This window comes from Candidatus Bathyarchaeota archaeon, assembly GCA_026014585.1.
In the GTDB taxonomy this organism is placed as follows: Archaea; Thermoproteota; Bathyarchaeia; order Bathyarchaeales; family Bathycorpusculaceae; genus Bathycorpusculum.
Genome location: JAOZIA010000013.1, coordinates 1 through 57,671 on the forward strand (window position 1 = coordinate 1; position 57,671 = coordinate 57,671).

Here is a 57,671-nt window from a genome sequence, read left to right on the forward strand (position 1 = left end):
GGCAAATTAAATCAAACAGTCATCAGCCAATACGAAGTCACCGACTGGCCATATGACCCATACACAGTATACACTTGGAACTGCAACACAACACTACCACAGCTACCAAACGGAACACACAACATAACCATCTACGAAGGACCCAACCGTGACAGCCCTAAAGTGTACTATACCCCCCTGCTAACGTTCTACTTCACCATCAACGCGACAGCCCCAACCAGCACGCACCCCAACCTAACAGAAACCACCACACTAATCACAGGCACAGTTATTGCATCCGTGGTTGCTGCTACAGGCGTGGCAGTGTACCGTTTTAGGCACTCTAAACCAGCCAAAACACAGCCAATTTAGGGTTCACTTGGTTGTTGCTTTAAAGGGAGGAAGGTCTAAGGCGGAACAACAGCGCTTTTTATTTTAGTATTAAGGCTTATCAAAACAAGATAATTCCAATTTAACAATCTTTGATTTCAATAATGCAAGTTGCTGGCGGTCCATAATTTGCTTGCCCCTTAAGTTCAACTGTAACTGTGTAGTTTCCTGGCATCACTTGAGTTCCATTCTCGAAGATGTTGTTTTGGTGCCAGTCGATAGTTCTGTATAAAGTTGTATTATGAGGCGGAAATGATGGTCCTCCGTAAAGGTGAGGCGACTGGCCAAAGATGTCTGCCCAGACATTGTGGATACCGCAAGTATAGCTGTAGGGATAGAAGACACGCCAATTTTGCGGGTTATAAACATAGATTGAAAAGTGCACTGTTTCGCCCGGACTGTATGATTGTTTATCAGACGTAACCGTAATTTCAACAGGTCCCGGACTAGCATAGGTTAGCTGGAACACAACAAAACCAGTCAGGACTAAGACAAAAACAAGTACTACTGTGCAGAGTTTTTTGTATTTCTTTGGTTTTGTTTGCATAACAGAATTTTTCATCAATTTTTGCATCATATTAAGTATAAAAAATACAGCATATAAAATTTTAGAAATTCTTTGGTTTTTAACAGTCTTCTTTGCAGGCAGAACCTTAAAACAGGCAACAAAATCAACCGAGAATGACTATACGAACCTATTTGGAGCCTAATAGCCAATGTATGCAGAAACGATAGAGAGAGGTCTTGAAAAAGCTTTTAAGTCAAAACCGAACAACAAGAATCAAGGGGGCGCTTTAAGTGATTAAAACAAGCTTTGTACTGATTCTTCTTTGTTGCCTGTTAATTGTTTCGGCTTTTGTCAGTTTAGCATCAGCCAATCCAGTAAGAACTGGCAGAGGAGACGTTGACCCCGCTATAATTATTTCAGTTGTTATGGTACCATCCCTTGTGGGACTTTTTGTTTTATACCTGATTCGCCGCAGACAAACATAAACAGAAAAACTGACCCAGCAGTTACGGGTTAATTTTTTAGAGATTTAAGAAAAAACAAAAAATGAAAGAAAGTGTTATGCTGATGCTGGAGCTACTTCTTTAGATTCTTTGGCTTCTTCTTTTTTTGGAGCAGCTTCTTTTGCTGGTGCGGCTTCCGCTTTGGGGGCTTCTTGTTTTGCTGATTCCTGTTTAGCGGCGGGGGCGGTTTCTTTGGGTGCTTCTGCGGCTTGTGCACGGAATACGGCGACGTTTTGTGGTCTGAGGCAGCGTGAATCGTAGTCTTCATCTTGGAGGTCAAGGGTGCCTTTGACTGTGCCATCCTTTAAGTATTCAATCTTGAAGCCCATCTTCTTAGTTAAGCTGAGCGCGCGGTAATTGTCGGGCAGCATGATAGCGTAAACTTTGGTGATGCCTTTTTCGCGGGCGATGTCAAGCACGTAATCAACGATTTTTGTGCCCAAGCCCAAGCCTTGCCATTTGTCGCTGACAAGGAAGGACATTTCGCCTGTTTCACCTTCAATTTCAAAGTTTAAGCGACCCACACCAAGCAGTTTACGTTTGCCTTGCTCAACGATTTCCGCGACGATAGCGACTTCTCTGTCGTAGTCGATGTTGCAGTAGCGGACGCGGACTTCGTGGGGTGTGTCTTTGAGCATTTGGAAGAATCGGTATCTGATGGATTCCTCAGAGAGGCTTTGGAACATTTCCAGCCACATAGGTTCATCCTCAGGCTTAATTGGACGCAACAGTACTTCTTGCCCATTCTTTAGAGACCATAGTGCCTCGTACTTTTTGGGATAGGGGCTGATGACTAAGTGCTCGTGGGGTTCAACTTTTTTGCAGATTTTGTCTTTGTCAATGACGATTCGGGCGTCAAGGATGCTTATGTCGTTTTGGTGGATAAGCAAGGGGTTAATGTCTATTTCTTTGATTTGTGGGAAGTCAACCAGTAAGTCACTAAACAGCAGCATGGTTTCTTCCAGACGCTTAATGTCTGCTGGTGCAGAACCTCTGTAGCCTTTGAGAAGACGATAAATCTTGGTTTCACCCATCATCAGCTTAATCAATGTAGAGTTCAATGGCGGCAAGCCGATTGTGTAGTCTTTGAAGAGTTCAACACCTACACCGCCCATACCGAACAAAATGATTGGACCAAACAATGGGTCAGTTTTTGCACCCAGAATCACTTCAGTGCCTTTCTTGTCAACCATTGGCTGCACAGTGACACCGATGATTTGTGCGTTGGGGTTGTAAGCGTTTGCACGTTGAATTAGCAACTCGAAAGCTTCACGAACCTGTTCTGGACTGCGAACGTTAAGGATAACGCCTCCAGCATCGCTTTTGTGAACAATTTGTGGAGAAAGAATCTTTAGCACAACTGGGAAACCCATTTCATGCGCGTACGCGATTGCTTCATCAACTGTGTTTGCCGCTGCGGTTCGGACAACTGGGAAGTTGTAGTATTTGAGGATTTTTTTAGCTTCGTCCTCGGTGAGGATTTCTCTTCCTTCAAATGCTGCGTTTCGCAAAATCACCATGATTGGGCGTTTTGGCGGTGCAACATCAACAGGTAATTCTTCAGGGGTTTCATAGAGGAGACCAACGTTGCTTTGGTAGTGGTACATGGACATGTATGTTTTAATGGCTTGCTCAGGTGTGCTGTAGGTTGGAATATTGTTTTGGTTTAGGATTTTGTTTGCTTCTTCGACAGCACCAAATCCGATAAACGAGGTTAGCACCGTCTTGTTTTGGTATGGCTGAGATCTAACCAGTTCTGCTATTGCTTTTGCGATTTCAACTGCCTCGGAAACCGCTTGCTGAGTGAAAATAACCAAAACACCATCAACGTTTTCATCTTTTAAGCATGCTTCAAGCGCGGCTTTGTAACGGTCATGCTTGGCATCACCCAAAACATCAACTGGGTTACCGTGACTCCAAAACGGTGGCAAAACAGCATTAAGAGAATCAATGGATTTCTGGCTGATTTTTGCGATTTTTCCTCCGTGGGCAATCAATGAGTCAGTTGCCATAACTCCTGGCCCGCCAGCGTTAGTGATAACTGCTAAGCGTGGACCTTTAGGAAGCGGCTGAGTGCCCAAAACCTCGGCTGAATTGAATAAATCTGCGATTTCATCAACACGGACAACACCTGCACGTTTGAAAGCAGCATCGTAAATGTCATCTTCACCTGACATTGAGCCAGTGTGTGACGCGGCTGCCTTTGCGCTTTCTGCAAATTTGCCTGATTTAATAACAATGATTGGTTTGGTTCTTGCGAAGTGTCGGGCTGCACTCATGAATTTACGGGCTTCGGTTAAACCTTCAACGTACATGAGAATGCTTTTTGTTTTTGGGTCACTGCCAAAATAATCAATTAAATCGCCAAAGTCAACGTCAAGCATGCTGCCGACAGAAACGAAATTGCTAAAACCAATGTTTTCATGAATTGCCCAGTCCAAAATTGCTGAACCCAACGCGCCGCTTTGAGATAGAAACGCGATGTTTCCGGGTTTGGGCATTTTGTCCACAAAAGTAGCGTTTAAGCCTATTCTTGGTCGGATGATACCGATACAGTTGGGACCGATTACGCGGATTTTGTTTTTCTTTGCGATTGCCGCAATTTGGTCTTCCAAAGCTTTTCCTTCTGGACCAGTCTCTTTGAATCCAGCTGAAACAATAATTACGCCTTTTACCTGTGCTTTTGCACATTCCTCCATTACTGCTGGAACAGTTTTTGCGGGGGTAGCAATTATTACCAAGTCAATTGGTTCGGGAACCTTGTCAACTGATGGATAAGTTTTTACGCCGAGAATTTCAGGTTTTCTGATGTTAACGTAAAAAACTTTGCCTTCAAAGCCATGTTGAAAATTCTTCACTATTGCATATCCAACTGAGCCTTCAGCATCACTTGCGCCGATAATAGCTACGCTTTGAGGATTAAAGATTTTATCAAGATTTAAAGTAACCATGCTGATATCTTCCTTGTTTTAAGATACTTCGTCCTTTTCGTTCGTGCTTTTCAGCAAATTAAATGTTGCGTATCGTGGCTATAATTCTTAACTTCTCAACCTTAATTTTTTGGGGTTATGAAATGTTCATAACTGATTGAATAAGGGTGAACACAAATAGACTATTTAAGATATTGTTAATATAGCGCACAAACCCAAAACCAAAAACCAGTCAATTAAGCTGGAACACTTTTTACAATCGACACACAATCGCCCAACTGTGCCGTGGATGTTTCATCTAATTCATAAATAATTTTCAAGCCTTCACTGGTCTGCAGCACAAACCCGCAATCACGCAACCGTTTCATTTGCCAAGTCAACGCCTGAGAAGAAACCGCAACCTCATCAGCTAACCTGCCATGAGATAACCGCTTTCTGCGCAATAAAACCTCAACAATCCGCCGTGCTGTCCCGTGTCTGAGCAGAGAAATCCAAGTCATCTCTTTCTTGGAAAAACGCTTAGAAATAAAAAATCGCTTGTAGCGACCGTCTCTGACAAATGAAACCAATCCAGCTCGCACTAAAACACCTAAATGATACTGTGCAAGTCCAACAGGAACACAAAGACCAGCACAGAGAACCCTAAAGGAAACTCCGGGGTTTTGGTTGACAAAATTGTAGATTTGCATGCGGGTTGTGTTAAAGGCAACTGCTGCATCAGCAAACCCGTTGTGGGTTGGAATAGAAAAAGTTGACGTAACCGCAAAAAACAGGGGTTTTTCAAAGCCAAACAGGTGTAGGCTATCGGCTACTGAGTACGTATGCAGTTTTTTGACGGGTTGGTTTTGGCTGTTGCTGGTTAGAACAAAGTTTTTTTGTTGATGCAATGTGGCGGCAAAGCAGATGACAAGGATAATTATGAGCAGGGATGCAACTGTTGCTTTTTTGAAACCCAAACTGTAACTCTCCACCCAAAAGGTGTATTCTTGCTGGTTTTTATTGGTATTTGTAAACAAATGTACTAGAAAATGGTATCTAAAAACGCTTATAACGTCTGCTGAGGTAGCTTCTTGCGATGTAGCATGACGCTTGAAGGGTATGTAGAGTATAAACGTAGAGAATTCTGCAAAGACATCAAATGCCCCGTACAACTGGAGTTAAACCGGCAATCTGAAGGCTCCTCTGAATATGAGCAAACACGCAAAAAATGCAGCAACGCCTGCCTCTACACCACATGGCAGTTCCATCACTGGCTCATAGAAAAAGGATATTTAATCTTAAAACCAAACCAATAAGGGCACTAATTTTTCAGAGCCTTCACCTGGAATTGGGTTTTGGCGGTTTTGATTTCGCGGTAAGCCTTGAGAGCGAACGTGATTGTTAGTACTGAGAAGACATACATTAGTATGGTGCCCCACCAGTTGCTCACTGGGTCATGTGGTCCAAAGTCTGCCATTTGACTTAAAGCCGCTACAATGAATACGGACTGTAACACTATAAAGACGGCATCCAAACCAACCATGCCCATGAGTGCTATTCTTTTGCCTAACAAAAATAGGGCGGTAAAGATGCCAACTAGACCATATATCAGAAGAACCGTCAACGTGCTTTCAAAGTCATTGAAGCGGTACTGATCCATTCCAATCAAGTATCCACCAAAAAACAAACGGAAAAGCAAGATCACAACTAACGCTTTACCACTTCCAGTGAGCTCCACCAGACCCCTCCTTAAACAGTTAACTGGATACCTATATCCATTTGATTGCAGGTTCTTTTTTGATAGGTTTGATTGAATCCAGAGCGGCTGCAACTTCTGGGCTAGGATTGACTTTAGGGTAGCCAAGCAGGATAGGTCCAAATATTGCTTCATCCTCCTTTAGCTCAAGAGCTTGCACGATTTCAGCGTTACCTTTGACCATTCCGCCAAATCCAACGTAGCAGCTTCCCAGACCCAAGGATTGTGCAGCAATCATCATGTTTTCGCATGCAAGCAAGCTACTAAACGGGTTGTTAGCTGGACTGACAACGAAGATAATTACGGGTGCGTTGTAGTAGATTACGTCTTTGGGTTCGTCAATGGCATCGTAGAGGAGTGTTGCCATTTTGTAGAGTTCAGGTTGAGCCTGCTTTAGAGGTTCAATGGTTTGTTTCCAGAATGGCAATGTTGTTTGGAGAAGTTTTTGTTTAAATTAAGAGTTTTCGACTACAACAAACCTCCATGGCTGCGAGCGAGTCATAGACGTGAATGGCGCCTGATTACCTGCCTCAATTACTTTTTCAATTAATTCTTTGGGGACTGGTTTTTGTTCGTAGACCCTTGTGGATCTTCTGTTGTTTATTGCGTCAAATACTTCATTCATGATTTCATCACTGTCAAATTAATCCTTTAACCATGCGACGGAAATTGTGTTTCCATTAAGCTTTCTAAAGGTTTACAATGTTTTGTAATGCAAGCGTAAAGAAGTAAACAGAGAGACCTGAGAAGAAAAAGAATAAGCCAACTCCAATTGGTGAATCCAACCTAACATTTTCTTTACCATTTCTAAATCCACTTCTTCACCTCCATCAACGGTCTCTTAAGATTCTCCACTAAATCTTGTGATTATACTTCTGTGGAAATGATTAAGATTCAAACGTAATAATTCTAAAACACATTTATGGTTAACATGTGCTCAATCGGTTTATACAATTAAGTTTTATAAATGTTATTTGTTTCCAAAATTTATAGCCATTCAGAATCTAAATAGCCAAAAAGAGATGAAAGATGGATAGAATTAAGCTTGTGTTGCAGTAACCACTACATCATAGCTGTAGCTGAAAGCTTGGTCAGGCGTGTAATCTGAAGTTGTAGGTGTTAAAAAAGCAATCATGGACATATAGTAGGCTTTTCCAGGTTGTATGGGTTGCTGGTCGGTGGCTTGCTCTGAGAAGTGGCTGCCCGCGATGGTTCCGTACCAGCCACAGTTCAACGTTAAATCCATATCAGAAGGAATTTTCTTGTTGGCTACAGATGCATTAACCGTTATGGGCACATTGCCATCGTTACGAACTACGATGCAGGTGGCTGTCCAGCCAGCGTTGTGACCTGTTAGGGGGTCTACGACTACGGTGTTGACTCCGCCATTAAGTGACCCAGTGGTTGATGTGGGAAAAGATTCCCCGTTTGGAGTGAAAAGGGTGAATTGGATTGTTTGGCTACTGCTTGAGGTCGGTGTGGGTATCGGTGTAGGTGTTGGCGAACCAGAGGGGGGAACATTGTGTGGATATTTTGAGTTACCTTCAATGTGAATTGTCAAAGTTTTTGTTAACACCGCAACAACTATAGGCAGAGTTATCACTAAAGCCACTATAATGGCTAAAATTAGCAACTTTCGTTTCAACTATTTCACCTCTAAAAAAGCCGATGATTAAATGTTGTTTTGGGTTGATTTATACCTGTGTTTCAACCTGAAAAAACAACATTACGTTTTTCAGAAAATAAACCCTCTAAATGTTGAAAAACAAAAAAATCAAAAAACAACCCGCACAAACCCTTAGCCTTCGCGGTCAAGCAAACAGGGCAGCAAACAACGGATAATACATCGTTTGAGCATAAAGTTATTTAATTCTTAAACCAACTGCTCTCTCGAGGAAAAAGTTATGGAATGGGGTATGAAAAACCGATTAAGCAGGCTTATCCAGAAAGATGGAAAAGCATTATTTTTACCAATTGACCACGGATACTTCCAAGGACCAACACACTGCCTTGAACATCCCGCAGAAACAATCAAAAATATTTACCAATACGCAGACGGCATCATGCTCACACGTGGCGTCCTGCGAAACTGCATCGACCCAGCAATCGAAAAACCCATCATCATGAGAGTTAGCGGAGCAGTCTCCGTCGTAGGCGAAGACCTAGCCAACGAAAGCATCGTTACATCCATCCAAGAAATAATCAGGCTAAACGCCTCCGCGGTTTCCATGTCCGTTTTCGTGGGCAGCAAATACGAAAACAAAAGCCTAAGCAACCTATCAAAACTCGTTGATGAATGCGAGGACTATGGCATTCCAGTTATGGCAGTAAACGCGGTAGGCAAAGAACTGGAGAAGCGTGAGGCAAGGTATTTGGCGTTGGCTGCAAGGATTTCTGCTGAAATTGGCGCCCGCGTGGTTAAGACTTATTATTGTGAGAACTTCCGCAAGGTTGTTGATGGTTGTCCCGTGCCCGTTGTGATTGCTGGTGGACCACGAACGGAAACCCAAAAGGAAGTTTTCGATTTTGTCTATGATGGGATGCAGGCTGGCGCTATCGGCGTGAATTTGGGCAGAAACATTTGGCAAACAGAGAATCCAGTGGCGGCAATTCGGGCTATTCGCAGTATAATTCATGACAACTACACCGCACAGGAAGCAGACGACCTCTACAATCAAGTTATAGCAGGCAAAGCCTAACCCTTTTTTGGTGAACCCTCATGCAGGTCGCCGTCTACTACAACAATCATGACGTCCGAATCGAAGAATTATCCAAACCCACAATCACTGATGAAGAAGTTCTGCTGAAAGTGATGGCAAGCGGAATCTGCGGAAGCGACGTTATCGAGTGGTACCGCGTTCCCAAAGCCCCGCGTGTGCTGGGGCATGAAGCAACCGGCGTCATCGAAGATGTAGGTGCAAACGTTAGGGGCGTAAAAGTGGGTGACCGCGTGTTTGTTTCGCATCATGTTCCCTGCAATGCTTGTCGACACTGCGACCGTGGACACCACACCGCATGTCAAACCCTGCACACAACCAACTATTACCCCGGCGGCTTTAGCCAATACATCAAAGTCCCCAAAATCAACGTGGACTTTGGCATCTACAAGCTACCTGACCAGATGAGTTTTGAAGAAGGCACCTTCATAGAGCCATTGGCGTGCGTTGCGCGTGGGCAACGTTTGGCAAAACTGCAAAAGTCCGATTCTGTGCTAATAATCGGTAGCGGGATTTCAGGGATTTTGCATGTTCAGCTTGCCAAATTTAAGGGCGTCAAAAAGGTGGTTGTCGCAGACATTAACCCGTACCGCATGGAACTTGCCAAGAAATTCGGCGCTGACGATGCAATCAACGCCAAAGAGAACCTGCCTGAGAAACTCAAAGACACCAATGAGGGACGCTTGGCGGATGTAGTGATTGTCTGCACTGGAGCAACCTCTGCTGCTTTGGCGGCGCTTGATTGCGTGGAGCCTGGTGGAACAATTTTGTTCTTTGCCGTACCTGACCCAACCGTGAAGCTGCCTGTCCCGATTAATCAGTTCTGGCGAAACGAAATCACCATGCAAACCAGCTACGGCGCGGCACCTGTGGATTTAGAGGAATCCTTGGCGGTGCTTGCAACGGGACGCCTAAACATCAAAGACATGATAACACACAGGCTCAGCTTGCAGGATGCACAGGAAGGCTTCCGATTGATGGCGGAAGCAGGCACCAGCCTCAAAGTCATCTTGCTGCCAAACAGCAATCCCTAAAAACCAAAACCCCAATTTTATTTTATGCCAAACACAACAGATGCCATACGTAAACGCCGCAGCATCAGAAAATTCTCACCTCGACCCGTCCCCAGAAAGCTGGTTTTGGAAGTTTTGGAAGTAGCAGGTTGGGCTCCTTCAGCACATAATGTTCAGCCATGGCGATTTATAATTTTGGAAGATTTGAAGGCGCGGCGGGAATTAGCAGAGGCAATGGCTAATGCACGAGCAACTGACTTGGCTAAGGATGGCATAAAAATCTCCGAAGTCGACTACAAAGCGTCCACGCAACGATTCGCCGACGCCCCCGTCCTGATTCTGGCGTGTCTCTCCATGGAAGACATGAAAAAATTTGCGGACCCAACGCGGCAGGGTTTTGAGAGGGATTTAGCTGTGCAAAGCTTGGGCGCGGCAGTGCAGAGCCTGTTTTTGGCTGCTTATCAGAAGGGTTTGGGCGGTTGTTGGTATTGTGCCCCGATTTTCTGCAAAGACACCGTTAGGCAAGCCCTAAAAATTCCTGAAAATGTAGAGCCAGCAGCGTTAATAACTCTGGGTTATCGCGCCGATGAGCCGCCAGTACCAAGCAGAAAACCAGTTGAAAAATACTGTTTTCTGGATTGCTGGGGAGAAAAACTGAGGTAAGTGAATTAATAATTGTTAGTCAAATTTGCTACACATCTTTGCCTTTATAGTCAAAGCGTGTAATCCATTTAATCGATGAAGTATGCTCAAATCAATTAAATTATCAATGTGTTTTGTAGCCCTCATGTTGTTTATTATAGTTGTGAACACTGAGAGTGCATATGCAAATAATCTACCAACAGCGGTTTTGCCTTCTCAAGAGCACACCTGCAACGAAGGCGACTATCTTAGCATCCAATTAAACGGAAGCGGTTCATATGATCCAGAAGGAAACTCGTTGCATTACCGATGGGACATTGGAAACACAGGCGTATGGACGCCATGGTCTACCTCAGCCGTCACAAGCATAACAAGGCAATTTCTCGTTAACACAACAATAGAGGTAAAACTTAAAGTTACAGATGGCTTACTTGAAAGCACAACCACTGCAACGGTAAGTGTCACCGTTAATAATCTGCCACCCACCGTAAATGCTGGTCCAGATATTCAAGCCTACCCTAACATACCCGTTGAGTTTAAAGGAAATTACTCAGACCCAGGCAATGACGTTACCGAAGTAACATGGGATTTTGGTGATGGAACAACAGCGACAGGAACACTACTACCTACACACATCTATACCGCAACTGGAGATTACACTGTTTCCTTAATAGTAACAGACGCTCAAGGTGCCACGGCAACAGACCAGTTACTTGTACAAGTTCAAACGCGACCATCATCTGAAGTATGCGATGCATCAGGAAACCCAAAAAGCGTATTCTGGGAAAACGAACAAGTTTATGTTAAAGGAATAGACTTACCACCAAACACGGACATACCTGTTTACGTAGTGAGTCATACCACTTGGAGCGATGGATTGCCTTTATCATCGTTAACTTGGCAGTCAGGCGCTTTGGTGTATACAGATTCTTCGGGTGCGATAGTACCAACTATGATTTGGGAGCCGCGTTTGTTAAGTGGGTACTATGATGTTTTCATTGATGTAAATTCCAACTCGGTTTACGATGAAGGAACAGATAAACTGATTAATTTTCAACTTGATGAATCCTACGGGTTTTTTGTTACCCCTGAAACACCTTTTGGAGCACTGGCGCCTTTCCTTGCAGGCATCGCCGCATTTGGCATATTTAAACTAAAAAAACAAGAATAAATCCTCCAATACACCTTTTTCTTTTTTTAAGAAAAAACAGTGTTAAGCTTTTTTGTCTGGGATGAAATCCATTGAGATAGAATTTACGCAGTGCCGAGTATCTTTTGAGGTGAAGCCTTCACCAGTAAAGACATGCCCAAGATGTGCTCCGCAGTTAGCACATTGAATTTCAGTTCGCACCCCGTCGGCGTCAGGCAGACGTTTTACTGCTCCAGGGATTTCGTCCTCAAAGCTTGGCCATCCACAACCTGATTCGAACTTGCTCTCGGAACGGTAGAGTTTTGCGCCGCAACGTTTGCAAACGTAGGTGCCTTTGTCCCAAAACGCGTAGTATTTGCCTGTGAATGGGGTTTCGGTTGCCTTGCTTTCTATGACGCTTTTCTCTTGGGAAGTTAATTGTTTGTGAACTGGGTGTTTTTGAGAAGTCGACATAAAAACCACATTGTTAATTATGTCTGGCTGCACAAAAAGACTTTGGTTACCGCAACTGTTTTTACTGTTTTTTGTAGACTATTAGTAACTCTTCAAGTTTTGTTGTTTCCAGCTTGTTTTTGTGAGCAATTTTTTGGACGCAGTCTTCGAGTATTTGGTTGTTTTGGCTGTCGATTTGGATTTGTATGCCTTCAGAGAGACCGTTGGTGGGTTTTAGCATAAGCGTTATAGATTTTCCATGCAGACAAGGACATTTTTCAACAATCTGCTTGATTATTTCTACTGCTTTTTCTCGTTCCAATTTTTACCAGCAATCAAAAAATTTAAAATTTAATATTTATAGCTCATTCCCAAATTCGACATATCAACCAAACCAGTTTTCACACCCAAATTCGAACAAAAGAGACTTTTATCTGAAACACCTTTAAAGAACCAGAAAGGTAGTGCGGTTGAAGAGGCAAAAAACACTGGCTTTGTTACGGGAAATCTTAGAAGTAACAAACCAAGTTGACGTTGAAGCCATCACCTTACTAAAAGACAACAATGGGGATTATGCCCTAAAAATTAATTGTTTTGTGGATGACACAGTATTGAAGCTTATTCAGCCCATACTCAAAAGAAACAACTTAACCCTCAAACACAACTGCCATTTTATCATTATATCTTCAACCAAAAACGAATAAAACCCTTAAAGGAGTGGAGTTCTGAAAACAGATATAAGACTGCCGCGGCTTTTTCTATTTGGGGTTTTTTATGGTTGAAATTACACGTTTGTTTTGGAAAAGAGTCTACTCTTCTGATGGAGTTTTACTTGGAGAAGTCAACAGCGCAGACCTTGATGAGGCAACATGGCAAGTCAAAAGCTTTTTTGTGGTTTTAACAGACGAATCCATTGAAAAATTTGGTTTCCGTCGCCCTTTTCTGGGTAAAGTAATTGTGTGCCTACCGGTAGCCACCATTGATGCATTCAAAGAGCACTTGATGCTAAAAGTTCCCTTCAAAGAACTAATGACCCTAAAAGAATGCAAAGAATAAACAGTTACTATCCACCGCAGGGACGAAAAGAAAAAAGGTTTAGAAAATCCAAATTACACTTCACAAACCAACCTATTTGGAGCCTATTAGAAAGTCTATGCAGAAACCATAGAGGGCTCTACAAAGCTCTGAAAGGAGAGGGCTGTATTGGCGCGTTTTCTACCCAAAAATTAGTGCAACAAAAAAGGACAGTGTGTGAGGTACCGCTAGATGTCGTAGCCTCTTGCAGTAACCATTTTGCCCTCAACAACCCGCGTCATCGAGTTGCCCACGACAATCGTGGTTACCATGTCAATTTCGCAGTTGAGCAGGTCCTTGAGTGTGGTTATGGTAGCTTTTTCGCCTTCACGTCCCGCCTGCCTGACGATGCCGACGGGTGTGTCAGGGTTGATGTGTTTGAGCATTATCTCATACGCCTTCATCAACGGCTCGATGCGTCCTTGACTTTGCGGGTTATAGAGCACAATTGAGAAGTCCGCAGATGATGCAGCTTCGAGACGTTTTTCAATTTTTTCCCAAGGAGTCAACAAATCGCTTAAGCTGATAACGGCAAAATCGCTGATTAGGGGTGCCCCCAAAATGGCTGATGCTGCTGTTGCTGCGGTAACACCTGGCACAATTTCAACTGGCACCTTAATTTTTTCTTGTGCAGCAACCTCTAAAACGATGCCTGCCATGCCATACACGCCTGGGTCTCCACTGCTAACCATCACAACTGCTTTGCATTCTTGGGCTTTGTCTACGGCGATTTTGGCGCGTTCTACTTCTTTGCCCATTGTACCAGAATAAACTTCTGCGTTTTTGCTTATGATACCCTGTATTAGTTTGATGTATGTACCGTAGCCCACGACGACATCAGCGGTTTCTATTGCATTTTTTGCTTTAGGTGTCAAGTGTTCGGCGCTGCCTGGTCCGATGCCGACAACGCTTATTCTGCCTCTGCTAATGCTACAGTCACCCCGTTCTGTTTGGTTTTTTTGAGAATCAACTTGGAATTGTTTCCTGCTGCTAGTAATGCTGCTCGTTCACAAACTCCTCCTACACCAATCTTTTCCATAACCATTTTTGAATCAGGTGAAAGCTCACCCGAACTAACATTGCTCAGTTGCTCTGCACTGAAAAACTGCAAAGGCAACCCCATATCCGCAAACGCTTCAACCAGTGGTTTTGAGTCCTTTTTTATGTCAACCGTTGCTGCGCCATTAATGCGGGACAGGGGCAAATTTGCTGTGGCTAAGGCAGCTTTTACTGTTTTTATGATGCGTTCTTTGCTGATTACTTTTCTTGCGCCTACGCCTACAACGATTTTTTTAGGTTTCAGAATCGTAAAGGGCTTAACAAACTTGGCAATCGAGAGCGGTTTTTGGGCAACGATTATGCCTGCATCGTAAGCGCTAATGATTTCCATGGCTTGTGCTCCATTCTTTGCCTTTTTTACTTCAAAGCAACCCACGTTCTCCAGCGGAACCTTCACATCACCAACCAGCACCAAAACCAAACTGTCACCATTAACAATCGCCGTATTCACAGCAACTAAACTCTCAGGATTCTTTATAGAAAAATGCATAATCCTTGCAAGTTCATCAACACTCAATTTCCCAGAAACCTCAGTTGCTGTAGTAATCACTGCTTCTGCGCCGATGCCACCTGCGATAATTTTGGTTAACTCATTAGCGCCACCAAAATGCCCCGAGAGCAGACTTATCACAAATTTTCCAGTCGTATCTACACCAACAACTGCGGGGTCAGAAAGTTTGCTCTCCAACATTGGGGCGATACTGCGGATGATTATACCTGTTGCCATAACCCCAACCAGCGCGTCCACGGTGTTGTAAGTGTCCCTGATAAAAGCGGATACGGGTTCTTGGATGACCGTGACTCCTTTTTGACTGTATTTTTTAGGAGCATAAACAATGGTGGATATGCCCCGCTGCTGTAGTGTATCTTTGATTTGTTGTGCGGTTTCTACACCGCGTCGTGTAATTGCAACAACTGCGACTCCATTAGCATACATTCAAGTTTCGCCTTTCCTAAATCCAGTAGTGAACTTAGGGTCATAAAGCTTAGATAAATCGTACGCTTGCGGATCCAAAACCCGACCAACAAAAATCAAAGCAGTCTCCGTAATCCCCTCAGCCCGCACCTTTTCCACAATATCTGCTATGGTACCTTTCACGATTTTCTGCTCAGGCCACGTTGCCTTATACACAACCTGCACAGGAGTATCTTTGGGGTAACCGCCAGCATGCAAATCCTCCATCACACGCGCAATATGCGGAGTGCCAAGGAAAATAACCATGGTTGCTTGGTGCACGGCGAGTTTTTGGATGCTTTCTGCCTCGGGAACAGGTGTTCTGCCTGCAGGTCGCGTGATTATGACGGTTTGGCTGATGTTTGGCAGGGTTAATTCACGGTTAAGCGCAGCTGCACCACCCAAGAGGCAGGTGATGCCTGGAATTCTGAAGTACTCTATGCCTTCTTTGTCCAGTGCTGTCATGACTTCTTGGATTGCACCATAAAAGCTTGGGTCACCATCATGGAGCCGCACGACCAGTTTGTCTGCTTTAACGCCTGCAATCATTACTTTAAGCATCTCTGGCAAACTCATCTTTGCACTATCATAGAGTTCCGCATCCTTTTTGCAGTACTTGAGGTATTCAGGGTTAAGAAGACTGCCTGCGTACACGACAATGTCGGCTTGTTCAAGGTATCTTTTGCCTTTGAGTGTGATAAGCTCGGGGTCACCTGAGCCTGCACCAATGATAATTACTTTATTCATTTTTTATCACTTTTACCGTTTTGTTTCCAATGAATCGGAACATCACTTTTCTTAACAATCACCACTGAGAAATAATCCTCAGAAATATCCCAGCCAGCTACATCGCCCAGTTTGCCCACGTATACTTTCTCATTTGGCAACGTACAGCGCTTTACCAATGCAACTGTTGAATCAGCATTAAAGCCTGAACGCAAAAGCAACGGAACAAACTCTTTAACACGAAAAGCACATTTCATGAAGACCAAGTTTTCTGCATGTTTAGCTGTGTCCTCAATAAGTGCGGGGTCAAGGTCTGTTGGCATAATCGTGACAACCTCGTCTTTTTCTGCCAATGGTAGATTGCTGCTTGCTGCTGCCGCTGTTACGGAGGTTACGCCTGGGATGATTTCCAGTTCAATTTCGGGGTACGTCTCTTTTAGGCACTCATACAGGTACAAAAAAGTGCTATACAGCATGGGGTCGCCAAGGGTGATGAATGCGACTGTGCCCTGTTTGGCTTTGGCTGCGACGGTTTGGGCGCTTTCCAACCAGAGTTTGCGGTTGTTAAGTTCATCTTTGGTCATGGGAAACACGAGCTCCACCACTTCTGCGGGTTTTGCTCGTTCGTCAAGAACCTGTTTAACTATGCCGAGCGCCATGCTGGGTTTGTTTGCGTGGGGTTTAGGAATACAGATGACATCTGCGGTTTTGAGGGCTTTGGCTGCTTTTAGCGTTAATAGTTCGGGGTCGCCTGGTCCAACGCCGATTCCAATAAACTTTTTCATGTAGTTTCCCTCGTTGCTGAAACGATTGTTATTGGGTTTCTTGCCATCATCATAGTACCTGAGTCAACCTGTTTTCCTTTAGCTATCAAAACCTGTGCTACATCAATGTCTTTGAAGCCTAACTTTTTGAGTTCAGCTATAGCGGTGCATGCGGTTTCCAGCAGAATCGCATTAACAACCACTCTACCTGAGGGTTTGAGTTTTTGCTTGCAAACGGTCAGAACTTCGTGTAGGTTTTTGCTTCCGCCCACAAGAACCGCATCAACCTGAGGCAGCTTTTCTAATGCTTCAGGAGCCTTGCCCTGAATTATGGAAACAACTTCTTGTACCTCAAATTTTTCGATGTTAGCTTTTGTTAATTTTGTTGCTTCTGGGTTTTCATCAATTGCGTAAATTTTTCCTGTTGGAGCAACTTGGAGCGCGGCTTCAACGGTTAATCCTCCCGTGCCACATCCCACATCAATCACGGTGCCGCCAGTGTTTAGGCGTGCTTTGCTTATGGTTATCACTCGGATTTCTTCTTTGGTTGGTCCAGGAACCAAATCATTTTGTATGAACAGTTCGTCTGGTATTCCTGAAGTCTTGTAAGTCCACGTTTTTACCATTGGTCTTTCCCTTTAGAGATTTACTGTGAATTTTTGATTACCATAACACACAACGAGGCAACCTTTATGCCTGTAACCTCAGAAAGTGTGGTTTCTGTGATCTTCTCATTTTCTAAGGTTAGGTTTTCACACAAGAAAACCCGTGTTTTTCCATCTATTCTTCTGCGAATAAGGTAGCCTGTGATTTCGCTGGGCGGAAACGCTTTAGGGTCAGGCAAAACAAACACGTTTTTGCCTAAACGAACAATCTCGGCAAGTTCGCCTTTTTTTTCTTCGGTTGCGCCTTCATGGAAACTCAGCAGTCTTACGTTATCCCAAAGCATACCAAGCCGTGCTGCGCATACCTGCAGTGAACTGACTGCTGGAACCACATTAACCTCACTTGGAGAAAGCAGGTTACGTTCCAAAACCGAGCGTAATAATCCTGCGAATCCTGGGTCACCTGTTGATAGCAGCACAGTGTTCACGTTTTTTGCTGAGTCAACTGCAAGTTTTAGTGTTTCTTCAACGTTTTGGGCAGTTAAAACTTTAACTTCGCCTGAAATGTGCTCTTTAACTAAGTCTATGCTTCTTTGTGCGCCTATAACCAGTTGTGCTTGACTAACCACCAATTTTGCGGCTTCTGTTACGTAATCCGGGGAACCCGGTCCAACTCCAACTATGTTAAGTTTTGCCAAGGTTTATTGCACCGTGCATTCTGGTCCATTCCAAGGACTTTTCCATCCATTGCTACAATAATCACGTTTATCTTGATTTTGTTTTCTAATCTGTCACTCACCCGCTGATGCACCCGATTGGCAATCCGCTCATAAGTCGGCTCCAACAGGTCAGCTTGCCGCAAAATCTCACTTGCCTCATCAGTAGTGTTAGCTGATAGCAACTCGTTTATGGTTTGGGTTGATGCGCCCACCGCGCCAGCATAAGAAGCGATAACTTCGTTGCGGGCATCCCCCATCTTATAATGTGTGTTAAAAATGTTAGCTGCTAATTTGACAATTTTTCCAGAGTGCCCAAGCAGAATGATTTCTGGTACACCTTTCTCGACAGCTTTTTCAAGCATATAGCCGACAAAGTCGCCTGTTTGGACAATCGCGTCACCTGGTGCTCCGAATTGTTCTTTTGCAATTCGTTCTCCGATGTTTCCGGGAACAACAAAAATGCGTTTGTAACCTTTGGCTAAGGCAACATCAATTTGAGGAACCAATGAGCGTCTGCATGCATCTGAAGAGAGCGGTTTAACCACGCCTGTTGTACCCAAAATGGAAACGCCGCCTTCAACGCCTAGCTTTGCATTCATGGTTTTCTTGGCAACCAATACGCCCTCTGGCGCGCTGATGATTACTTCAACGCCTACTCCTTGAGGTAAAACTTCTTTGACTGCCTCAGTTATCATGCTTCTTGGCACAGGATTGATTGCTCCCTCACCAACTGGAACCTGCAGACCCGGCTTAGTGACTTTTCCAACACCTACGCCGCTTTTGATTGTCACTTGCCCGTCACCGGTTAACTTCACTGTGGCGGTTATATCCATCTTATCGGTGACATCAACATCTTCACCTGCATCCTTAACCACAACTGCTTCTGCCATGCCTTCACCGAGTTTTCGGCTGGATTTTATAGGAACCTCAAAACGCAAACCAATCGGCGTGGGAATAACAACCCGCTCAACAGGCGCATTTAAGGCGGCTATTGTTGCTGCTTTTGCTGCGGCTGCTGCGGTTGCTCCTGTGGTTATGCCGTATTTGAGGAACCTAGCCATTCCTAATTTTCCTCTGCCATACCCAAAAGCGCGTTGAAAATGGCTACGGCGATTGTGCTTCCGCCCTTGCGTCCTTTGATGATGATGTATGGAACTGGGAGTTTTGCGATGGCTTCTTTGGATTCTGCTGCTCCGACATAGCCAACCTCTGTTGCAACAATTAAGGCGGGTTTAGCTTTGCCTGCCTCAACAAGTTGTGCTAGTTCAAATGCTGCTGTTGGAGCGTTTCCTATAAGAAAAATTGCGCCATCAGCACCATCTTCGACTGCTAATCGTGAAGCTGCAGTGGAGCGTGTTATACCTTCTTCGTTTGCCATTTTTATGGCTTGCTTATCTTCAACGTATGTGAGGATTTTTATGCCAAACTTTTCCAGACGTGTTTCGTTGATGCCTGCCTTAATCATTTTTACATCAGTGATTACTTTGGCTCCTGCTTTAATAGCGGCAACACCTGACTCAACGGCTGTGTCGCTGATTTCCAGTAGTTTAGCAAATTCGGGGTCAGCTGTAGTGTGAACGACCCGTTCAATGATTGAGGCATGCGTGTTTGGTGCTTTTTTGAGTTCATCTTGGATTTCTGGGCGGATTAACGTCATGCTTTTGTCAAAAATTTGTTTTCCAGCAAAAGGCGTAACAATTGGTTCATCGGTTATTTTTTGTCCAAGAGCTTTTAGAGCTTTTTCTTCTAAAATAACGGCTATGCGTTGGTCTGCACCGATTGGTTCGCCATAGTATGTTTTAATTCCTTTGGCTGAAAGCTGCGATTGCTTATCTTTTACTTCGATGAGTTCAGGGATTTCTTGGGTTGTATGTACGCCTTGTGCGATAAAGGCAGGAACCAAAACGATTTTGTTTACGCCTTTTTGGACTACAGTGTCTATTGCTTCAGAGATTGTGGGTGTGTTGCGCACCATAAAAGAGATTTCAACGATGCTGAAACTGGAGTTTTTGCGCATGTTTTCGGCTAGTTTTTCAAGGTTTTCTCTGTTATGGGGCAGTTTGCTTCCATGCCCAATGAGGATTAATCCTACTTTATCTTGTTTTGTCATCAACTGATTTCTCTCCATTTTTACCAAACAATTTAACTGCTGTTTCGATGAGTTGTTGGTCACCGTTAACTGCTGCTGCACGCAAATTTTCCACTATAGGAACAAAGGTTTGCTTGAGCAGTATACTGGTTAAATCCTCAAGCACTTTACGCTCTTTTTCATTCACTTCTCCCAGTATGCTTAGGGCTTTGGCGAGCGCTTTTTGCCTGACTTCTTCGGTGTGTGAAAGTAAATCTGAAATAATCAGCCTCACTGACTGGCTTTTCACGTCACAGGTTAACTCGTCAAGTTCTTCTTGAATGATTGATTCAGCGGTCTCTGTGCACTTTTGTCTTTCCAGCTTATTTTTGTCAGTGATTACCTGTAAATCATCAATGTTGTAGAGTTTAATACCTGAAATTTCTGTAACTGCTTTTTCCACGTTTCGGGGATTAGAAATATCTACTATGACTAAGTCGTTTTTGTTTGTGCGTTTGGTTTTCAGTTTAGAAATAATTTCTTTAGTTAACAGGTAATGCGGTGCCCCAGTTGAACAAATAACCACGTCAGCATCAACCAAAACATTCTCCAACTGGTCAAACTTTACTGCTTGCCCCGAAAGCTCCTCTGCCAGCCTTACTGCGCGATCATGTGTTCGGTTTGCAATAAAAATGGGACTCAGACAACGCCTCGCCAATGCTTTTGCAACTAGTGTACCTATTTCTCCAGCACCCATAACTAGGATTTTCTTGTCTTCTAGGCTTCCTGTTATGGTTGCTGCCAGTTCAACTGCTGCTGAACCAATTGAAACAGCGCCTTTGTTTATGCCTGTTTCTTTTCTCACGCGGTTACCCACTTTTATTGCCCTGTTAAACATCAGATTTAAGATTGGCCCGGCGGTTTTAGCTTTTTCCGCTTCTAAATATGCATCCCAAACTTGATTTAAAACTTGATCTTCGCCGATAACCATTGATTCTAAACCAGAGGCAACCCGCAATAAATGACCCAGCGCTTCTTGATCCGATGAAGTTTCAATCGCGCCTATAGCTTCCTGCGAGCATGACCCAGCACGGTTAGCTAAATAGGTCTTTGCCAAAACCAGAGCATCAAAGCCATCTTCACAAACCAGATAAAGTTCAATGCGGTTGCAAGTCTGCAAAATCAGTGCTTCTTCAAGACTGCTAAATAAATTGAGTTCTTTGAGAGCGGATTCTTTGTCTTTGAATGCCACAGCTTCCATTAACGGCACATGCGCCGTTTTGTGTGTTATTCTGACGTTGATTATGTGGTCAGTCTTCGCTGAGGCATTCATGGTTGGATAAACCATCCCGCTTAAATATAAGGCTTCTGTAAATAAAGGCGGAGGACGCTTGGTGGGCGGTAAAAGCTACGACAGCAATCACGCTTTATTCCAACTGGGTGAAAAAATTCAAAAATCCGCTCACCAAGTATAACTATAACCCAATTACATTTAATGGACGCTGGCAAACTTGCTAATTGACCTAAAATTGAATGACAAAACCGTTTTCGTAATCGGTGCAGGTGCAGAAGCCCACCGAAAACTCCTCAACTTTTCGGGTTCAGGAGCAAAAATCTGGGTCATAAGCAAAACCTTCTCCAATGCCATTCAAGAACTAAGTCAAGAAAAAACGTTAAGCCTGCTTCAAACCGAAATCCACGATGCCCAATCCTTCTTTGACAGCCTCAACCCAAAACCCGATATCTTGCTAGCTGTAACTGATAATTCCGCACTTAACCGTGAACTGGTAACGGTTGCTAAAGCCGCAGGATGCATAGTATACTGCGTGGATAGCCCTGATTTATCAGATTTTATTTTTCCTGCGGTTGCGCGGTTGGGTGAGGTGAAGGTTGCGGTTTCAACTTCAGGTCAAAGCCCTGCGATGGCAAGGGAACTTAGGCAACGCATTGAACGGTTAATCACACCAGAGGATTTGCTGGAAATAGAGCTACAAAAGGATATGCGTAAGGTTGTTAAGGAAAAAATTCCAAGTCAAAAAGACAGAAGCCAGATTCTTCACGAAATCCTAAATAACCCAGACATTAAAAAACTCATAAAAGAAAACAAACTCAAAGAGGCAAAAGAAATCGCCCTTAACCATTTAGAAAAACAAGTTACCAATAATCATGAGGAGACCAAAAAATGAGTTTTCCAACCGTACGAATGAGAAGACTACGCAAAACCGCTGCGATGCGGCAAATGCTCAATCAAGTCCACATCCAACCCAGCAACCTAATCTACCCAATCTTCGTGGATGAAACCATCAAAAAACCCGCAGCAATCACCTCCATGCCAGGCTACAGCCGCCTGCCACTGGGGCAAGTAGCAGCAGAAGCTAAACAGGCACAAGATTTGGGTGTTAAAAGCGTGATTTTGTTTGGTGTTCCCACCAAAAAAGATGAGCAAGGCACCAGCGCTTACGCTAAAAATGGTGTAATCCAAAAAGCCACACGTGAAATCAAAAAGGAACTTGGCGACGCAATGGTAGTTGTGGGTGACGTGTGTCTGTGTGAGTACATGAGCCATGGTCACTGTGGCATAATCGAAGATGACCAAGTTCTAAATGACCAGACCTTGGATGTTTTAGGCAAGGTTGCCGTGAGCCAAGCTGAGGCAGGAGCAGATATTGTGGCACCTTCCGCAATGATGGACGGACAAGTCGGCGCAATCCGCGAAGCCTTAGATGATGCAGGATTTGAAATGACCCCCATTATGGCTTACTCCGCCAAGTACGCCTCAGGTTTTTATGGTCCCTTCCGTGAAGCCGCTGAGTCCACGCCAAAATTTGGTGACAGACGTAGCTACCAAATGAGCCAAAGCAACATCGCAGAAGCTCTGCGGGAAATCGAACTCGACATTGCAGAGGGCGCAGACATGGTCATGGTTAAACCCGCCCTTGCATACCTAGACATTATCGCCTTGGCAAAAGCCAGCTTCAACGTACCAATCGTTGCCTTCAACGTGAGCGGCGAATACTCCATGGTAAAAGCCGCAGCACTCAACGGATGGATAGACGAAAAAACCGTCGTTAACGAAGTCGTAACCAGCATCAAACGAGCAGGAGCCGACCTCATAATTACCTATCATGCTAAAGATGTGAAATCATGGTTGAATCAGCAATAAGCAAATCAGCCGCGCTCTTTGAACGAGCCAAAAAGGTTTTGCCTGGCGGCGTAAACAGTCCCGTTCGAGCTTTTGACCCATATCCCTTCTTTGTAAAATGCGCTAACGGCTCCAAACTGGTCAGCGAAGATAACCAATCCTATGTGGATTACTGCATGTCTTATGGCGCGTTGCTCTTTGGGCACGCATATCCCGAAATAATGGATGAAGTAAAAAGCCAGCTCTCAAACGGGACACTTTATGGTGCACCCACTAAAAGAGAAGTTGAGCTTGCTGAGTTAATCCAAAACGCTTCACCCTGCATGGACATGCTACGGCTGGTCAACTCAGGCACAGAAGCCACAATGCACGCCATCCGCGCCGCAAGAGGCTACACGGGACGCAAAAAAATCATCAAATTCGAAGGAGGCTTCCATGGCTCCCATGACAACGTGCTAGTCAAAGCAGGTTCAGGAGCATCAACGTTTGGCACACCCACCTCACTTGGTGTCCCCCAAGAAACCACACAAAACACCATTGTGCTATCCTACAATGACATCGAATCCTTAGAAAATGTGCTGCAAAAGGAAGGCAACGACATCGCCGCAGTCATTATCGAGCCTGTAATGGCAAATGTCGGATTGATTTTGCCAAAAAAAGATTACCTGCAAAAACTGCGTAAACTAACCAGTCAGTATGGTGTCGTGTTGGTTTTTGATGAAATCATCATGGGATTCCGCTTGGCACTGGGTGGCGCTCAGGAATATTTCAACATTACCCCTGACATGGCAACGCTGGGAAAAGTTCTCGGCGGCGGTTTTCCCTTGGCGGCGTTTGGCGGTAAAAAAGAAATTATGCAAAACATTTCCCCTGTTGGCAAGGTGTATCAGGCGGGAACATTTAGCGGCAACCCTGTTTCAGCAACTGCAAGTTTTACTGCACTAAGCATTTTGAGCCAAAAGAAAAACCAGATTTACCCCACACTCGAAAAGAACTGCACCCAACTGGCAAAGGCTTTGTCAGATTTAGCCCAAAACTACAAAGTACCCGCGCAAGTCTACAACATTGCCTCACTATACCAAATATTCTTCACTAATACGCCAATCACAGATTATGGCTGCGCTAAACAGTCCAACATTAACATGTTTAATGCGTACTTCCACGAACTCCTAAAACAAGGAGTCTTCATTCCACCAGCACAGTTTGAAACCTGCTTCCTCTCAACCGCACACACCGAAGAAGACCTGAAATTTACAATTAATGCTTTTGACAATGCACTAAAAGCTGCAAAAGGAGCAAATTAGGATGATTTTGACTGTTGGGACACGAGGAAGCAAACTGGCAGTAACCCAAACCGAACGAGTTCGTGCACAACTCAAAGTTTTGCATCCGCACTTAGAGTTTAAACTAAAAATTATCAAAACCACAGGAGACAAAGAACACGGCAAACCCCTCTTCACCATTGACTGCAAAGGTCTTTTCGAAAAAGAAATCGACCAGCAAGTCGTCTCAGGCGAAGTGGACTTTGCAGTACACAGCCTAAAAGACGTGCCCATCGTAGAGCAGCAAGCAGGAACCATAATCGCCGCAATCCCCAAACGAGACTCACAATGCGACGTTTTCATCTCAAAAAACAATACCCCCCTCAAAGACTTACCCGCAAGAGCAGTCGTTGGAACAGGCAGCCTACGCAGATTGGCAGAGCTCAAGTTTATTCGCCCAGACCTTGAAGTGGAACCCATCCGTGGAAACATTGACACACGCATCGGCAAAGTCCGCAAAGGCGAACTGGCAGGTGTAGTGATTGCTGAGGCAGGGCTAGAGCGGATGAATTTGAAATCAGAAATTGCCGAGCGCTTACCCTTAGACCAGTTTCCATCAGCGGCGGGTCAAGGTGCATTAGCGATTGCTGCTAAAGAAGGCAACAAAGACGTAATTGCGCTTCTTGAGGGCGCTAACGATAAGGCATCCCGAGCAGAGATTACGGCTGAGCGCAGTTTAGTATTGGCGCTGGAAGGTGGCTGCCGCGTGCCTATCGGCGCAGTTGGAAAAGTCACGGGTGATGAGTTATCCTTGTTTGGCTGCGTTTACTCACTTAAGACCCGAAACAGGATTACCGCATCTGCTAAAGGTAGCTTAAGACAAGCTGAAGAACTCGGCAGACGTGTTGGCACGGATTTGATTGCTCAAGGAGCTAAAGAGTTTGAAAAAGAATGGAGAGAAACCTATGGCACATGGTAAAGTGTATCTTGTAGGCGCAGGACCAGGCGACCCCCAATTACTTACAATCAAGGCAGTTAAAGCAATAAAAGATGCAGACGTGCTCATCTACGACAGGCTAGTTGGACCTGAAATCCTTCTTTTAGCGCCCGAAAAAGCAGAGATGCTCTACGTCGGTAAACGCACAGGCAAACACGAAGTTCCCCAAGACAAAATAACTGAACTAATCGTCGAAAAAGCCCAAGCAGGCGGCAACATTGTACGCCTTAAAGGTGGTGACCCATTCATTTTTGGCAGAGGCGGAGAAGAAGCCGAAGCCTTAGCGGAAGCGGGTATCGAGTTTGAGATTGTGCCAGGCGTCAGCTCATCAGTGGCGGCGCCAATGTATGCTGGAATCCCCTTGACGCATCGGGATTATGCGGCTTCTGTTGCCATCATAACTGGGCATCGTGCAGGTGATGCTGAAAAACCTGTGGACTGGGTGAAAATCTCCAATGCGGTGGATACGATGGTGGTTTTGATGGGCGTAGAATCGCTCGATGGCATCGTTGGTAAACTCTTAGACGGGGGAGTCAACCCTGAAAAGCCCGTTGCTATTGTTCAGTCAGGAACGTACCCTGAGCAGCGTACACTAATCAGCACCTTAGGCACCATTATAAAAGAAGCACAAGAGCACGACATCAAGCCGCCATCAGTCATTGTTATCGGTGAAGTAGCCAATTTAGGGAGGAAACTGGCATGGTTCAAAAAACCCCTAACCTAAACGGAAAAACCATCGCAATCACCCGTCCAGCAGGGCAAATCCAAGAAGCCCAAGAGCAAATCACCGCGTTAGGCGGCAAACCCTACTTTATCCCAGCCATAGAAATCAAAGGTCTAACCGACTTTTCCCAAATAAAACAATTCATCACCGAACTCAAAGCGGGCAGCGTTGATTGGGTTGTTTTCATGAGCACCAACGGCATCAAACATCTCCTCGAAGCCGCAAAAACCCTCAAACAAACCACGGATTTGATGACTGGGTTGGCAACATCGTTTGTGGTTGCAGTTGGTCCCAAAACGGCAGAGGCTTGCCTTGATTTTGGTGTGCATGTGGATATGGTTCCTGCTAAATACAGTAGTGAAGGCTTAATCGAAACCATAAAAGACATGGACTTGCGAGGCAAAAAAATCCGAATCCCAAGAACCACTAGTGCAACCCCCATCCTTAAAGACAAACTCAAAGAAATGGGGGCAGATGTGCAGGAAATTTATGTTTACGAGTCAGGCTTACCCGTGGACGAGGAGCTTAAGGCGCGTTTTTATGAAGATTTATCCACAGGGCGAATTGATGCGGTAGTGTTTGGTAGCGGCTTGAGCGTAAAAAACATTTTTAAAATGCTCACCGAAAAAGCAACGCCCCAACAGGTCAAAGCCCTTCTGAATGGTAAAGTTACGACGGTGGCTATTGGTCCAACTACTGCTGAAGCTCTAAAGGAATTGGGCGTGAAGGTTGATGTGATGCCGCAGAATTACCTGTTTGAGCGGGCGCTATCTGATTTAGTCAGGTTCTGGGGCTAAAAACCCGTTTTTCAATAAACACAATTTCTTTCACTACTATTTGGCGTCTATTTGGAGCCTATTAGTTAATCATTGCAGAACCTATAGAGGGAGGTCACTAATAGTGCATTTTTACTCATTAGATATTGAAAATTCTTTCGGGGTGCAGACTGATTTACAGCAACAAGACTCTAAAGAAGTTTGAAAAGCGATAAATCAAACATTTTTCTGTGAAAAATTCTAAAACAAGTGTTCACGTATGCCAAAGATTTTCGTGCAAAAGCACAGTTTCAACTCTGCTTCTTCAATAAACACCACTCTTTAGCAGGCAAGCTTCGCCATTTGTTGATGTGATGTAAAAAGAAAAACGTGGTAGCTCAAAATTTGTGTTTATTCATGGATGTTTTTTTAATGTTTTATCTGAATGTTTATGTATATGTTTGGGGCTTTGGGAATAGTCGTTAGCACTGTACAGAGTGTTAAAATTTAGGTTAGTTGAAGCGTTATGAGTGAGGCAGTTACACCAAAAGTCGGTGAGCAGCCGATTAAAGCTTCCGAGATTGACCCCAGCTTCAAATACGAACTGGCGAAAATCCATGGAAGCGAAAAAATTCTGAAATGTTTTCAGTGTGGAACATGCACATCTGATTGCCCCGTAGCACGTTACAGCGACACATACCGCCCAAGAACCCTAATTTACATGGCAAAACTGGGCTTAAAAGAACGCGTACTGTCCAGCGACACCCTGTGGCTTTGTGCCGCATGCTTCACCTGCACCGACCGCTGCCCCCAAGACGTAGAAGTTGCCAGTGTAATACGGGTTCTTCGCAACATGGCAGCAGAAAGAGGCTGCATCCCAACCGTTTTCAAAGAACAAGCCGCAGCTGTAATTGAGTCAGGTTATGCATACAAAATTCCTGAGTTGCGAATCAAAAAACGGGAACAATTGGGGCTACCGCCGCTGCCAAAAGGTAACCCTGAGGCGGTACGTAAGGTTCTCAAAGGCGTAAAATTTATGGAAAAACAGGCAGGAGCAAAAGCAAATGAGCAGTAAATACCTGATTTTTTTGGGCTGCGCAGTACCCTACCGTGTCAGTTCCTACGAAATTTCCTCACGCAAAGTCTTGGCAAAGCTGGGTATTGAATTGGTGGAGATGCCAGAGTTTAACTGCTGCGGCTTACCGCTTGATGCAGTCAGTCACGAAACCATGCTGATATTAGCCGCTAAGAATCTTGCGTTGGCAGAACAACAGGGACTAGACATTTTGACGCTTTGTCCAGGTTGTGCGGGAACCTTAAAGAAAGTTAACAAAATCCTCAAAGAGGACACAGCGCTCAAGGACCAAATTAATAGTCACCTCAAAGAAGCGGGACTTGAGTTTAAAGGCACTATCCAAACAAAACATCTCCTACAAGTGCTAAAAGAGGATGTGGGTTACGATAAAATCCGAGATGCAGTTACAAGACCGCTCACTGACCTAAAAGTTGCCGAACACAACGGCTGCCACATACTGCGACCTAAAGAGTACATTGGGTTTGATGACCCCGAAGACCCCCAAACACTCAAAGAACTAGTCGAAGCCACAGGAGCCACATGCCTTGACTACATTGACGAAACAGAATGCTGCGGTGCCCCAAGTGTTGGCGTCAGCGACAAAATCGCGTTGCAACTGGCAAGAAACAAGCTTAACCACATAAAAATGGTGGATGCACAGGCGTTAATCACGATTTGCCCATTCTGCCACATTATGTATGATACAAACGAGTTGCGTATAGAAAAAATGTTTAATGAGGTGTATGGTATTCCCATACTCCACTATCCTCAATTGCTAGGCTTAGCCTTGGGCATGTCACCTGATGAGCTTGCTTTTGGGGATCTCAGGGTTAAAGCGTCAAAAATAATGGAGCAAATAACGCAAGGAGCAACAAACTAATGACTGAAAAATTGAAAATAGCCTTTTACTGGGCTGCAAGCTGCGGCGGATGCGAAATAGCCGTACTTGACATAAACGAGAAAATCTTGGACGTAGTCAAAATCGCTGACATAGTATTTTGGCCAGTAGCTATCGATGTCAAGTACAAGGATGTTGAAGCATTACCCGATAAACACATTGACATAACCTTCTTTAACGGTTCAATCCGCAACAGCGAACAAGAACACATGGCAAAAGTCCTCAGATCAAAATCCAAAACTCTGATTGCTTTTGGTTCATGCGCCCACGAAGGAAGCATTCCAGGGCTAGCTAACCTGAGCGACAAAAACGGAGTATTTGAGCAAGTTTACATCAAAGACAAATCAAACATTAACTCACAAGCAACCATGCCAAAAACAGAAACCCAAGTAAAAGAAGGCACACTCAAAATCCCCGAGTTCTACGACACGGTCAAAACTTTGGCGCAAACTGTTGATGTGGACTATTATCTGCCAGGTTGTCCGCCCCCAGTTCAACTAATCGTTGCAGCAATAGACGCAATTGCAAGCGGAAAACTGCCACCGAAAGGCAGCGTACTTGCCCCACCCAAAGCAGTCTGCGACGAATGCCCACGCAAAAGGGAAAACAAGAAAATTGACAAAATCTACCGCGTCTACGAAAAAGAACCTGACCCCGAAAGATGTCTGCTTGAGCAGGGAATCCTCTGTATGGGTCCAGCAACTCGAAGTGGCTGCGGTGCACAATGCCTCAAAGTTGATATGCCATGCACTGGTTGCGGTGGTGCGGCTCCAAATGTTCCAGAGCAAGGCGCGGCTATGATTAGTGCTCTTGCATCTATTCTTGGTTATGATGGAAAGGAAACGTATACGGAAGAGGAAATTGAGGAACTAATGGCGCAGATAAAGGACCCTGTGGGAACCTTTTACATGTACAGTCTTCCTGCCTCAATTCTGAAACGTAAGGTGATTAAAAAATGAAAGAAGTAGTAATTGACCCAATCACGCGCCTTGAAGGACACGGAAACGTATCCATATTCCTAAACGAGCAAGGCGAAGTAGAAAACGCTTACCTAAAAATCCCAGAACTCCGCGGTTTCGAAAAATTCTGCATCGGCAGAAGAGCAGAACTCATGCCACAATTAACCACCAGAATCTGCGGTGTCTGCCCAGTCGCACACCACATGGCAGCAGTAAAAGCATTAGACGCAGCATTTGACGTGGAACCCACATCTGCAGCTAAGAAACTACGTGAACTAATGTACACAGCCTACTTCATCTACGACCACACCCTTCACTTCTACTATCTGGGTGGTCCAGACTTTATCGTTGGACCAGACGCGCCAGCAGAAAAACGCAACATCCTCGGCGTCATCGAAAAAGCAGGCATGGACGTTGCCAAAGATGTCATTAAACACCGCGCGTATGGACAGAAAATCACTGAAATCATCGGCGGAAAAGCAACCCATCCCGTCTGTGCATTACCAGGCGGAATCTCAAAGGCACTAACTGAGGAAAACCGTGCAGAAATCGAAAAGATGGCAACTTCCTGTGTTGATTTTGCCAAGTTCTCGCTAAAACTGTTCCATGAAATCGTCTTAGGCAACATCGGCTACGTAGACATGATTAAGAGTCAGGCCTACACGATGCCCACTTATTATATGGGAACCGTGGATGAAAACAACAAAGTGAACTTCTACGACGGAAAAGTCCGTGTGGTTGACCCATCAGGCAAAGAATGTCTAAAGTTCAACAGTCAAGATTATCTTGAGCACATCGGCGAGCACGTTGAAGAATGGACATACAGCAAATTCCCATACCTTAAAGCAGTTGGCTGGAAAGGTGAAGTTGCAGGTGCAGACAGCGGAATTTATCGTGTTGGACCCTTGGGCAGGCTAAATGCAGCAGAGGGTATGGCTACACCTTTGGCGCAGGCTGAGTATGAGGAAATGTACAAGACGCTTGGCGGCAAACCAGTCCACAGCACCTTAGCATTCCACTGGGCAAGATTAGTGGAGCTTCTCTACGCGTCTGAACGAGCCGTAGAGCTTGTTAAAGACCCCGAAAGTACCAGCACAAATGTACGCAACAAACCCGGCGAACCAGGTCAAGGTGTCGGCATCGTTGAAGCGGCACGCGGTACACTGATTCACGATTACACACTAGACAAAGACGCAATGGTAAAAGATGTTAACATGATTGTGGCGACAACCAACAATTATCCCGCAATCTGCATGAGCATACGCGACGCAGCTAAAGGCTTAATCCACGAAGGCAAAATTGACCAAGGCATCCTAAACAAGGTTGAAATGGCATTCCGCGCCTATGACCCCTGCTTTGGATGCGCAACACACGCTGCAGTTGGACAAATGCCTCTTACTGTGGAAGTTTTTAACGCTCAAAAGCAACGTGTCAGCTCAGTAAGCAGATAAATTAGCCCGTTTTTTAGGGCGCAATTTTATTTTTTTTCATTTATCTGATTTAATTTTTAATAAATTTTATATCATTAATCAACCAATTTAGCTTTGATAAGAGGCATAGAAATGAAAAGTCTTATCGTTTATTATTCTCGAACTGGTAATGCCAAGTTTGTCGCTGAAACCATAGCAGCTGAAATTGGCGCGGATATAGAAGAAATTGTAGACCAGAAAAACCGAAGCGGACCAATGGGCTGGCTGAGCGGTGGTAAAGATGCACGCAAGGGCGCAGAAACCGAGATTACACCCATCAAGAAATCGCCTGCGGATTACGATTTGATTGTTGTTGGCACGCCTAATTGGGCAAGCCGCATAACCCCAGCAATCCTAACTTACCTTAAGAAGAACAGTTTAGCAGAGAAAAAAGTTGCCTCGTTCATTGTTCAAGATGGTGATAAACCCTTATCACCTGACCAAATCAAAGCATTAGTTCCAGACTCCATTTGGCTTGGAGACATTTCAATCACTAAAGCCTTAAAAAATAAGTCTGAGACAGAAAAGCAAATCATTGAATGGTGCAAAACCATAATGGAAAAACCTGCAAGTGTAGATTCAGGTGATGCGTTCACTAAAGGGCTCTGAGAGGAAACTTTTTTCCAGCCAACACCATTAATTTTTGACATGCAAAACAAAATTGAGCAGGAACTAAAAAACTGGTTTAAGGGCGCAGATAAGGTTGTCATTGCAGGCATAGGCAACCCAATCCGCAAAGATGATTATGTCGGCTTAAAAATTGTAGAAACCCTAAACAGCAAAGTCCAAAATAACGTGCGGTTGCTGGAGTGCGAAATAGTCCCAGAAAGCTACCTCCAAGACATCCAAGATTTCCAACCCACACATGTACTTTTGATTGACGCCGCATTCCTCAACCTCAAGGCAGGCGACAGCAAACTGGTTGAACCCAAGGAAATCACATGCACTGCCGCATACACCTCACATCTATTGCCACTGCGAATATTTTGTGAGCTAATCCAGCAAACAACAAAAACAAAACTTGCACTTTTGCTGATTCAGCCGGGACACGTAGATTTTGGTGAAGGCTTAACAGGAAAAGTTGAAACTACTGCTCATAGAGTCTCAACATTACTGCTGGAGTTGTTTGGAAACAAAAAATAGATAGGGCAAAAAATTGCCTGGATTTATTGTTCTTTTGCTTCTTTTTCTTGGAAGAGTTTTTTGATTGCGCTGATTCTTGCCTTCTGCGCCAACACATCGCTTGTGGTGACAGTTAAGGCTTCTTCAGGACACCACTTAACACACTGAGGACCATCAGCTTTGTCTTTGCATAGGTCACAGACGTAGACAACTTTGGTTTCTGGGTGCAACATGATTGCGCCGTAATCGCAGGCTTCAATGCACCAGCCACATCCATTGCATTTGTCAGGGTCAAGCACGATGTTTCCTGTATCTTCTGATTGGGAGAGCGCATCTCTTGGGCAAGCTGCAACACATGCTGGGTCTTCGCATAATCTGCAGGCTACTGCCATGTTTGCTATTTGGTTTACTCGGACTACGCGTATGCGGGATTTTAGGGGGTTGAATGCTTTTTCCTTGTTAAAGGAGCACGCATATTCACAGATTTGGCAGCCGACACATTTTTCGGGGTCAACAGAAACGAATTTTCTTTGGTGAAGTTTTGGCATTTTTATTCCTCCTTTCCTTCAACTATAGCAGAGTACTCTTCTAAACCCAGTTTTTTGAGGGTATCTTTTGTTGGGTAACCTTCAAAGCTCCAACCACGTGCCACATAATAATCATCCAACAACAGGTCAAGTTCATCTTGGGTTACTTTAGCGCCTTTCACTGGACCATCATCTGGGACTGGTTCATTCATGACTTTCCAGGGTAGCGTATCATCTTTACGGCTTAAGCCTTCACGTGTATTAATGAGTCTTGCCAACGTGATTATTCGTTCACCTGCAAGGATTAAGTCTTCAGCAGTTACAGATTCACCAGTAATTAGGTTGTAGAGTTTTGCCATATCCGCAGTTTCATTGTAGAGTGTTCCTCTTGAGTTCTTGCAGATAATTAAGGAGTCAATAAGGGCATAGTTATCTTCTAAGTCTTTGATTATTTTGCCTCTACCCTTCTCAGCTTTTAAGCGGTCAACTTTACCTTTCAGGTCCACCGCGTAAGCGTTGCTTCTGTTATGGTCTGCGCCACGGAACGAAACTGCGTAGCCCAAAGCGGCAGTTTTAAGGCAACGCATATCATAACCAGTAACTTCCAAACCCTTAATCTGCATAGCAAGCTTTTCAGAGCCTTTACCGATTTTCTCGGAAGCAACTTTGACGCCGTCACCTAGAATTTCTCCGATACCCTCTCGTTTGCCAATTTTCTCAATCAGCTGCACCATAGCATCAGCGTTTCCAAAGTGAGCATCAATTCCGCCGAGGTCTTCATGTGAAAGGATGCCTCTTTCATGGCAGTCCATCACAAAAGCAACAGTTACACCTGTGCTTTGTGCATCTAAACCGTAATTGTTGCAGAGTTCAGCGGCTTTTATTATTGCATCAAGTTTATCAACGCCACAGTTTGGACCAAAAGCCCAAAGATTATCGTATTCGATTCTTGCCATTGTACCTTTGTATGGACCATCACGGATGACTGCCTCATGCTCACAACGCATTGCACAAGAGTTACACGCGATAATTTTTGCGATGTAGCGGTCGTTGATGATTTCTGGAGATAGTTTATCGGCGTGTTCAAAAGTTGAAGTTGAATAGTTACGGGTTGGCATACAGTAAGATGCATTTTGGATTGGGAGGTTCTCCACGGTGCCAAGGGTTCGGTATTTTTGAGTTGAAGGACCTTTCATTCGTTCATGGAATTCTTTTACCATGTCAATAAATTCTTCAGGCTCGGCAACTGTAATGTCTCGTGTTCCTCTGACCGCGATGGCTTTTAGGTTCTTGCTGCCCATAACTGCGCCAAGACCAGTTCTGCCAGCAGCACGTGTTTTCTCGTTAAGAATGCAAGCTATTTTGGAGAGTTTCTCGCCAGCTGAACCAATTGAGGCAACGCGAACATAGTAGTCGCCGATTTCATCTTTAATGGCTTCTTCTGTTTCAGCAGGTGTTTTGCCCCAGAGTTTTTCAGCATCCATTAGCTGGGTTGCATCATCGTCAATCCATAAATAGACTGGTTTTTCGGCTTTTCCAGTCAAGATTAATGCGTCGTATCCTGCACGTTTGATTTCTGCGCCAAATGTTCCGTGGCTTACCGCTTCGCCTAATCCGTTTGTTGCCGGCGATTTTGAAATAAAAGCGTGCCCATTGCCACCTGTTGGGAACATTGTTCCTGATACGGGCCCAACTGCTAGAACCAAGGGATTTTCGGGGTCAAATGGTTTTATTCCTGCTTTGGTGTTGTTCAGCCAAAGCCTCATGCCTAAGCCTATGCCGCCAACGTATTTTTTGGCGGTTTCTTTATCTAATTTTTCAATTTGAGTTTTGCCTGTTGTTAAATCTATGCGTAGAATTCTCCCTGCGTAACCGAGCAATACTCTATTCCTCCCTTAACTTGAAGATATGTAGTCAAGCGTACAGTATATTAAGTTAATGGGGTATTGTAGCCAAAATTGACGATTTGGCTCTTTTTTTTATTTACCGCTTAGCCTGTTTGGAAGAGTTTTTTGATTGCGCTGATTCTTGCCTTCTGCGCCAACACATCAATTGTGGTGACAGTTAAGGCTTCTTCAGGACACCACTTAACACACTGAGGACCATCAGGTCGGTACTTGCACAAGTCGCAAACGTAGACTGTTTTTGTTTCAGGATGCATCATCATTGCGCCATAACTGCACGCTTCAATACACCAACCGCAACCATTACATTTGTCCTTGTCAATGACAATGTTGCCTGTATCAGCTGATTGTGTTAAGGCATCTCTTGGGCAGGCTGCAACACATGCTGGGTCTTGGCATAATCTGCAGGTAACTGCGATGTTGTGTACTTGGTCTTGCCTGACGACTCGGATGCGGGATTTTACGGCGTTGAAAACTTTTTCTTTAGCAAATGAGCAAGCATATTCACAGACTTGGCAACCAACACATTTGTTTGGGTCAGCTGAGATGAATCTTCGTTCGTGTAGTTTAACCATTTTTTTACCCCTCAACATCCTTGATTAGGTTTGAGAACTTTTCTAAGTCTAATTCCTTAAGTTTAGCTTCGGTTGGGAAACCCTTTTTGGTCCAACCACGTGCCGTATAATAATCATCCAGCATCAGGTTAAGTTCCTCTTGGGTGACAATTGCGCCTTGTGCTGGCCCCTCATCTTGAACTGGCTGGTTCATGACTTTCCAAGGTAGAGTATCATCTTTACGGCTTAAGCCTTCACGAGTGTTTATGAGTTTAGCAAGTGTGTGTATTCGTTCACCCATAATAGCTAATTCTTCAGCTGTAACTTCAAAGCCTGTAACAGCGCTGTATATTTTTGTCAAATCAACAAGATCGCCATACAAGGTGCCTTTAGCGTTTTTACAGATAATAAAGGAATCAAGCAAATCATAACTATCCTCAAGATCCTTTACCAGTTTACCGCGTCCTTCCTCAGCTTTTAAGCGGTCAACGGTATTACTCAAATCCAACGTGTAAGCGCTACTTCTGCTATGGTCAGCACCTCGGAAAGAAACCGCAGAGCCCAAAGCGGCAGTCTTTAAACTGCGCAGGTCATAACCGGTAACTTCTAAGCCTTTAATGTGCATTGCAAGCAAAAGCGAGTTTTTGCCGATTTTCTCAGCGGCAACCTTTACGCCATCAGCCAAGAGATCACCAATGCCTTCACGTTTACCTATTTTTTCAATAAGGTTCACCATGGCATTTCCGGTGCCAAAGTGTGCGTCAACGCCGCCAAGCTGTTCAGAGGTTAATATGCCCTTTTCGTAGCATTCCATAACAAAACTAATACTCACACCTGTGCTCTGTGCATCCAAGCCGTAATGGTTGCAGCGTTCAGCAGCTTTGATTATAAAGTTTGGTTCAGACACGCCACAGTTTGGACCCAAAGCCCAAAGATTGTCATATTCAAGGCGCGCCATAGTTCCTGTATAGAAGCCCTCTTTAAGGACAACTTCGTGTTCACAGCGCATTGCACAGGAGTTGCATGCGATGATTTTTGTGACAAAGTGCTCGTTTAATACTTCGGGATTGATTTTTTGTGCATCAAAATGAGCTGCATTATAGTTTTGGGTTGGCATGCAGCAGTGTTCATTGTTTATGGCAAGGTTTTCAATTGAGCCGAGAGTGCGGTATTTCTGTGCAGCTGGACCTTTCATTCTTTCGTGAAATTCTTCCACCATATCCATGAATTCGACTGGTTTAGCAACAGCTACATCACATGTGCCGCGAACGGCAATGGCTTTTAGGTTTTTGCTGCCCATAACTGCGCCAAGACCAGTCCTGCCTGCAACACGTGTTTTATCGTTGACTATGCAAGCTATTTTGGAGAGTTTCTCGCCTGCCAGACCGATTGAGGAGACACGAATGTAGTGGTCACCAATTTTGTCTTTTAGTTCGTCTTCAGTTTGGGCTGGTGATTTACCCCAAAGGTCGCTGGCGTCTCGAAGTTGAACATTGTTATCATCTATCCAAAGATAGACTGGTTTTTCTGATTTACCTACTATGATTACTGCATCATAGCCGGCTCTTTTTAGTTCAGTGCCAAATGTTCCATGACTTACAGCTTCTCCGACACCGCCTGTCGCTGGTGACTTTGAAATAAAAGCGTGCCCATTGCCACCTGTAGGAAACATTGTACCTGCTAAGGGTCCTAGTGAAAGGATAAGCGGGTTCTCGGGGTTAAAGGGGTCAACTCCTGCTTTGGAGTTGGAGAGCCAAAGATACATTCCTAAGCCGATACCGCCAACATATTTTTTGGCGACTTCTTGGGTTAATTTTTCTGTTCGTATTTTTCCTGTTGTTAAATTAACGTTTAATAGGGTTCCCGCGTAGCCAAACAATTATGTCCCGTCCTAAGTATAGGAGTATGGAAAAATTGGACAATATATTAATCTAGTGGGTTCATAACCCGATTAATTTCATGCCAATGAACAAATTAGGTCTGTTTATGCACATTTGAATAATTCATCGGGGGGGAGATTCCAATGAATTATTGATAAATCAGCGTTAATTTCCACTGTAATAGCATTTATGAACTTTTCCGCATCTTATCGGGCGTAGGCTTCAACTAGGTCACGCGCAGTGATTATTCCAACAATTTTATCATCTTTAACAATTGGCAGTCGTCTTATTTGTTTCATGGACATCGTAGCTGCTGCTGTATGCACACTAGTTCCTGAAGGTATTGTTATTAGCTTTGGTGAAGCACAGGTTCCAACTGCTCTCTCTAAGGCTTCGGTTTTTGTTAGAAAACAATTAAGCAAATCTCTCTCAGTAAATATACCTGATACTTTTCCGTTAATATTCACTAGAACGCTTCCTATACGTTTCTCACCCAACAGTTTAGCGACAGTTCTAAGAGACACATCTGATTCTGCAATTTCAACAGGTTCACTCATAAAATCGTCAACTAAAGCTTTTGTCTCCGGAATATCAGGCAAGCTTCGAATCAAATCTGATGCAGTGACGATGCCAACCATTTTTCCAGAATCAAAAACGGTTAATCTGGCCTTCTTTTTAATCATGGTTTGTGCTGCTTCTTTGATTTTTGCTGTTGAACGAATGGCAACTAGGGGATAAGACATTACCTCTTCTACTTTTACATCAGAGGGGTCTTTGTCTTGTGCAAAAACTTTCGTTAACAAGTCTCGTTCAGTTACTATTCCAACTGCAGTTTCGTATTTTTTTACAATTAGGCTGCCGACGTGTTTTTCGCCCATGCTTTTGGCAGCTGTGTACATTGACTCTTCAGGCGATATAGTATAAACAATAGGTGTCATAATTTCTTCTACGAGTTTGTAGCGTTGCAAGTCAAGCTTGTACTGTTCATAAGCGCTGTCAAGAATACTTGGGAACTCTTTGTCAACTATTCCCATGCAAGAACTCCCTCAGTAATATTAACCCTTATCAAGCTTAATTAAGATTAATCAAAATCCTTAAATCTGCATAAAAGATGTTGTCTTTAGGGATGTTTTTTGGCAATCTATATTCTTTTATCATCCTTGACTTCTGAAGGAAGAAAAACAATCAAAGAACGACCTGAAAGAATAAAAGAAGTAAACAAAGAAGTCGAAAAATTCGGCGCAAAAATCATCCAACAATACGCAACCCTTGGCAGATATGACTTTGTAAACATTGTAGAAGCCCCCAACAACGACACAATAACACGCGTATCAATCGAGTTGGGCTCCCGCGGAACCGTGCACATCATGAGCATGCCGGCCAAAACAATGGATGACTTTCTAACAATACTCAAAACAACAATAGCATAACGCTTACAGAGCTTTTAAGGTCATGCATATTTTGTAGATGTAACTATAGATGAAGACATTAGGCAAAAAAGAGTGAGAATTACTTGTTGTTTGATTTCTGCCGTTTTTTCAGCATTAAAGCCGTTGTTGCAACAACCAAGCCTACAGCCGCGACAACGACGTAAATTATGTATCCCAGATAACTGTTTTCAGGCGGGTTTGGTGAATCCAGATTTATCATGACTTGATGAGAGCTATGATGATACGTGAAGGACAAAAGCCAATTTTCACTTAAAGATTCAACAGTATAGTCAATTTGGTTGCCATCCAAGGTCAAGGTTAAGCCTGAAGTGTCATTCATAAGTGATTTTGGAATAGAAACATCAACAAACCCTGTCGAGCCTGACTCACCAGTAACGTTAAAGCTTAACGTTTTCTGGGTAGAATCAAACGAAAACGCCGTCACGGTTGAGTTTGAAGTAACTGAAAACGCGCTCTGCGATGAGAAGGGTTCAACAACAAAACTAACCACATTGGTTTCGCCCAAATGGGTTTCGTCACCGCGATACACTGCCTTTAGCATATAGTTACCAGTAGCGCTAAGCATCCACAGCGCCGAGTAGTCACCGTCAGCATTAGTATTTACAAGAGTTAAATCCTGCCAAGTTTCTCCTCCAGTAACACTGTAAGAGAGATAAATTGGCGCATCTATTATGCCTTCATCATTAAAAGCCAATTGCCCCGTAATTTGTACATAAAAATTTGTTTGTGTAACGCTGGGCACACATGAAGTTGTTAGTGTTGGCGTATTAAGACTACTGGCAGAGATTGAAACATCATCCACTATGTGATAGCGACTCCCACATTGACCATTTGCAGCACTAAACCCAAATCCACTAAAAGTCCGATCTAATGTGCCATTCCATTGTAGCACTAAGTCTTGATCGATGAAAACGTTAACTGATGCCAAATCAACCTCAACGGTTACGTTGTGCCATTGACCATCATAAATCCGTGGGTCATCTACATAGGCTAAATGGTTGCCTGTAAAGTCTTTCACAAGCGCAATATGTTCACTGGAGGGGTCACCAAGCGGGTTTTGTTCTGCACCAGTTAACTGCTCGAAATCTTCAGGAATATTTTGCCAGTCGTCAAACTCGATCCCGTAACCTGGTATTATTGATCCAGTGTTAAAGCCTGAACGCCAACCAGCAGTAGAGTTTTGACTGAAACTATCAAAGAAATCAATGTTTTTGGGATATTGTTGTTTGTAGAAAAACATTGTAAATCCGTCGCTGGGGTGGTCACTACGGTAGCGGAAATTAGCTGTAAAGGGTCCTTGGATTGGAGAGTTAAAGTATGCTACGCCTGCCTGCATAGAACCTTCGGGGTTCAAGATAAGATTTTGGTTTACAGCGTCACGATGGGCCACTCCAAAATATTGCCACTGCGTCGAATCAGAACTGAAATCATCTGAGAATGTATTTTCCTGTGCCATAACAGGCTGAATAACCGTGCAAAAACTGATTAGAAAACCAGTTACTAAAAGAGCAATAAAAAACATAATGAGGCTGTGCTTCATGTTTTCCCCTAAAAAATAGTTAGATAGGTTCTCTTTTAACACTTGTCCAAATCCACGACTCTAAAGCAGAAACCCCTACCAACATTGCTAAATACCTCAAACAAAACCTACCTAAACGGCAGAGGAAACAAGGAATGTTAAGCGGAGAAATTGAAGACAAAATTGTGTCTTGGAGAGTTCTAGACATACCAGTGTACGGAACCCTGACTGTTCCAACCGACAAAAACATTCATGGCGCAGTAGTGTTTGTAGCTGGCAGTGGACCAACTGACCGCGACTGGTGCTCACCTCTTCTACCCGGAAGCAAGGGAAGCGGTAAACTGCTAGCTGATGCACTTGCCAAGCAGGGCTTTATCACACTGCGTTACGACAAAGTAGCATCTGGACCACACATTAGAGAAAACATAACCCGACTAATAGGCAAAATCAGCATGCAAAGCCACATGCAAGAACTGGAAGGCGCAGTTGAAACCATTCTTGCCCAAGAAAACGTCGACAAAAACAACCTTTTTGTATTAACCAACAGTGAAGGCGCAATTCACGCCGTAAACTACCAGTTACAAGCGAAAAATAATCGTTTTAAGGGTTTAGTGTTAACTGGAGCACCAGGCAGGTCAGTGGGGGAACTGGGACGTAGCCAAATCTTTGAACAAATTAAAAATTTGCCCAACGCAGAAAACATCATGAAGCTCTATGATGATGCCATCGCTGAATTTTTGGCAGATAAACCAGTAACGATTGATGCTTCTCTGCCTGACCTTCTGAAAATGGTGTTGGGTAGCTTATCGACTCCAGCGAATTTGCCGTTTAGCCGAGAATTATGGATGTATTGTCTTCCTGAGCAACTTGCAAGAATTGTTGAGCCCACATTGGTTGTGATTGGCAAAAAAGACATTCAGGTTGACTGGCAAATCGACGGCGAACTGCTGCAAAAAGCAACCAGCCAAAACAGGTCAGTATCTTTTGCTTATCCAGAACACGCCAATCACGTACTAAAACATGAAGAAACGCCAAAAGAGCAGCTAAACGCCCAAGCCGCCACCCTAAACTACAACTCACCAAACACTCAACTGGACACGGAAGCTGCAGAGGCAATTTATAACTGGCTCAAAAAACAAGTTGCCTAACACCTTATTTTATGACAACGGGACTTTTTGTTGCAAAATCAGTCGGGTGTTCAACATTTAATGAGTAAAAACAGGCCATTAGGGCTCTACCCTCTATAGTTTCTGCAATGAATTTCTAATAGGAACCAAATAGAGTTTGACCTCTCTCTATCGTTTCTGCATACGTTGACTAATAGGAGCCTAATAGACAGCAAATATGAATGGGTGACTACCTCAAATCAAGAGGGATTTGAATCCTTTATAGAACTCCAAGAAGCATGGCAGCTGCCATTATGATGAGGATTGCACCGCTGATTTTAGGAATATACCGCTCATATTTGCCGATGCGTTCTTTGACGCGTTCGTACATTTTTATGCCCAAAACAGTCACCGCGATAAGCGCCGCAGCCACCGCTAACCCATACGCAACCATCAACAACACGGGATTAACGCCGCCAACCGCCAAAGCTAACAATGCAAACTCTTCCTCATGCGCAAACCCCAACACAAACGCGCAGCTTGCCAGCTTCCAAAGACTCATGTTGAGGCGTTTGGGATGTGTGTGCTCGTGTGTGTGATTGCCAAGGTCGTCGTGAGTGTGTTCGTGAAGGTGGGTTAAGTCGCAGGTGTTATCGTGGAAGTGCCCGTGTTGCCCTTCAAGCTCGGAAACAACCTTCTCTGTTAACATGCGAATACCTAAAATCACCAAGACTATGGCGGCGATGTAGGTTAAAATTGGGCTTGAGAAATCGTAAAATGAGCTAACCACCACGTAGACGACCACGACGGCTATGGATGAGATGAAATGTGCAGCCGCCAAAATGCTTGAGCTGACAAAGGCGTAAAATGTTGGGCGCGTGGTTTTTGCTGAGTACAGTAGCGCCAGTGGCCATCCGTGTCCGGGTTCTAGCCCGTGAAGAAGTCCTATGATGATGACGCCGATGATGGATGCTTCAACGATTGCGCTCATTTGCTTTCATTCTTAGTTGTTTGAGTGTTGTTGTCGTTTAGGAGTTTGAGGATGGCTTTTCGGGATTCACTAATCGTTAAAGGCAAAGCCTCTCCAATGGGCAAATTGTCTTCGGTTTTCAAAACCTCAAAGAGGTGCGTTAGGCGTGGCGAACGTAAATTCACTTTCCTAATCAGCTCACTATCAGAGAAAGTTTCTTTAGGGGTACCCTCAGAAACCAGTTTACCCCTGTTTAGAATAAACATTTTCGTTGCAAACAATGGCACCATGTCCACGTCGTGGGTTGCCAGCAGAAGCGTTATGTCCTTTTCCTTGTTTAGCTGCAAGAGCAAGTGCAGGATTTCGCTGGTGGCTCGAGGGTCAAGATTAGAGGTTGGTTCATCCATGATGATGATTTCTGGCTCCATCGCCAAAACACCCGCAAGAGCAACCCGTTTCTTTTGCCCGAGACTAAGAAAATGCGGCGGTTTTTCTTCAAACTCTGCCATACCAACAACTTGCAAGGCATCTACAACGATTTTTTTGACCTGCTCGGGCGCAATCCCAAGGTTTAGAGGACCAAACGCAACGTCTTGTTTTACGGTGGGGGCGAAGAGTTGGTCGTTTGGGTCTTGGAAAACAAATCCTACGCGGCGTCGTAGTTCAAGCAAGCCTTTGCCGCTGTATTGTAGGGGTTGTTCTTCGAAGTAAATGTTGCCTGATGTGGGTTTTAGGATGCCGTTGAAGTGGTTGAGGAGCGTGGTTTTTCCTGAACCGTTCGTACCCAAAAGTGCGATACGCTCACCTTTCTCAAAACCCAATGTAACGTTATCTAATGCGGTTGTTCCATCTGAATACTGATGTACAAGATTTTCTACTCTAAACAGCATTTTACAATACGACTCCCATGTTTAATGTTAAAAAGACGCCAGCCACAAGACAAACCTCAAACAGCACAATCGCCGCAAGTACAACCAAGTTTGGTTTAGGTAAGTCCTCAAGAACATGAATGGTTCCATCATAACCCCGTGCATTCATCGCCACAAACGTGCGCTCACCTTGCTCTAGCATTCGAATGAAAAGGTTGCTTGCAAGCAGGGCTAAGCCGCGGATTTTTTTTATCCAGCCGCCTTTGCCCATTCGCATGGTTTGGGCAGTAGTCATTTGTGCGGCGACTTCTAGGAACACGAAGATGTATCGGTAGATTAGCAGGGATATTTCTGTTAGTACTTGTGGAACATGGGCGCGTCTTAGGATTATGCTTAGGTCCATTATTGATGTGGTTAGGACTAAGAAGAACAGGCAGGAAATGGCGCCTTGGACTCTTAGGAATATGGTTAAGGCAAAGGTTATGCCTTCTTTGAAAATTGTCCATGTGAACCATGGAAAGGTCACTTGTGCAAAGGGTGTGCCGCCTGAACCCCAGAATAAACCGAGAATTATGCAGGTTAACCCAACCATAAAAGTGGGGTAAGCGAGCAGGTCAAGGTAGAAGTGAGGTTTTATTCGTACATAACCCAAAGTTAAAGTTGTGAATATGCAAAAAACTATGATTGGCACAATGATTGTTTGAGAACAAACCGTCACAATTAAGGTGGTTAAGGCAAAAAAAGCCTTGGTTATGGGGCTACATTTGGCTATTTTGTTTGTGTATGCGTATCTGTCGATTTGGGCGTAGTAGTCGCTATGAGCCATCTGAGCCTTTCAACCAAGTTTACTGCTATTGGGTGTCCTTTATTTCTTTTTTCACTCTTTTTCCTCGTTCATACCCGACGAAGTAGCCTATGATCATGGCACCGATTGCTGCTTGCAGCGCAAACAGTAGGCTTTCGATTTCACCGCTTGGGGGTTCCCAAATGGGACTAAACCATGGTTCATATCCTGCATCAGTAATTGCGTCGTCTGCAGCACCGTCTGCTCCGCCATATTCTGCGTTTGGAGCAATAATCAATGGAATGACAAAGATAATGATGCAAACAGCAATCAAGACGAGATAGTGTTTGCTGTTCATTGCTTTGCCTCCTTTGCGCCTTTACCAGGTAGCTTTATCACTTTGAGTGCAGCTAACAGTTGACCTTTGTATTTTGACAGGAAGTCAAAGAGTATTACTGCCAGTATGCCTTCACCGATTGCTAAGGGAATCTGTGTTACTGCAAATATGCCGCCGAACAGTAGGAAGCTATCGACAAATCCGCCAGCTACAGGGAGTGCCAATGCCATCTGGAATGATGTGACAACGTATGTGAATAAGTCGCCGAATGTTGCTGCTAAGAATATGCCTATGTGACGTGGAACGTTGAGTTTTTTGCATGCTATCCATATGCCGTATGCTAGAAATGGACCTGCTATACCCATTGAGAAGAGGTTTGCGCCAAGAGTTGTTAAGCCTCCGTGTGCCAGTAGTAGAGCTTGGAAAGTTAGGACGATAAGCGAGAGCACCGCGGTTATGCCGGGTCCAACGATTACAGCGGATAAGCCTGCGCCTGTGGGGTGTGAGCAGCTGCCTGTTACGGAGGGTAGTTTGAGTGCTGATAGGACAAAGATGAATGCACCCATTAGTGCGAGCAGCGGTTTTGACTCGGGGACTGCTTTTGTTACTTTGGATATTCTGTAGATTCCGTATATTACGATTGGTATTGAGATTATGAACCATATTTCCCACCATGGGTGGGGTAGAACGCCTTCCATTATGTGCATGTGTCTATTGCCTCGTTCTTTTCTGGATGGATTATCCAACAAGCTTATAAACCTTCATTTAACTTAGGTTAACATTAAGTTGAACACTTATGCACAAGAAACTCGACCCCCTACTACGAGACAAAGGAGAATTCACCAGATTTCAAATTCTCCTAGAAGTCATGTGCAACCAACCTCACATTAAACAAAAAGACATCAGCGACAAACTTGGTATAACCATTCAAGCTGTGAGTAAGTATTTTAAAAAACTCCAAAAAGAAGGCTACCTCGAATCAGGCGACGAACGCGCAAACTACCACCTAACACCCAAAGCAGTAGCAAAACTCAAAGACGACCTAAGAAACATGGAAAACTACACCAACACCATCAAAAACCAAATAAAAATAGAACGCGCCTGGCCAGCAATCGCAACCGAACCTGTAAAGGCAGAACAAGAAGTAGGGTTAGTCATGAAAGAAGGCGTCATGTACACTGTACCTATAGGCAGCACAGTTACTGATGCTAAAGCCATAACGCTCTCCGACGCCAAAGCAGGCGAAGATTTAGGCTTAAAAGACATGCAAGGCAAAGTCAAAGTCAAGCAAGGTAAAATCCTAATTGTTAAGCTGCCCAGCATACGCAAAGGCGGTTCACGTGCAGTAGACCTCGAAAAAGTTAAAGAGTTATATGACGAGTTCAAACCCGACCGTATAGGCGTTATGGGTGCTGTGGGGCGCGCTGTTCTAGCCAAACTGGGCTTAAAAGCAGACATCGAATTTGGAATCAGTCGCTCCGCCGCAATCGCTGCTTCAAGGGGATTGGATATTTTTGTGCTGGTAGTTGGTAGGATGAGCAACCGCATGACACAGGAAATTGAAAACATTAACATGAAAAATATTACCAAAATAACTTATGAGGTGCGGGACGCCAAAATCATTCAGACGCCAGAAGACGCCCTAACTCGTTAAGATTATCAAACATGACACAGTGACCCTTCCCGGTGAAAATCTCCAAATCCGCAGACACCGCAAGAGCAATCGCGTAGGCGTTACTTACTCGGCAGGTTTTGTCCTGTTCACCATGCCAAATATGCAGTTTCCCAGGTGGAACACGGGAAAAAGGCAAAGTCCATGGTTTTAAGAAAAGCTTATGCTCCTCAACAGTTGAGTCTACATCCTGACGGAAAGCCTCCACCATCGACTGATACATCAGGGGCATCCATGCAGAATCAGAAAAAAATTCTAAATCCCTCTGTGAACAACCATGAAGCAGTTGCCTGCCCTGTGGCGTCCGCAAAAAAACCTTTAAATCACCATTTGCCCTGAGCAGTTGACGGCGAAGCCCCTTCATAGCTATACGCCCAATAAAGGGAAATTTCATTAAGTAACGGGCGAAGGGTACATCATGCGCAGTTGAGGCATCAAAAGGCAATGATGGTGCACCAACGATTACTGCATTGGTTACTTTTTTTGGAAAAAAAGAAAGGTACGCAAGAGCAAAGGCGCCGCCGCCAGACCAACCTAGCACTGCAAATTGCCTAATGCCCAAATGGCTAGTGACATAGTTGACGTCTACGTTGAAGTCTTGCAGGCTTTTTCGGTGCTTAAAGCTGGATAAGCCATAGCCTGGACGGTCAATACTGATTATTTGCAGTTGAGCATCTTCGGCTAATTTTTTTAGCAGTAAAGCTTCTAAGCGGCTGCTGGCGGTTCCATGAAAATACACCACAGGCTGCCCCGAACCCACTACTAGGTAGCCGAGTTTGCGCCCGTCAGGCAAAGATAGGACTTGTCCGTTCAAGTTTTGTCTCCGATACCTTTTGATTATGAAAGCTTGGTTAATAAAAAATGGGTTGGTAGTTACACGCTGCTTTTCTTAAGAGATACCATGCAACCCACAAAGAAAATCACGCCGAAAATACAAAGCCCCACAAATGCCAACCAAGGAAACGCTTGGTCCAGCACAGTTGCCCTTAACAGTTCGCTTGCATGTGTCAAAGGCAACAGGTACAGGGCTGCTTTTGCAACTTCAGGCAGTTGATTTAGTGAGAAGAAGGTTCCGCACAGAAAAGTCATCGGCAGTATCACCAGTGTGCTAAAAGTGCTCATGCCCTGATGTGAAGTGATAACCAACGCAATCAACACTCCAAACAGGCCAAATACGAAGCAGGAAAGCAGTAGCATCACAAAGAAGAGCGGGCTGATTGCTAAGGTGGGAACGAGTACGAAGCCCACAGCGAGTACGGCAAGTGAGCTAATCATGCCTCTGATGACTCCGATTAGGGCTTTGCCTATAACGATGGATTCTAAGCTTACAGGTGACATGAGCAGTTCGTCAAAGCTTTTGTAGAAGAATTTGTCAACTTGCAGTTTTGAGGCGGCGCCGTTAAAGCTGATTGAAAACGCCGTTAACGCTACGATACCGGGGATAACAAAGGCTAGATAGTTAATGTTATCCACAGTCAAGTCACGCCCTAGCCCGTAGCCGAAAGCAACCAAGTACAATAACGGCAACATGAGGCTGGTGGCAACTGTGCTTTTCCAGTGGCGGCGCATGTTACGCAAATCTACCCAAAGCACCGCATAAATATCACTTAGTGCGTTCATTGGTCACCCACCTTCTCGCCGGTCTGTTCAATAAACACGTCCTCAAGGTTAGAGTCACGGATGATAACGGTTTTAGCTTCTGAGGACACGGTTTTAACGTAACTGTTTGCGGCTTCACGGTCAGCAAAAAACTGATAATTAGTTTTTTTATTCGCATCAAGCGTTTCAACCACAATTGAACCCAGTTTTCTGCGAAGCTCAAGGGGCTTATCAACAGCAATTAAGCGTCCATGATGCATTATGCCTACACGGTCGCAAAGAACCTCGGCTTCTTCAATATAATGAGTTGTGAGGAAAATTGTTGTTCCATCACTGTTGAGGCGACGCATTAAATCCCACAAACGCCGTCTTGCTTGAGCATCCAACCCAACCGTGGGTTCATCTAAAAACAGCAGTTTAGGTTCATGAAGCAAGCTACAAACGATAGCAGCTTTCTTTTTCATTCCACCCGAGAGCATATCCACCATTTTATCGGCAGAATCAGTTAACTCCACGTACTCGAGCAACTCAGCTATGCGGGCTTTTCGTTTAGAAGCCTCAATATGGTGTATGCGAGCATGAAACTCCATGTTTTCCCTAACGGTCAAGTCACGGTCCAAACTCAAATGCTGCTGCACAACACCAATTACTTTTTTGACTTCGCCAGATTGCTTTGTAACATCAAAACCGCCAACAGAGGCAAATCCTGAAGTTGGCTGAGTTAGGGTGGTTAAGACACGGATGGTTGTTGTTTTTCCTGCACCGTTGGGTCCCAGAAAACCAAAAATTTCTCCGCTATGCACCAGCAGGTCCAGATTGTTTATGGCTTTAACGGTTCCATAGTTTTTTGTTAGGTTTTCAGTGTAAATACAATCAATCACGAAACGTTTGCACCTTGTTAGTTGTCATGTTTTTTTAATGCTTCTGCTACAGCAGTTTTAGCGGTAAACCCTATAAGCTCGCCCATTTTGGTGTGTCCACCTGTGTGGCGAATCAGAATTTTTGGGTCAACACCTGAAACAATAATCATGTTATCGGTTCCTGTGCCCGTAGCACCTACCTTAGGAGTAGGTGTGCTTCTATAATTTAAGTCTTGAAGCGCAGCGGTTTTGCCTTCCGTAGCAGTCACAAGTGCCCGCGCCATGGCACCCCAAGTCAAGTACGCGTTGGTTAAGATTAGGATGTTTATGGTACCGGGTTTAGCTTGAAAAGCCTCTTCTTTTTCAGTCCAAAGACCCTTATCCACACCTGCTCGGAGCGCATTATTTCGTGCACCACCAGTTGCAATACAGCAAACATGGAGATCTTCAAATGATTGTTCACAGAAAGCCACTTTCTCCATGTCCACACCTGTGCTTATGAAGGTAATGTTGCTACGGCGGATTCCTAAAGTTGAGGGCAGGCGCCTGACGAATTTGGCGTATTCGGTTAAGCACATTGTTTTGTTAGATAGGGCACCTGGAACGTACACGTTTGCTACGTTGCTTACTCGTTTGACTCCATCAAGTGTTGAGAGCACTCGTCGTTTTTCGCCAAACGAAACAAGTGTTGTGTTTAAGATTATGCCGTCATATTGATGGTAGATTACCTTGGCATCTGCTTCTTTAAATTGCAAATTCAATTTGGTTTCTTTGAATCTTGTAGACTTCATCGTTCTATTTTTCTCCAATTGTTACTTTTCATTGGCTTCTTCAAGCAAACCTTCCACGCTTAGGTACAGCCGCTGAAGCTCCTTTTTCATTTCCTCAGAAGCATTCCACATGCCCCGGCTTATAGCCTCCAGTAACCGCTCAACCATGTTCTGAAGAGCATACGGATTCACTTCCTTGAGCCACTCCTGCATCTGCTTGTCCAACACGTACTTTTCAGCCAAACTCTCATACATCCAATCCTCAACAACCTCAACAGTGGCATCCCAGCCGAAAACAAAATCCATCGTCCGCGACAAATCCGCCGCACCCTGATAACCATGCTTTACCATGCTCTGAATATACTTAGGATTGAGAAGGCGGAAACGGAAGACATGGCAGGTTTCCTCAGTCGTGCTCACAGCTTTAACCCTATCAGGGTCAGAACTGTCGCCACAGAAGGAACGGGGAGCTTTGCCACCGAGGACTTTAACAGCATTAATCATGCCACCATGTGAGTCATACCAGTCATCGCCATCGAGGATGTCATATTCGCGGGAATCCTGATTCTTCACCGTCACATTGATTTTGCTCAGACGTGCCTTGAATTGTTCTGGGACTTGACGTCCATAGTTTTTGCGACTGTAAGCATAACTACCCCAGGTTACGAAAATGTCGCTGAGGTCTTTTTGTTCCTTCCAGTTCTTAGCATCAATAGCTTCGCTGACACCGCAGCCATAAGCGCCTGGGCGGTCACCAAAAATCCTGTAATACGCTTCTTCTCGTGCGGTTTCTATGTCAACGCCGTTGGCAACGTTTTGGGCAACTTCTGTTTCGACGTGTTTAGCGATAAAGTTCTGTTCAGCAGGTTCTTTGAGCCCAGCAACCCGCAATATTGCATCATCGATGAGGTGAACCACATTGGGGAAGGTGTCTCGAAAAAGCCCGCTCATGCGGATAGTAACATCAACACGGGGGCGCTTGAGCGTTTCAAGAGGGATAGCTTCAACGCCGACGACGCGACCGCTGGATTGTTCCCAGACGGGTTTTACGCCCATAAGGTAGAGGATTTCGGCGATGTCATCTCCTCGGGTTTTCATGGTGTCGGTTGCCCAAATTATGATTCCGACGCTTTCAGGATATTTTCCTTCCTCTTTGAGGTAACGGTTTAGTAGGGTGTCACCTAAAGCTACACCCACCTGCCAAGAGGCGACTGTTGGAACAGATCGGGGGTCAACGGAGAAAAAGTTCCTGCCAGTAGGCAAAATATCAGCCATACCTCTTGTTATGGAACCAGAGGGACCAGGCGGGATGTAGCCCGCAGAAGAAGCAGCGGTGGTGTAGGTTATCTCGTCAGTTGTTGAAGCTAAAGCGGGGGCAAGAAAAGCTCCGACGTAGGAGAGACAGCTGTGGACTTTAGAGGCGCTTTTACCCAGAGCATCCAAAATTAGTGTGTCGATTTTTTCTTCATCATAGTTTGCAGCACGGAACTTTTGTATCAACTCAAGAGATAGCGCGTTTAACTCTTTGAGCTTGTCGCCGTTGGTTTTGCCATCACTGCCAAGCTTGCCTCTATGTGCCAGCATATCCTCGTAGTCGTAGCCTTTCACTTCAGCAAGTGACTGCCTAAGAGAAGGCACCGAACCGTTGCTTAGTCTGGTTAAGGTGACCATGAACTCTTCTAAACGCAAATCCACAGGTGGCTCACCAAGAGTATGCAAGCCATCCCGAATTTGAGCATCCGACAACTCATTGATATATCCGTGTAACTGTTCAAGGAACTCATCGAAATCCGCAAAGGCAGAGTCTTGGGTAACGTTTAGGTCGTGGTCTAGTTTTGCCTGAATCACGTTTTCCCAAATTAGCTTCTGCAGTACAGGCAGTTTGGCTTGGTCAACCGCTTTGTCTTGATAGTACTCTTGCAGTTGAACCTCCAATGCGGCAAGCTCCTCATAAGAGTCAGCGTTGTGCATTGCGGGAACCAAGTGCTCGATGATGCAGCAGTAGCTGCGCCGCTTAGCCTGTGTGCCTTCGCCAGGGTTGGTGATTACATATGGGTAAATGTTGGGCAAATCTGAAATGGTTATGTCAGAGGAACAGGATGCGGAGAGCCCCACGGATTTTCCAGGCAACCATTCGAGACTGCCGTGGGTGCCGATGTGCATGATTACGTTGGCGCCAAAGATGTCTCGTATCCATCGATAATATGCATAGTAGTGGTGGGGCATTGCAATGTCAGGGCTGTGGTAAATACTGGAAGGGTTTTCAAGGTAGCCCCTTGGAGGCTGTAACCCAATAAACACGTTACCAGTTGAGATTCCTGCAATCAGCAAGTCACCATTATAACTGAAAAGATTGCCAGGTGTCTTGCCCCAGTCTTTTTCCATTTTCTCTTGAACATCTGCAGGTAATTCACTAAACCATGCAGCGTACTGCGTGCGGGAGATTTTGTCTAAGGAGCGTTCGGCGAGTTCTTTGCTACTGGCCCAGCGGCGGTCGTTGGTTAAACCGTTAATTATTGTGTCCATCATTTTCTGGCTACTCTCGGGCATTTCCAGTTGGTAACCGTGCTCTTTGAGGTCACGCAGAATATTCATAACTGACACAGATGAGTCCAAGCCGAAAGCGTGTCCGATAGTATCGTTTCTGGGTGGGTAATTGTGGAAGATTATTGCAACTTTCTTTTGGCTGTTTGGCAGTTTTCGTAGTTTTCCCCAGTTTATGCCTAAACGTGCCAGTTTGGTGATTCGTTCAGGGATAGGTTCGAAGGTGATTATTCGTGTGCCTGTGAGGGGGTTGGTTTTAGAGAAGTCCATTGCAGCGATGGGCACTGTGATTAGAGCACCGTCAAATTCGGGCATAGCAATGTTGGCGGGTATATCCATAAGGCTCAAGCCTTGCAGGGTGCCACTCCATTCTTCGAATGTGTTGCAGGTTGTGATTGCCTTAATCACTGGAACATCAAGTTTTTTCAGAACATCAGGCACGTTACCGCCAGATAACGCGGTACCCAAAGAAAAAGACAGCACATTGAGCACTACATCAACGATGGGTTTGCCGTCTTTCATGAAATAATTATCAACTACCCACTCTAACCCTTTCACGCCTAAACTGGGGTCGCGGGGTCCACTGAAAAAAGCAGGCAAAACATTAGCGCCTTGCCCTTCAACCTCACGAATTAAGTCATCTATGAAGCCAGTGTTGGCGCCTTGCCAGTAACTTTGATGGAACCAAATGCCAACAGTAATTTTGTTTGGCAAAATCTTCTTTTCCACATACTCTGCTAGTTCTGGAACATATTCAAAGTCTGGATGGTAGAGACCTTCCCAGTAAGACGGCGTAGGCGCGTTAACTTCAAAGGATGCACCTGTAAATCGGTTTGCCGCGTACAAAATCAGGTTTTCGAAGTTCTTTTTTCCGCCACATGTAAGATAGCGGTAAATTTTTGGGTAATCCTCAGGCTCCACAGTGGAGATACTTCGGGATTCTTTTTCTTGCCCCATTACTGAAGACGCAACCAGAAGTGGTGCACCTGAACTTTTCAGGGTTTCCTCAAGCGTGTTCAACTCGGGAAGGTTACCCATTAAATGTACAAGAGTAACGTGAGCTGTTTTGGCGAACTGGATAAAGTCCGATGAGCTGCCGAAGTCTCGGAAGTCTCCGCCAGTCCACATACGAGCTTGCACTATATCGCCGTAACGTTGGTTTATGGTTTTCACTGCTTCAATAAAGGGGATTGTATCACTTGGAATTGTAGTTGCTAGCGCTATTTTGAGTTGTTTCATGAGAGTATCACAGACCAAACTGATGTACCAAATATACTGACTTGTACGGTTGCATCAGAAGAGGATGAATCTACTTTTGAGTCAATTAAAACGGATTGAACAATGTCACGATAAGGATACAGCGTTAACAAGTCATCCTCACTTAGCCACAAGGAACCTGAAGCGCTGAAAGTTTTCTCTACCACACCAGAGCCAGCGGCAGTATCTTTATCAAAGAAGCCCAAACGGAATCTGACAGTAACATTCTCGTTTTGGCTAAAACTGCCGTCTACTGTTATGGATGCTTTAAAGCTGGAGATTGTAGAGGGTGCCACTTTGAAAACTGTTGGGCTATCAGAATAATCGGGGGTATTTACTGGGATGCCAATGTTTTCCTGTTTGAAGGCAACACCCGCACCTTCGCCTTGAACGTCACTGTTTAGGGGGTTATGAATCATGTTGGTCCAAGAGCCAAGAAAAGTGATGCCTTCTTGAAGAATAGGGGTTTGGAAATCTGTGTCTATGTCTACTGCATAGAGAGCAGCACTACTTAGGTCTCCTTTGGCAAACGACTCGAAAACTACGCCGTCCATAATTGTCTGATATAGGGAACCACTGACTTTAAGTCCTGTCTGGTTGAAATTTTGACCCCCATAGCTTGCTACCCAAAGGTGAAGGTTCGTGAATTGACTATCAGTTACTCCCGCATCTTTCTCGACATTTATTCCAACAGAATTGTCAATTAAGTTAAAGTAACACCTTGAAACGGATATGCACTGATAAGAGCCTGTGCCTGGTGCTATTGGTGCGCGGAAAACTATTCCTTGGGTACATTGTACAAAGTGGCAATCATCAATCTTGTTACTTTCTGACCAATCGAAAGTGTTGGCAAGTTCAATTCCGACAGGGCAATTGATAAAATTTATGTCATTGACTATTGTTCGGAAAGAGTTTTCCAGCCTCAGGGTACCGTTATAGATTGTGAATCCCGAGATTTGGTCGTATTGGGAATCTTCGCAGGAGTCACCGACAATTTTTATAAGGTGATTATTACAAAATAGTGTCGCGCTCTCCCCTGTTATAATTGCGCCTTTTTTATTGTGACAAAATACATCTGAGTATAACTGGTAATAGCCACTTTTCACGTAAACACTGTTTTTATGTTCCAATGCATAATTAAGGGCTAAGGCAACGTCTGTGGAGTTAAATTCCACTTTGCCTGTTTCACCATTTTTCACAAAACAGATGCTTGATAGGAGGTCTTCTCCATAGATCGTGTAATCGTATTCTTGCAGTGGCAGTTTATTGGTTAAGTCAGTGAGTTGTCCTGTTGCTTCTTGTTTAAATTCATCTAGTTGGTCAGCTTGAGTAGCTAAAGAGGACTCAAGGTCACCAATTCTGATGTAAGCAGCCGCGAAGGCGCTTGTGAAAATACAGGCTATTATGATAAATGCTGCAGCAGTGTATAGGGTTGTTGTTTTCGTTTTTAGGCCATCCTCAGAATTTGTTTGTCAATAATGTATTTAACTATAGCTTCAATTAAGGTTTATATCAGGTTGATTAAAAAAATTCTGAAATAGTGAATTTAAAAAAATTTTTAACATAAAAATATACTTCAACGTAATCATAACAAAGACGCAACGCATCACACCACTAAGAAAGCATCAATCAGCCAGAAATAGCTTTAACGTTACGTATTATCATGTTTGCTTCTCCGGTACCTTCAATAGTAATCGTTAACCAGTCCGCCCCATCCTGATGAGAAATTGACATATCATCAGGCAGCGCACTATTCAGAACAAACTCAAGCTGAGTAAGAGAGTTCGTGAAGTTATAACCTGTAAAAGAAAAAGCCAAATCTATCTTGGTAAATGTATAGTTTGTCAACAAAGTATCGTACGTTTCTAATCCAATGCCCACTGATTCTGACCCACTAATAGTTCCAAAATTGCTACTACTAATATTATACAAATCCAAACATAACAAGTCACCAACCCAGTAAATATGAGAGGCAGAGGTCATCGCTGAGATTCCTGCTTCCAGCGCAGTTGTTCCCCACGGCGTTGCCATATACGCAAGAGGAAAACCATTTGACTTATAATATAATGCACCACAGGCAGTGTAAGTTATATTGGCAGTTGAAGGCTGAAGCGAGTTCAAAAACAACATACATGATGATGAATTAGTTTCAAATTGTACATGTGAAGTGTTAGCTATTTTTGAAGTTAAGTTATAGATGGGGGATAACAAGTTAAGTTCAAGCGAGTCACCAGAAAACATGGAGTAATTATAGTAAGCGGACTCTGAGTTAGCTGTAACATTGAGCTGTAACCTCATAAAGTCTGTCGTGTTATTGAGCCATTGTGAACTAATCTGTGTAGCTACTTGCAGGTCTTGACCACTTGTAAAGTTGCAGGAGGCAGCAATATTTTCAGTCACATTAGTAAAATAGTAGTAAACCTCAGATATGTCAGCCACAGTTATATTTTGAGGTTCCGGAGATTTCGTGAAGAATCTTTCTTCACTCACTAGCTGTGTCGCATTTTCAACAGTAACATTAACGCCTATTGAAGGCAAATAACCCAACTGCCCCGTGTAAGTTGCAGGCGAAAAGAAGGGTGTGCCAGAGTAAGATAAGGAAAGTGTGGATGTCCCTTCACTGTACAGTTTTTCAAAATTGTAGAGAATGTTTTGAGAATGCGAAAAAGCATTCTGCCTATCTAACTCGGGAACAATATACGCTTGAAAAGTAATTGAAACAGTCACGATAGCTGCAAGCAATATTGAAGCAGCAACTACCGAAGAAACAGCTTTCTTGTTAGATTTTAATTTGAACTTCAAATTTTCTCGCCTACCTCTGCAAGGATTTGGGTTTTAGAACTCAACGTATAGTAAACGGTACCGTGTGACAACTCGTCCAAGGTTACACTTATTTGGAATTGTTCCCCGAATTTGACATTGTAAAGATAGAAGTTTCCAGGCTCTGTATAAACATCTCCAGGCACCGTCTCTGTTGTGCCGTTATAGGTAAGTGTTGTTGGGAGGGTACATGTGGTGCCGTTTTCGTATTCAAAGTATATTCGTCCTGTAATGCTTGTTGGGTCACCGCCTGAATGAATCGTTGTAAAATTCATAGTGTCATCTTTTGTTACAGTCCACACATGGACTTTGGTGAGTTCTTTGTCTTTGATGTAGTAGGAAACGTTGCTCTGCAGGGAAACTATGAAAGTAATAGACAGTATAACGACCATAACCAGTATGAGCATTTCTGAAACCACATTAGATAAAGCTAATTTTGACCTGTTTTTCCTCATGGACCCCACCCCAATATAAGCACTGCAACCAGAACCATTACAAAACTATGCTTCAACCCTGAGACCACGCTGCTCTCAAGCATCGTACCGATAATTAAACCAAGAAAAACAGCTAGAAACAGTGATGTAAAATAGCCCTGAACCATAATCGGTGAGAAAACCGCCATGCTCCCGCCAAACCCAGCTATGTTTGAGAATGAAGCAAAAAACTGCGTTTTCAGCGTGTAATAAATGTATATGTAGACGCCAAAACTGACGTATGTCGCTATGAGTTGCCCAACAAGGCTGGAGGTTCGGTCCCGCTTTACTTTCATGTAGGCTTCTGCATCATCAGCTGCCATAATCAGGACTTCTTTCATGTTCTTTGTTGATTCAGACGCAATAATTATTAAACTGACAACCCGTTTGAGAACGATAGAAGCGGTTCGGTACTCCACCATCAACAAAGCACGTTTCAGGGGAATGCCAAGTTTGGTTGAGTGAATTTTTTGCATTTCCCTACCCAGCAAACCTAACTTGCTTTTAAGCACCAAATCTATCGCTTTCAAAACTGAACCTTCCCGCTCAACCGTTTCAGATAGTCCCCTCAAAAAGTCAGGAATTCTCCGTTCAATCGAGGAGATATAGTGGGTCTGGATTTCATGTGGAACCAGAATTATCAAGCACACCGCTAGTAACGTGTAGACCCCAACTTGGTATACGCCAGTTCCTGTTAGATACAGATAGACTAAGAAGATAGCTGTTGGAATAGAGGCTACAAGTGGGAAAAACCATGGGTAAAGAAAAAGCATGTTAATTGGCTTTTTAAGAGCATTTTTGAAACGCATAATTACATCGCGGCGTTCAAAATCTGCGCTTTTACTTTTAGTATCAGGTAACACATCTATGTTTTCCATCGTTGGAATTGGAACCACAGTTTTTATAACTGAAACCAGTTTGGGTGATGGAAAAATAGCTTTCACATACAATAAGACAAGCAATGCGGACAGGGGCATAACCAGCAGCAGGTACAAGTTGCAGATGCTTACGATGCTAGGGTTTAAAACACCTAAAGAAACACCCGTAGCAAGCACCAAAGTCGGTGTCACCGCAACAACTATAACCGCGACTTCCCCAATTAGGCTAATGTTCTCATTTAGCGTGGTTCTTTCACGTTTTTCCTTTTCAAAGTACTCATCGAACTTTGTTTTGAAAAAAGTACTAACTGAAAGAGACTGCTCAGTTGCCAAAATAAAACTGTAGATGAATTCTCTGAGTTTCTTGGAGCTGGTTGTTTTGGCAACGTACCGCAAGGAAGTGTTTAGGCTTTCACCCAGGTTATTTACTCGCTTGACCACCATGCCAAACTCTTCAGAGATTGCGCCATACACGGTCTTGTTTTGAGAGAGTCGCTCCAATGCTTCAATTGGTTGCAGACCACT

The 57,671-nt window shown here is 44.2% G+C and carries 60 protein-coding genes and 1 pseudogene (1 of these 61 running past the window's edge); 24 read left to right on the forward strand and 37 right to left on the reverse strand.

Annotation, left to right across the window (positions count from 1 at the left end; translation table 11 throughout):
* Positions 1-351 (forward strand): hypothetical protein (locus NWF01_05230; GenBank protein ID MCW4024422.1); only part of this gene is annotated, 351 nt, incomplete at its 5' end.
* A 100-nt stretch (positions 352-451) separates the two neighbouring features.
* Here NWF01_05230 and NWF01_05235 read toward each other — a convergent pair.
* Complete coding sequence (locus NWF01_05235; GenBank protein ID MCW4024423.1) at positions 452-931, reverse strand: hypothetical protein; 480 nt, start codon at positions 929-931, stop codon at positions 452-454.
* A gap of 236 nt (positions 932-1,167) precedes the next feature.
* Here NWF01_05235 and NWF01_05240 point away from each other — a divergent pair, with 236 nt between their 5' ends.
* Positions 1,168-1,362 (forward strand): hypothetical protein, encoded by a 195-nt coding sequence (locus NWF01_05240; GenBank protein MCW4024424.1) that lies wholly within the window; start codon positions 1,168-1,170, stop codon positions 1,360-1,362.
* 74 nt (positions 1,363-1,436) lie between these two features.
* Here the strand turns inward: NWF01_05240 and NWF01_05245 are convergent, their stop codons facing one another.
* Positions 1,437-4,331, reverse strand: a complete 2,895-nt coding sequence (locus NWF01_05245; protein ID MCW4024425.1) for a GNAT family N-acetyltransferase — start codon at positions 4,329-4,331, stop codon at positions 1,437-1,439.
* A 215-nt stretch (positions 4,332-4,546) separates the two neighbouring features.
* Positions 4,547-5,266: a winged helix-turn-helix transcriptional regulator gene (locus NWF01_05250; protein MCW4024426.1), complete on the reverse strand. Its 720-nt coding sequence runs from the start codon at positions 5,264-5,266 to the stop codon at positions 4,547-4,549.
* Between the two features lie 126 nt (positions 5,267-5,392).
* Here NWF01_05250 and NWF01_05255 point away from each other — a divergent pair, with 126 nt between their 5' ends.
* The gene (locus NWF01_05255) at positions 5,393-5,605 is read left to right on the forward strand and encodes a hypothetical protein (GenBank protein ID MCW4024427.1); all 213 of its coding nucleotides are present in this window, start codon (positions 5,393-5,395) and stop codon (positions 5,603-5,605) included.
* A 5-nt stretch (positions 5,606-5,610) separates the two neighbouring features.
* On the opposite strand, the gene NWF01_05260 is transcribed toward NWF01_05255, so the two are convergent.
* From NWF01_05260 to NWF01_05270, 3 genes and pseudogenes are all read right to left on the reverse strand, one after another.
* Entirely contained in the window at positions 5,611-6,027 is a 417-nt protein-coding gene (locus NWF01_05260; protein ID MCW4024428.1) for a hypothetical protein, read from the reverse strand.
* A 31-nt stretch (positions 6,028-6,058) separates the two neighbouring features.
* A pseudogene (locus NWF01_05265) lies at positions 6,059-6,670 on the reverse strand (nitroreductase family protein).
* A gap of 414 nt (positions 6,671-7,084) precedes the next feature.
* Positions 7,085-7,690: a hypothetical protein gene (locus NWF01_05270; GenBank protein MCW4024429.1), complete on the reverse strand. Its 606-nt coding sequence runs from the start codon at positions 7,688-7,690 to the stop codon at positions 7,085-7,087.
* 259 nt (positions 7,691-7,949) lie between these two features.
* On the opposite strand from NWF01_05270, the gene lsrF reads away from it, so the two are divergent.
* From lsrF to NWF01_05290, 4 genes are all read left to right on the forward strand, one after another.
* Entirely contained in the window at positions 7,950-8,744 is a 795-nt protein-coding gene (gene lsrF, locus NWF01_05275; GenBank protein ID MCW4024430.1) for a 3-hydroxy-5-phosphonooxypentane-2,4-dione thiolase, read from the forward strand.
* Positions 8,745-8,764: 20 nt separating this feature from the next.
* The gene (locus NWF01_05280; protein MCW4024431.1) at positions 8,765-9,796 is read left to right on the forward strand and encodes an alcohol dehydrogenase catalytic domain-containing protein; all 1,032 of its coding nucleotides are present in this window, start codon (positions 8,765-8,767) and stop codon (positions 9,794-9,796) included.
* 24 nt (positions 9,797-9,820) lie between these two features.
* Complete coding sequence (locus tag NWF01_05285; protein ID MCW4024432.1) at positions 9,821-10,438, forward strand: nitroreductase family protein; 618 nt, start codon at positions 9,821-9,823, stop codon at positions 10,436-10,438.
* Between the two features lie 124 nt (positions 10,439-10,562).
* Positions 10,563-11,588 (forward strand): PKD domain-containing protein, encoded by a 1,026-nt coding sequence (locus NWF01_05290; GenBank protein MCW4024433.1) that lies wholly within the window; start codon positions 10,563-10,565, stop codon positions 11,586-11,588.
* A gap of 42 nt (positions 11,589-11,630) precedes the next feature.
* Here the strand turns inward: NWF01_05290 and NWF01_05295 are convergent, their stop codons facing one another.
* Together NWF01_05295 and NWF01_05300 are read right to left on the reverse strand one after the other, a co-directional pair.
* Positions 11,631-12,020 carry a methionine-R-sulfoxide reductase gene (locus NWF01_05295; protein ID MCW4024434.1) on the reverse strand — a complete coding sequence of 130 codons (390 nt, stop codon included), beginning with the start codon at positions 12,018-12,020 and terminating at the stop codon, positions 11,631-11,633.
* Positions 12,021-12,081: 61 nt separating this feature from the next.
* Positions 12,082-12,321, reverse strand: coding sequence for a hypothetical protein (locus tag NWF01_05300; protein ID MCW4024435.1), 240 nt, complete (start codon positions 12,319-12,321; stop codon positions 12,082-12,084).
* A gap of 148 nt (positions 12,322-12,469) precedes the next feature.
* On the opposite strand from NWF01_05300, the gene NWF01_05305 reads away from it, so the two are divergent.
* Together NWF01_05305 and NWF01_05310 are read left to right on the forward strand one after the other, a co-directional pair.
* Entirely contained in the window at positions 12,470-12,703 is a 234-nt protein-coding gene (locus NWF01_05305) for a hypothetical protein (protein MCW4024436.1), read from the forward strand.
* Between the two features lie 70 nt (positions 12,704-12,773).
* The gene (locus NWF01_05310; GenBank protein ID MCW4024437.1) at positions 12,774-13,055 is read left to right on the forward strand and encodes a hypothetical protein; all 282 of its coding nucleotides are present in this window, start codon (positions 12,774-12,776) and stop codon (positions 13,053-13,055) included.
* A gap of 206 nt (positions 13,056-13,261) precedes the next feature.
* Here NWF01_05310 and cobJ read toward each other — a convergent pair whose 3' ends face one another.
* From cobJ to hemA, 9 genes are read right to left on the reverse strand one after another with little or no spacing between them, the layout of a single operon-like run.
* Positions 13,262-13,948: a precorrin-3B C(17)-methyltransferase gene (gene cobJ, locus NWF01_05315; protein MCW4024438.1), complete on the reverse strand. Its 687-nt coding sequence runs from the start codon at positions 13,946-13,948 to the stop codon at positions 13,262-13,264.
* Positions 13,949-13,983: 35 nt separating this feature from the next.
* Complete coding sequence (locus tag NWF01_05320; protein ID MCW4024439.1) at positions 13,984-15,069, reverse strand: cobalamin biosynthesis protein; 1,086 nt, start codon at positions 15,067-15,069, stop codon at positions 13,984-13,986.
* Positions 15,070-15,834, reverse strand: a complete 765-nt coding sequence (cobM, locus tag NWF01_05325; protein MCW4024440.1) for a precorrin-4 C(11)-methyltransferase — start codon at positions 15,832-15,834, stop codon at positions 15,070-15,072.
* Positions 15,831-16,598, reverse strand: coding sequence for a precorrin-2 C(20)-methyltransferase (gene cobI / locus NWF01_05330; protein MCW4024441.1), 768 nt, complete (start codon positions 16,596-16,598; stop codon positions 15,831-15,833). Before cobI ends, cobM begins: the two co-directional genes overlap by 4 nt.
* On the reverse strand, positions 16,595-17,203 hold the full coding sequence (gene cbiT / locus NWF01_05335) for a precorrin-6Y C5,15-methyltransferase (decarboxylating) subunit CbiT (GenBank protein ID MCW4024442.1): 609 nt from the start codon (positions 17,201-17,203) through the stop codon (positions 16,595-16,597). Before cbiT ends, cobI begins: the two co-directional genes overlap by 4 nt.
* Before the next feature lie 20 nt (positions 17,204-17,223).
* On the reverse strand, positions 17,224-17,880 hold the full coding sequence (gene cbiE, locus NWF01_05340) for a precorrin-6y C5,15-methyltransferase (decarboxylating) subunit CbiE (protein MCW4024443.1): 657 nt from the start codon (positions 17,878-17,880) through the stop codon (positions 17,224-17,226).
* Positions 17,862-18,962 carry a cobalt-precorrin-5B (C(1))-methyltransferase CbiD gene (cbiD, locus tag NWF01_05345; GenBank protein ID MCW4024444.1) on the reverse strand — a complete coding sequence of 367 codons (1,101 nt, stop codon included), beginning with the start codon at positions 18,960-18,962 and terminating at the stop codon, positions 17,862-17,864. The genes cbiE and cbiD overlap by 19 nt, the downstream gene beginning before the upstream one ends.
* A 2-nt stretch (positions 18,963-18,964) precedes the next feature.
* Positions 18,965-20,011 (reverse strand): sirohydrochlorin nickelochelatase, encoded by a 1,047-nt coding sequence (gene cfbA, locus NWF01_05350; protein ID MCW4024445.1) that lies wholly within the window; start codon positions 20,009-20,011, stop codon positions 18,965-18,967.
* Positions 19,995-21,317, reverse strand: coding sequence for a glutamyl-tRNA reductase (hemA, locus tag NWF01_05355; GenBank protein MCW4024446.1), 1,323 nt, complete (start codon positions 21,315-21,317; stop codon positions 19,995-19,997). The genes cfbA and hemA overlap by 17 nt, the downstream gene beginning before the upstream one ends.
* Before the next feature lie 181 nt (positions 21,318-21,498).
* Between hemA and NWF01_05360 the strand changes: the two genes are divergently transcribed.
* The 12 genes from NWF01_05360 (at position 21,499) to NWF01_05415 (ending at position 32,393) form a co-directional block, all read left to right on the forward strand.
* The gene (locus tag NWF01_05360) at positions 21,499-22,155 is read left to right on the forward strand and encodes a bifunctional precorrin-2 dehydrogenase/sirohydrochlorin ferrochelatase (protein ID MCW4024447.1); all 657 of its coding nucleotides are present in this window, start codon (positions 21,499-21,501) and stop codon (positions 22,153-22,155) included.
* Positions 22,152-23,132 (forward strand): porphobilinogen synthase, encoded by a 981-nt coding sequence (gene hemB / locus NWF01_05365; GenBank protein MCW4024448.1) that lies wholly within the window; start codon positions 22,152-22,154, stop codon positions 23,130-23,132. Before NWF01_05360 ends, hemB begins: the two co-directional genes overlap by 4 nt.
* Positions 23,114-24,415, forward strand: a complete 1,302-nt coding sequence (gene hemL, locus NWF01_05370; GenBank protein MCW4024449.1) for a glutamate-1-semialdehyde 2,1-aminomutase — start codon at positions 23,114-23,116, stop codon at positions 24,413-24,415. The genes hemB and hemL overlap by 19 nt, the downstream gene beginning before the upstream one ends.
* Before the next feature lies 1 nt (position 24,416).
* Entirely contained in the window at positions 24,417-25,352 is a 936-nt protein-coding gene (gene hemC / locus NWF01_05375; GenBank protein MCW4024450.1) for a hydroxymethylbilane synthase, read from the forward strand.
* The gene (gene cobA / locus NWF01_05380) at positions 25,339-26,094 is read left to right on the forward strand and encodes a uroporphyrinogen-III C-methyltransferase (protein ID MCW4024451.1); all 756 of its coding nucleotides are present in this window, start codon (positions 25,339-25,341) and stop codon (positions 26,092-26,094) included. Before hemC ends, cobA begins: the two co-directional genes overlap by 14 nt.
* On the forward strand, positions 26,070-26,891 hold the full coding sequence (locus NWF01_05385; protein MCW4024452.1) for a uroporphyrinogen-III synthase: 822 nt from the start codon (positions 26,070-26,072) through the stop codon (positions 26,889-26,891). The genes cobA and NWF01_05385 overlap by 25 nt, the downstream gene beginning before the upstream one ends.
* Positions 26,892-27,375: 484 nt before the next feature.
* Positions 27,376-27,924 (forward strand): 4Fe-4S dicluster domain-containing protein, encoded by a 549-nt coding sequence (locus tag NWF01_05390; protein MCW4024453.1) that lies wholly within the window; start codon positions 27,376-27,378, stop codon positions 27,922-27,924.
* Positions 27,914-28,804 (forward strand): CoB--CoM heterodisulfide reductase iron-sulfur subunit B family protein, encoded by an 891-nt coding sequence (locus tag NWF01_05395; GenBank protein MCW4024454.1) that lies wholly within the window; start codon positions 27,914-27,916, stop codon positions 28,802-28,804. The genes NWF01_05390 and NWF01_05395 overlap by 11 nt, the downstream gene beginning before the upstream one ends.
* The gene (locus NWF01_05400) at positions 28,804-29,781 is read left to right on the forward strand and encodes an oxidoreductase (GenBank protein ID MCW4024455.1); all 978 of its coding nucleotides are present in this window, start codon (positions 28,804-28,806) and stop codon (positions 29,779-29,781) included. The genes NWF01_05395 and NWF01_05400 overlap by 1 nt, the downstream gene beginning before the upstream one ends.
* Positions 29,778-31,232, forward strand: a complete 1,455-nt coding sequence (locus NWF01_05405) for a Ni/Fe hydrogenase subunit alpha (protein ID MCW4024456.1) — start codon at positions 29,778-29,780, stop codon at positions 31,230-31,232. The genes NWF01_05400 and NWF01_05405 overlap by 4 nt, the downstream gene beginning before the upstream one ends.
* Before the next feature lie 111 nt (positions 31,233-31,343).
* Positions 31,344-31,859: a flavodoxin gene (locus NWF01_05410; GenBank protein MCW4024457.1), complete on the forward strand. Its 516-nt coding sequence runs from the start codon at positions 31,344-31,346 to the stop codon at positions 31,857-31,859.
* Between the two features lie 39 nt (positions 31,860-31,898).
* Positions 31,899-32,393 carry a hydrogenase maturation protease gene (locus tag NWF01_05415; GenBank protein ID MCW4024458.1) on the forward strand — a complete coding sequence of 165 codons (495 nt, stop codon included), beginning with the start codon at positions 31,899-31,901 and terminating at the stop codon, positions 32,391-32,393.
* A gap of 23 nt (positions 32,394-32,416) precedes the next feature.
* Here the strand turns inward: NWF01_05415 and NWF01_05420 are convergent, their stop codons facing one another.
* The 5 genes from NWF01_05420 to NWF01_05440 all read right to left on the reverse strand — a co-directional run bounded on the left by NWF01_05420 (position 32,417) and on the right by NWF01_05440 (position 38,271).
* On the reverse strand, positions 32,417-32,920 hold the full coding sequence (locus NWF01_05420) for a 4Fe-4S dicluster domain-containing protein (protein ID MCW4024459.1): 504 nt from the start codon (positions 32,918-32,920) through the stop codon (positions 32,417-32,419).
* A 2-nt stretch (positions 32,921-32,922) separates the two neighbouring features.
* Complete coding sequence (locus tag NWF01_05425; GenBank protein MCW4024460.1) at positions 32,923-34,779, reverse strand: aldehyde ferredoxin oxidoreductase family protein; 1,857 nt, start codon at positions 34,777-34,779, stop codon at positions 32,923-32,925.
* A gap of 110 nt (positions 34,780-34,889) precedes the next feature.
* Complete coding sequence (locus NWF01_05430) at positions 34,890-35,378, reverse strand: 4Fe-4S dicluster domain-containing protein (protein ID MCW4024461.1); 489 nt, start codon at positions 35,376-35,378, stop codon at positions 34,890-34,892.
* A 4-nt stretch (positions 35,379-35,382) separates the two neighbouring features.
* Complete coding sequence (locus tag NWF01_05435; GenBank protein MCW4024462.1) at positions 35,383-37,236, reverse strand: aldehyde ferredoxin oxidoreductase family protein; 1,854 nt, start codon at positions 37,234-37,236, stop codon at positions 35,383-35,385.
* A gap of 207 nt (positions 37,237-37,443) precedes the next feature.
* Positions 37,444-38,271 (reverse strand): CBS domain-containing protein, encoded by an 828-nt coding sequence (locus NWF01_05440; GenBank protein ID MCW4024463.1) that lies wholly within the window; start codon positions 38,269-38,271, stop codon positions 37,444-37,446.
* A 99-nt stretch (positions 38,272-38,370) separates the two neighbouring features.
* Here NWF01_05440 and NWF01_05445 point away from each other — a divergent pair, with 99 nt between their 5' ends.
* On the forward strand, positions 38,371-38,667 hold the full coding sequence (locus NWF01_05445) for a GYD domain-containing protein (protein ID MCW4024464.1): 297 nt from the start codon (positions 38,371-38,373) through the stop codon (positions 38,665-38,667).
* Between the two features lie 79 nt (positions 38,668-38,746).
* Here NWF01_05445 and NWF01_05450 read toward each other — a convergent pair whose 3' ends face one another.
* Entirely contained in the window at positions 38,747-40,228 is a 1,482-nt protein-coding gene (locus NWF01_05450) for a hypothetical protein (protein ID MCW4024465.1), read from the reverse strand.
* A 134-nt stretch (positions 40,229-40,362) separates the two neighbouring features.
* On the opposite strand from NWF01_05450, the gene NWF01_05455 reads away from it, so the two are divergent.
* Positions 40,363-41,355 (forward strand): alpha/beta hydrolase, encoded by a 993-nt coding sequence (locus NWF01_05455; GenBank protein MCW4024466.1) that lies wholly within the window; start codon positions 40,363-40,365, stop codon positions 41,353-41,355.
* A gap of 238 nt (positions 41,356-41,593) precedes the next feature.
* Here the strand turns inward: NWF01_05455 and NWF01_05460 are convergent, their stop codons facing one another.
* Genes NWF01_05460 through NWF01_05480 form a run of 5 tightly spaced genes read right to left on the reverse strand, consistent with a single transcriptional unit; the run spans position 41,594 to position 44,980 of the window.
* A complete protein-coding gene (locus NWF01_05460) occupies positions 41,594-42,304 on the reverse strand; it encodes a nickel/cobalt transporter (GenBank protein MCW4024467.1) in 711 nt (236 codons plus the stop codon).
* A complete protein-coding gene (locus NWF01_05465; GenBank protein ID MCW4024468.1) occupies positions 42,301-43,173 on the reverse strand; it encodes an ATP-binding cassette domain-containing protein in 873 nt (290 codons plus the stop codon). The genes NWF01_05460 and NWF01_05465 overlap by 4 nt, the downstream gene beginning before the upstream one ends.
* A 1-nt stretch (position 43,174) precedes the next feature.
* Complete coding sequence (cbiQ, locus tag NWF01_05470) at positions 43,175-43,978, reverse strand: cobalt ECF transporter T component CbiQ (protein ID MCW4024469.1); 804 nt, start codon at positions 43,976-43,978, stop codon at positions 43,175-43,177.
* A gap of 25 nt (positions 43,979-44,003) precedes the next feature.
* On the reverse strand, positions 44,004-44,294 hold the full coding sequence (locus tag NWF01_05475; protein ID MCW4024470.1) for an energy-coupling factor ABC transporter substrate-binding protein: 291 nt from the start codon (positions 44,292-44,294) through the stop codon (positions 44,004-44,006).
* Complete coding sequence (locus tag NWF01_05480; GenBank protein MCW4024471.1) at positions 44,291-44,980, reverse strand: energy-coupling factor ABC transporter permease; 690 nt, start codon at positions 44,978-44,980, stop codon at positions 44,291-44,293. Before NWF01_05480 ends, NWF01_05475 begins: the two co-directional genes overlap by 4 nt.
* A gap of 89 nt (positions 44,981-45,069) precedes the next feature.
* Between NWF01_05480 and NWF01_05485 the strand changes: the two genes are divergently transcribed.
* Positions 45,070-45,927 carry a winged helix-turn-helix transcriptional regulator gene (locus NWF01_05485; GenBank protein ID MCW4024472.1) on the forward strand — a complete coding sequence of 286 codons (858 nt, stop codon included), beginning with the start codon at positions 45,070-45,072 and terminating at the stop codon, positions 45,925-45,927.
* On the opposite strand, the gene NWF01_05490 is transcribed toward NWF01_05485, so the two are convergent.
* From NWF01_05490 to NWF01_05530, 9 genes are all read right to left on the reverse strand, one after another.
* Positions 45,893-46,759, reverse strand: a complete 867-nt coding sequence (locus tag NWF01_05490) for an alpha/beta hydrolase (GenBank protein ID MCW4024473.1) — start codon at positions 46,757-46,759, stop codon at positions 45,893-45,895. The two genes, NWF01_05485 and NWF01_05490, sit on opposite strands and share 35 nt — an antisense overlap.
* Before the next feature lie 59 nt (positions 46,760-46,818).
* Positions 46,819-47,565 (reverse strand): ABC transporter permease, encoded by a 747-nt coding sequence (locus NWF01_05495; protein ID MCW4024474.1) that lies wholly within the window; start codon positions 47,563-47,565, stop codon positions 46,819-46,821.
* Positions 47,562-48,425, reverse strand: coding sequence for an ABC transporter ATP-binding protein (locus NWF01_05500; GenBank protein ID MCW4024475.1), 864 nt, complete (start codon positions 48,423-48,425; stop codon positions 47,562-47,564). The genes NWF01_05495 and NWF01_05500 overlap by 4 nt, the downstream gene beginning before the upstream one ends.
* A 17-nt stretch (positions 48,426-48,442) precedes the next feature.
* The gene (locus NWF01_05505; GenBank protein ID MCW4024476.1) at positions 48,443-49,213 is read right to left on the reverse strand and encodes an adenosylcobinamide amidohydrolase; all 771 of its coding nucleotides are present in this window, start codon (positions 49,211-49,213) and stop codon (positions 48,443-48,445) included.
* A 3-nt stretch (positions 49,214-49,216) separates the two neighbouring features.
* The gene (gene cobN, locus NWF01_05510; protein MCW4024477.1) at positions 49,217-52,957 is read right to left on the reverse strand and encodes a cobaltochelatase subunit CobN; all 3,741 of its coding nucleotides are present in this window, start codon (positions 52,955-52,957) and stop codon (positions 49,217-49,219) included.
* Entirely contained in the window at positions 52,954-54,174 is a 1,221-nt protein-coding gene (locus tag NWF01_05515; GenBank protein MCW4024478.1) for a hypothetical protein, read from the reverse strand. Before NWF01_05515 ends, cobN begins: the two co-directional genes overlap by 4 nt.
* A 430-nt stretch (positions 54,175-54,604) precedes the next feature.
* Positions 54,605-55,777, reverse strand: a complete 1,173-nt coding sequence (locus NWF01_05520) for a hypothetical protein (GenBank protein ID MCW4024479.1) — start codon at positions 55,775-55,777, stop codon at positions 54,605-54,607.
* Positions 55,774-56,250 carry a hypothetical protein gene (locus tag NWF01_05525; protein ID MCW4024480.1) on the reverse strand — a complete coding sequence of 159 codons (477 nt, stop codon included), beginning with the start codon at positions 56,248-56,250 and terminating at the stop codon, positions 55,774-55,776. Before NWF01_05525 ends, NWF01_05520 begins: the two co-directional genes overlap by 4 nt.
* On the reverse strand, positions 56,247-57,671 hold the 3' portion of the coding sequence (locus NWF01_05530; protein MCW4024481.1) for a type II secretion system F family protein. It continues 399 nt past the right edge of the window; only the last 1,425 of its 1,824 coding nucleotides appear in the window; the start codon falls outside the window, past its right edge — the gene reads right to left on this strand; its stop codon occupies positions 56,247-56,249. The genes NWF01_05525 and NWF01_05530 overlap by 4 nt, the downstream gene beginning before the upstream one ends.

What these genes read in the sequence shown, in the direction of transcription:
- NWF01_05255 (MCW4024427.1), top strand. Translation starts at nt 5,393, where the DNA reads ATGACGCTTGAAGGGTATGTAGAGTATAAACGTAGAGAATTCTGCAAA.
- cobN (MCW4024477.1), bottom strand. Translation starts at nt 52,957, where the DNA reads ATGAAACAACTCAAAATAGCGCTAGCAACTACAATTCCAAGTGATACA.
- NWF01_05390 (MCW4024453.1), top strand. Translation starts at nt 27,376, where the DNA reads ATGAGTGAGGCAGTTACACCAAAAGTCGGTGAGCAGCCGATTAAAGCT.
- cbiQ (MCW4024469.1), bottom strand. Translation starts at nt 43,978, where the DNA reads ATGGCTCATAGCGACTACTACGCCCAAATCGACAGATACGCATACACA.
- NWF01_05475 (MCW4024470.1), bottom strand. Translation starts at nt 44,294, where the DNA reads ATGAACAGCAAACACTATCTCGTCTTGATTGCTGTTTGCATCATTATC.
- NWF01_05235 (MCW4024423.1), bottom strand. Translation starts at nt 931, where the DNA reads ATGAAAAATTCTGTTATGCAAACAAAACCAAAGAAATACAAAAAACTC.
- NWF01_05455 (MCW4024466.1), top strand. Translation starts at nt 40,363, where the DNA reads ATGTTAAGCGGAGAAATTGAAGACAAAATTGTGTCTTGGAGAGTTCTA.
- cfbA (MCW4024445.1), bottom strand. Translation starts at nt 20,011, where the DNA reads ATGACAAAACAAGATAAAGTAGGATTAATCCTCATTGGGCATGGAAGC.
- NWF01_05400 (MCW4024455.1), top strand. Translation starts at nt 28,804, where the DNA reads ATGACTGAAAAATTGAAAATAGCCTTTTACTGGGCTGCAAGCTGCGGC.
- NWF01_05385 (MCW4024452.1), top strand. Translation starts at nt 26,070, where the DNA reads ATGGTTCAAAAAACCCCTAACCTAAACGGAAAAACCATCGCAATCACC.
- NWF01_05485 (MCW4024472.1), top strand. Translation starts at nt 45,070, where the DNA reads ATGCACAAGAAACTCGACCCCCTACTACGAGACAAAGGAGAATTCACC.
- NWF01_05525 (MCW4024480.1), bottom strand. Translation starts at nt 56,250, where the DNA reads ATGAGGAAAAACAGGTCAAAATTAGCTTTATCTAATGTGGTTTCAGAA.
- NWF01_05320 (MCW4024439.1), bottom strand. Translation starts at nt 15,069, where the DNA reads ATGTATGCTAATGGAGTCGCAGTTGTTGCAATTACACGACGCGGTGTA.
- lsrF (MCW4024430.1), top strand. Translation starts at nt 7,950, where the DNA reads ATGGAATGGGGTATGAAAAACCGATTAAGCAGGCTTATCCAGAAAGAT.
- cobI (MCW4024441.1), bottom strand. Translation starts at nt 16,598, where the DNA reads ATGAAAAAGTTTATTGGAATCGGCGTTGGACCAGGCGACCCCGAACTA.
- NWF01_05280 (MCW4024431.1), top strand. Translation starts at nt 8,765, where the DNA reads ATGCAGGTCGCCGTCTACTACAACAATCATGACGTCCGAATCGAAGAA.
- NWF01_05395 (MCW4024454.1), top strand. Translation starts at nt 27,914, where the DNA reads ATGAGCAGTAAATACCTGATTTTTTTGGGCTGCGCAGTACCCTACCGT.
- cbiT (MCW4024442.1), bottom strand. Translation starts at nt 17,203, where the DNA reads ATGGTAAAAACGTGGACTTACAAGACTTCAGGAATACCAGACGAACTG.
- NWF01_05450 (MCW4024465.1), bottom strand. Translation starts at nt 40,228, where the DNA reads ATGAAGCACAGCCTCATTATGTTTTTTATTGCTCTTTTAGTAACTGGT.
- cobA (MCW4024451.1), top strand. Translation starts at nt 25,339, where the DNA reads ATGGCACATGGTAAAGTGTATCTTGTAGGCGCAGGACCAGGCGACCCC.
- NWF01_05420 (MCW4024459.1), bottom strand. Translation starts at nt 32,920, where the DNA reads ATGCCAAAACTTCACCAAAGAAAATTCGTTTCTGTTGACCCCGAAAAA.
- NWF01_05440 (MCW4024463.1), bottom strand. Translation starts at nt 38,271, where the DNA reads ATGGGAATAGTTGACAAAGAGTTCCCAAGTATTCTTGACAGCGCTTAT.
- NWF01_05245 (MCW4024425.1), bottom strand. Translation starts at nt 4,331, where the DNA reads ATGGTTACTTTAAATCTTGATAAAATCTTTAATCCTCAAAGCGTAGCT.
- NWF01_05415 (MCW4024458.1), top strand. Translation starts at nt 31,899, where the DNA reads ATGCAAAACAAAATTGAGCAGGAACTAAAAAACTGGTTTAAGGGCGCA.
- NWF01_05480 (MCW4024471.1), bottom strand. Translation starts at nt 44,980, where the DNA reads ATGCACATAATGGAAGGCGTTCTACCCCACCCATGGTGGGAAATATGG.
- hemB (MCW4024448.1), top strand. Translation starts at nt 22,152, where the DNA reads ATGAGTTTTCCAACCGTACGAATGAGAAGACTACGCAAAACCGCTGCG.
- cbiD (MCW4024444.1), bottom strand. Translation starts at nt 18,962, where the DNA reads ATGGCTAGGTTCCTCAAATACGGCATAACCACAGGAGCAACCGCAGCA.
- NWF01_05290 (MCW4024433.1), top strand. Translation starts at nt 10,563, where the DNA reads ATGTTGTTTATTATAGTTGTGAACACTGAGAGTGCATATGCAAATAAT.
- NWF01_05295 (MCW4024434.1), bottom strand. Translation starts at nt 12,020, where the DNA reads ATGTCGACTTCTCAAAAACACCCAGTTCACAAACAATTAACTTCCCAA.
- hemL (MCW4024449.1), top strand. Translation starts at nt 23,114, where the DNA reads ATGGTTGAATCAGCAATAAGCAAATCAGCCGCGCTCTTTGAACGAGCC.
- NWF01_05310 (MCW4024437.1), top strand. Translation starts at nt 12,774, where the DNA reads ATGGTTGAAATTACACGTTTGTTTTGGAAAAGAGTCTACTCTTCTGAT.
- NWF01_05460 (MCW4024467.1), bottom strand. Translation starts at nt 42,304, where the DNA reads ATGAGCGCAATCGTTGAAGCATCCATCATCGGCGTCATCATCATAGGA.
- NWF01_05495 (MCW4024474.1), bottom strand. Translation starts at nt 47,565, where the DNA reads ATGAACGCACTAAGTGATATTTATGCGGTGCTTTGGGTAGATTTGCGT.
- NWF01_05405 (MCW4024456.1), top strand. Translation starts at nt 29,778, where the DNA reads ATGAAAGAAGTAGTAATTGACCCAATCACGCGCCTTGAAGGACACGGA.
- NWF01_05285 (MCW4024432.1), top strand. Translation starts at nt 9,821, where the DNA reads ATGCCAAACACAACAGATGCCATACGTAAACGCCGCAGCATCAGAAAA.
- cobM (MCW4024440.1), bottom strand. Translation starts at nt 15,834, where the DNA reads ATGAATAAAGTAATTATCATTGGTGCAGGCTCAGGTGACCCCGAGCTT.
- NWF01_05410 (MCW4024457.1), top strand. Translation starts at nt 31,344, where the DNA reads ATGAAAAGTCTTATCGTTTATTATTCTCGAACTGGTAATGCCAAGTTT.
- hemA (MCW4024446.1), bottom strand. Translation starts at nt 21,317, where the DNA reads ATGGTTTATCCAACCATGAATGCCTCAGCGAAGACTGACCACATAATC.
- NWF01_05465 (MCW4024468.1), bottom strand. Translation starts at nt 43,173, where the DNA reads ATGCTGTTTAGAGTAGAAAATCTTGTACATCAGTATTCAGATGGAACA.
- NWF01_05430 (MCW4024461.1), bottom strand. Translation starts at nt 35,378, where the DNA reads ATGGTTAAACTACACGAACGAAGATTCATCTCAGCTGACCCAAACAAA.
- hemC (MCW4024450.1), top strand. Translation starts at nt 24,417, where the DNA reads ATGATTTTGACTGTTGGGACACGAGGAAGCAAACTGGCAGTAACCCAA.